Annotated in this window: 37 protein-coding genes and 1 tRNA gene; 34 read left to right on the plus strand and 4 right to left on the minus strand. The window is 48.7% G+C overall.

Annotated features, from left to right (window positions below; translation table 11 throughout):
- Positions 1-73 precede the first annotated feature (73 nt).
- From DXD02_RS14280 to DXD02_RS14295, 4 genes are all read left to right on the plus strand, one after another.
- Positions 74-145 (plus strand) — tRNA-Asn (locus tag DXD02_RS14280).
- Between the two features lie 108 nt (positions 146-253).
- On the plus strand, positions 254-1,021 hold the full coding sequence (locus tag DXD02_RS14285; RefSeq protein WP_117509992.1) for a class I SAM-dependent DNA methyltransferase: 768 nt from the start codon (positions 254-256) through the stop codon (positions 1,019-1,021).
- 9 nt (positions 1,022-1,030) lie between these two features.
- Positions 1,031-1,906 (plus strand): Hsp33 family molecular chaperone HslO, encoded by an 876-nt coding sequence (hslO, locus tag DXD02_RS14290; protein ID WP_022462421.1) that lies wholly within the window; start codon positions 1,031-1,033, stop codon positions 1,904-1,906.
- Positions 1,907-1,995: 89 nt separating this feature from the next.
- Positions 1,996-3,906 (plus strand): NAD(+) synthase, encoded by a 1,911-nt coding sequence (locus tag DXD02_RS14295; protein WP_118667022.1) that lies wholly within the window; start codon positions 1,996-1,998, stop codon positions 3,904-3,906.
- 131 nt (positions 3,907-4,037) lie between these two features.
- Here the strand turns inward: DXD02_RS14295 and DXD02_RS14300 are convergent, their stop codons facing one another.
- On the minus strand, positions 4,038-4,511 hold the full coding sequence (locus tag DXD02_RS14300) for a hypothetical protein (protein WP_118667023.1): 474 nt from the start codon (positions 4,509-4,511) through the stop codon (positions 4,038-4,040).
- A 208-nt stretch (positions 4,512-4,719) separates the two neighbouring features.
- Between DXD02_RS14300 and DXD02_RS14305 the strand changes: the two genes are divergently transcribed.
- The 17 genes from DXD02_RS14305 (at position 4,720) to DXD02_RS14385 (ending at position 29,757) form a co-directional block, all read left to right on the plus strand.
- On the plus strand, positions 4,720-8,223 hold the full coding sequence (locus tag DXD02_RS14305; protein ID WP_118667024.1) for a PD-(D/E)XK nuclease family protein: 3,504 nt from the start codon (positions 4,720-4,722) through the stop codon (positions 8,221-8,223).
- A 79-nt stretch (positions 8,224-8,302) separates the two neighbouring features.
- Positions 8,303-11,998 (plus strand): helicase-exonuclease AddAB subunit AddA, encoded by a 3,696-nt coding sequence (addA, locus tag DXD02_RS14310; RefSeq protein ID WP_118667025.1) that lies wholly within the window; start codon positions 8,303-8,305, stop codon positions 11,996-11,998.
- Between the two features lie 107 nt (positions 11,999-12,105).
- Positions 12,106-12,807 carry an ATP-binding protein gene (locus tag DXD02_RS14315; protein ID WP_117761898.1) on the plus strand — a complete coding sequence of 234 codons (702 nt, stop codon included), beginning with the start codon at positions 12,106-12,108 and terminating at the stop codon, positions 12,805-12,807.
- A gap of 118 nt (positions 12,808-12,925) precedes the next feature.
- Positions 12,926-13,492 carry a hypothetical protein gene (locus DXD02_RS14320; RefSeq protein WP_117761899.1) on the plus strand — a complete coding sequence of 189 codons (567 nt, stop codon included), beginning with the start codon at positions 12,926-12,928 and terminating at the stop codon, positions 13,490-13,492.
- 257 nt (positions 13,493-13,749) lie between these two features.
- Positions 13,750-14,658, plus strand: coding sequence for an ROK family protein (locus DXD02_RS14325; RefSeq protein ID WP_243106578.1), 909 nt, complete (start codon positions 13,750-13,752; stop codon positions 14,656-14,658).
- A 68-nt stretch (positions 14,659-14,726) separates the two neighbouring features.
- Positions 14,727-15,443: a GntR family transcriptional regulator gene (locus tag DXD02_RS14330; RefSeq protein ID WP_055219308.1), complete on the plus strand. Its 717-nt coding sequence runs from the start codon at positions 14,727-14,729 to the stop codon at positions 15,441-15,443.
- A 145-nt stretch (positions 15,444-15,588) separates the two neighbouring features.
- Complete coding sequence (locus tag DXD02_RS14335; RefSeq protein WP_118667036.1) at positions 15,589-17,370, plus strand: class I mannose-6-phosphate isomerase; 1,782 nt, start codon at positions 15,589-15,591, stop codon at positions 17,368-17,370.
- 50 nt (positions 17,371-17,420) lie between these two features.
- Positions 17,421-19,817 carry a hypothetical protein gene (locus tag DXD02_RS14340; RefSeq protein WP_118667026.1) on the plus strand — a complete coding sequence of 799 codons (2,397 nt, stop codon included), beginning with the start codon at positions 17,421-17,423 and terminating at the stop codon, positions 19,815-19,817.
- A gap of 390 nt (positions 19,818-20,207) precedes the next feature.
- Complete coding sequence (locus tag DXD02_RS14345) at positions 20,208-21,215, plus strand: LacI family DNA-binding transcriptional regulator (protein ID WP_118667027.1); 1,008 nt, start codon at positions 20,208-20,210, stop codon at positions 21,213-21,215.
- A 103-nt stretch (positions 21,216-21,318) separates the two neighbouring features.
- Positions 21,319-22,206, plus strand: a complete 888-nt coding sequence (locus DXD02_RS14350) for an ABC transporter permease (protein WP_055265684.1) — start codon at positions 21,319-21,321, stop codon at positions 22,204-22,206.
- 12 nt (positions 22,207-22,218) lie between these two features.
- Positions 22,219-23,151: a carbohydrate ABC transporter permease gene (locus tag DXD02_RS14355; protein ID WP_055219078.1), complete on the plus strand. Its 933-nt coding sequence runs from the start codon at positions 22,219-22,221 to the stop codon at positions 23,149-23,151.
- 95 nt (positions 23,152-23,246) lie between these two features.
- Positions 23,247-24,698, plus strand: coding sequence for an ABC transporter substrate-binding protein (locus tag DXD02_RS14360; protein ID WP_117509974.1), 1,452 nt, complete (start codon positions 23,247-23,249; stop codon positions 24,696-24,698).
- Between the two features lie 111 nt (positions 24,699-24,809).
- The gene (locus DXD02_RS14365; RefSeq protein ID WP_118667037.1) at positions 24,810-26,099 is read left to right on the plus strand and encodes a glycoside hydrolase family 125 protein; all 1,290 of its coding nucleotides are present in this window, start codon (positions 24,810-24,812) and stop codon (positions 26,097-26,099) included.
- A gap of 392 nt (positions 26,100-26,491) precedes the next feature.
- Positions 26,492-27,010, plus strand: coding sequence for a VanZ family protein (locus DXD02_RS14370; protein WP_118667028.1), 519 nt, complete (start codon positions 26,492-26,494; stop codon positions 27,008-27,010).
- Between the two features lie 67 nt (positions 27,011-27,077).
- Positions 27,078-28,772, plus strand: coding sequence for an AAA family ATPase (locus DXD02_RS14375; RefSeq protein WP_118667029.1), 1,695 nt, complete (start codon positions 27,078-27,080; stop codon positions 28,770-28,772).
- 128 nt (positions 28,773-28,900) lie between these two features.
- Complete coding sequence (locus DXD02_RS14380; RefSeq protein WP_118667030.1) at positions 28,901-29,479, plus strand: AzlC family ABC transporter permease; 579 nt, start codon at positions 28,901-28,903, stop codon at positions 29,477-29,479.
- Complete coding sequence (locus DXD02_RS14385) at positions 29,434-29,757, plus strand: branched-chain amino acid transporter permease (RefSeq protein WP_118667031.1); 324 nt, start codon at positions 29,434-29,436, stop codon at positions 29,755-29,757. The genes DXD02_RS14380 and DXD02_RS14385 overlap by 46 nt, the downstream gene beginning before the upstream one ends.
- Positions 29,758-29,844: 87 nt before the next feature.
- Here DXD02_RS14385 and DXD02_RS14390 read toward each other — a convergent pair whose 3' ends face one another.
- Positions 29,845-30,414 (minus strand): phosphoribosyltransferase family protein, encoded by a 570-nt coding sequence (locus DXD02_RS14390; protein ID WP_117509969.1) that lies wholly within the window; start codon positions 30,412-30,414, stop codon positions 29,845-29,847.
- Positions 30,415-30,440: 26 nt separating this feature from the next.
- Positions 30,441-31,499, minus strand: coding sequence for a benzoate/H(+) symporter BenE family transporter (locus DXD02_RS14395; RefSeq protein ID WP_118667032.1), 1,059 nt, complete (start codon positions 31,497-31,499; stop codon positions 30,441-30,443).
- Positions 31,500-31,825: 326 nt separating this feature from the next.
- On the opposite strand from DXD02_RS14395, the gene DXD02_RS14400 reads away from it, so the two are divergent.
- The gene (locus tag DXD02_RS14400; RefSeq protein ID WP_118667033.1) at positions 31,826-33,160 is read left to right on the plus strand and encodes a carboxylesterase/lipase family protein; all 1,335 of its coding nucleotides are present in this window, start codon (positions 31,826-31,828) and stop codon (positions 33,158-33,160) included.
- A 162-nt stretch (positions 33,161-33,322) separates the two neighbouring features.
- Here DXD02_RS14400 and DXD02_RS14405 read toward each other — a convergent pair whose 3' ends face one another.
- The gene (locus tag DXD02_RS14405) at positions 33,323-33,583 is read right to left on the minus strand and encodes a DUF1292 domain-containing protein (RefSeq protein ID WP_022461956.1); all 261 of its coding nucleotides are present in this window, start codon (positions 33,581-33,583) and stop codon (positions 33,323-33,325) included.
- Between the two features lie 209 nt (positions 33,584-33,792).
- Here DXD02_RS14405 and DXD02_RS14410 point away from each other — a divergent pair, with 209 nt between their 5' ends.
- The 12 genes from DXD02_RS14410 (at position 33,793) to DXD02_RS14465 (ending at position 44,596) form a co-directional block, all read left to right on the plus strand.
- Positions 33,793-34,614 (plus strand): alpha/beta hydrolase, encoded by an 822-nt coding sequence (locus DXD02_RS14410; protein WP_022461955.1) that lies wholly within the window; start codon positions 33,793-33,795, stop codon positions 34,612-34,614.
- Positions 34,615-34,640: 26 nt separating this feature from the next.
- Positions 34,641-35,168 carry a cysteine hydrolase family protein gene (locus DXD02_RS14415; protein WP_022461954.1) on the plus strand — a complete coding sequence of 176 codons (528 nt, stop codon included), beginning with the start codon at positions 34,641-34,643 and terminating at the stop codon, positions 35,166-35,168.
- 19 nt (positions 35,169-35,187) lie between these two features.
- Positions 35,188-36,060 carry an alanyl-tRNA editing protein gene (locus DXD02_RS14420; protein ID WP_118667034.1) on the plus strand — a complete coding sequence of 291 codons (873 nt, stop codon included), beginning with the start codon at positions 35,188-35,190 and terminating at the stop codon, positions 36,058-36,060.
- Positions 36,060-36,542: a Cys-tRNA(Pro) deacylase gene (gene ybaK / locus DXD02_RS14425; protein ID WP_055219087.1), complete on the plus strand. Its 483-nt coding sequence runs from the start codon at positions 36,060-36,062 to the stop codon at positions 36,540-36,542. Before DXD02_RS14420 ends, ybaK begins: the two co-directional genes overlap by 1 nt.
- Before the next feature lie 198 nt (positions 36,543-36,740).
- Entirely contained in the window at positions 36,741-37,409 is a 669-nt protein-coding gene (locus tag DXD02_RS14430) for an A24 family peptidase (RefSeq protein WP_147341999.1), read from the plus strand.
- Positions 37,406-38,443 carry a hypothetical protein gene (locus DXD02_RS14435; RefSeq protein ID WP_226906364.1) on the plus strand — a complete coding sequence of 346 codons (1,038 nt, stop codon included), beginning with the start codon at positions 37,406-37,408 and terminating at the stop codon, positions 38,441-38,443. Before DXD02_RS14430 ends, DXD02_RS14435 begins: the two co-directional genes overlap by 4 nt.
- Positions 38,440-39,618 carry a CpaF family protein gene (locus DXD02_RS14440; protein WP_055226604.1) on the plus strand — a complete coding sequence of 393 codons (1,179 nt, stop codon included), beginning with the start codon at positions 38,440-38,442 and terminating at the stop codon, positions 39,616-39,618. Before DXD02_RS14435 ends, DXD02_RS14440 begins: the two co-directional genes overlap by 4 nt.
- A complete protein-coding gene (locus DXD02_RS14445; RefSeq protein WP_117802473.1) occupies positions 39,615-40,415 on the plus strand; it encodes a type II secretion system F family protein in 801 nt (266 codons plus the stop codon). Before DXD02_RS14440 ends, DXD02_RS14445 begins: the two co-directional genes overlap by 4 nt.
- A gap of 71 nt (positions 40,416-40,486) precedes the next feature.
- Positions 40,487-41,785: a type II secretion system F family protein gene (locus DXD02_RS14450; protein WP_055226608.1), complete on the plus strand. Its 1,299-nt coding sequence runs from the start codon at positions 40,487-40,489 to the stop codon at positions 41,783-41,785.
- A gap of 50 nt (positions 41,786-41,835) precedes the next feature.
- The gene (locus tag DXD02_RS14455) at positions 41,836-42,003 is read left to right on the plus strand and encodes a Flp1 family type IVb pilin (RefSeq protein WP_022461946.1); all 168 of its coding nucleotides are present in this window, start codon (positions 41,836-41,838) and stop codon (positions 42,001-42,003) included.
- 156 nt (positions 42,004-42,159) lie between these two features.
- Positions 42,160-43,692: a DUF5702 domain-containing protein gene (locus DXD02_RS14460; protein WP_117802474.1), complete on the plus strand. Its 1,533-nt coding sequence runs from the start codon at positions 42,160-42,162 to the stop codon at positions 43,690-43,692.
- A gap of 166 nt (positions 43,693-43,858) precedes the next feature.
- Positions 43,859-44,596, plus strand: coding sequence for a hypothetical protein (locus tag DXD02_RS14465; protein ID WP_147326115.1), 738 nt, complete (start codon positions 43,859-43,861; stop codon positions 44,594-44,596).
- The last annotated feature ends 139 nt before the right edge of the window (positions 44,597-44,735 follow it).

Genomic DNA, 44,735 nt, shown 5'->3' on the forward strand with positions numbered 1-44,735 from the left:
GTTCACAAGATGGAATGATAGATGTGTAGTGTATGCGGTTTTGAAGGTATATCAAATATCTTCAATTAAATAATCCTCGATAGCTCAATGGTAGAGCATTCGGCTGTTAACCGAAGGGTTGTTGGTTCGAGCCCAACTCGGGGAGTGAATGAGACCTGCAGGGATCCTGCAGGTCTTTTCGTATATTGAGTTGCCCTGTGTGATGTGATACAATAAGGCGTAGCTACTGTAAACGATGAAGGAGAAAAGAAAGATGAATGAAAGTTATACCAGTTTTGCCCAGGTATATGACATGTTCATGGACAACGTGGATTATCCTGCCTGGAGCAAATATCTGATTCAGCTTTTAAAAGAATATCAGGTGGAAGACGGACTGGTGCTCGATCTTGGATGTGGAACGGGGAATATGACCGAGCTGCTCGCCAAAGAGGGCTACGATATGATCGGCGTGGACAATTCTGAGGATATGCTCGAGATTGCCAGTGAAAAACGCGCCGAGTCCGGCTTAAACATTTTATATCTGCTTCAGGATATGCGGGAATTTGAGCTCTACGGAACCGTGAAGGCGGTTGTGAGCATCTGTGATTCCATCAACTATATTCTGGAGGAAGACGATCTGCGGGAAGTCTTCTCGCTCGTCAACAATTATCTGGACCCGAAGGGCATGTTTATCTTTGATCTGAATACCAAGTATAAATATGAACAGATGGGTGAGACTACGATTGCGGAAAACCGCGAGGAGGCAAGCTTTATCTGGGACAATTACTATGACCCGGAGGAAGAGATCAACGAATATGAGCTCGCCATTTTCATCCCGGAGGGAGAAGATTCCGATCTGTACCGTAAATTTGAGGAGGTACATTATCAGAGAGCGTATGATCTTGCGACGATCTGCCGCTTATTGGAAGAGGCAGGCATGGAGTTTGTAACGGCCTACGATGCATTCACAAAGGATGCGCCGAGACCGGAGAGCGAACGTATTTATGTCGTAGCAAGAGAAAAAGGAAAAAGTGAGAAATAGGAGAGAAACATGGATTATATTGTAAGAGCAACAGCGGCAGACGGACAGATTCGTGCGTTTGCAGCGACAACAAGAGAAACCGTAGAGACAGCACGCCAGGATCACAACACGAGCCCGGTTGCAACCGCAGCGCTGGGCCGCCTTCTGACGGCAGGTGCAATGATGGGCGTTATGATGAAGGGAGATAAAGACCTTCTGACCCTGCGCATCCATGCCGGCGGACCGCTGAACGGCATTACCGTAACAGCAGATTCCAAAGGAAATGTAAAAGGTTACGTCGGAAACCCGGACGTCGTGATTCCGGCCAACAAAAAAGGAAAACTTGACGTGGCAGGTGCTGTCGGCGTCGGATTCATGGATGTCATCAAAGACCTGGGACTGAAAGAGCCGTACGTCGGACAGTGCGTTCTGCAGACGAGTGAGATCGCAGAGGATCTGACCTACTATTTTGCAACGAGTGAGCAGGTTCCGTCCAGCGTCGGACTCGGTGTGCTGATGAACAAAGACAATACCGTCCGTCAGGCCGGCGGCTTTATCATTCAGCTGATGCCGTTCTGCGATGAGAAAGTCATTGAAAAACTGGAGCAGCGTCTGGCAGAAGTCAATTCCGTTACCGCATTCCTTGACGAGGGCCTGACTCCGGAGCAGATTCTTGAAAAACTGCTTGGAGACATGGACCTTGTGATCAACGATACCGTGCCGACCCAGTTTTACTGCAACTGCAGCCGTGAGCGTGTATCGAAAGCGCTGATAGCGGTCGGAAGAAAAGAACTGAACGAGATGATTCAGGAAGCAAAACCGGTGGAGCTGAAATGCCATTTCTGCAACAGCGCCTATGAATTTTCTACCGAGGATCTGAAAGAATTATTGCGTAAGAGCAAATAACAGTACTGTTTCAGGCGAAACGGAGGCTGTGAGAGCTTCTGTTTGCAGAAAATCTGTAACAGGGAACCAGATAGTGGAGGAAGAAAGAGATGAAACAGGGATTCGTAAAAGTTGCCGCCGCTTCCTGTGCGGTAGTGGTAGCGGATGTCAGAGAAAATACGAGAGTCATTCTGGAAACGATTCATAAAATGGAGGGCGAGGGCGCAAAGGTGATGGTGCTCCCGGAGCTGGCTCTCACCGGCTACACCTGTAGTGACTTATTCTGGCAGAGTCAGATGATTGATGCGGCGAAAGAAGGATTAAAGGAAATTGCCGATGGTACGAAAGAGACCGATGCGCTGATTTTTGTCGGACTGCCGTGGGAACAGGGCGGAAAGCTGTTCAATGTAGCCGCTGTGCTCTGTCACGGAGAGCTTCTCGGTGTTGTACCGAAAAAGTATTTGCCGAACTATAATGAATTTTATGAGCTGCGTCATTTTACGCCGGGAAAAGAAGCGGTGACAACAACGGAATTTTTTGGAAAAGAGGTTCCGTTTGGCATGAATCTGCTCTTCCAGTGTGAAAAAATGCCGCGTCTTAAGGTTGCGGCAGAGCTCTGTGAGGATCTCTGGACTCCAAATCCGCCGAGTGTAGCGCATGCGCTTGCAGGTGCGACAGTGGTCGTAAATCTTTCTGCCAGTGATGAAATGGTTGGAAAAGACAGTTACCGGAGAAGTCTTGTGAGCGCACAGTCGGCGCGTCTGATCTGCGGCTATATATACGCGACAGCAGGTGAGGGCGAGTCGACGACAGATCTTGTCTTTGGAGGACAGCATCTGATTGCTGAAAACGGAACCATTCTTGCCGAGGCAAAACGATTTGAGAATCAGATCATTTGCGCAGATCTCGATGTGGATCGTCTGACAAGTGAGCGCAGAAGGATGACCACGTATCCGGAGCAGAGAACCGATGGATATCAGATCGTTCGATTTTCATTGGCAATAGAAGAGACAAAGTTGACCCGTTACTTTGATCCGCGACCGTTCGTACCGTCAGACAAGCATAACCGCGATCAGCGATGCGATGAAATTTTAAATATCCAGGCTATGGGACTGAAAAAACGTCTGGCGCATACCCATTGCCAGAGCGCAGTCATCGGTATTTCCGGTGGACTTGACTCGACGCTGGCATTGCTTGTAACGGCAAGAGCATTTGATCTGCTCGGGATTCCGAGAAAGCAGATCCTGTCTGTAACGATGCCGTGTTTTGGAACGACAGACCGTACGTATCAGAATGCATGTGAGCTGACGAGATGCCTTGGCGCAACCTTAAAAGAGATCGATATCAAGGAGGCTGTCAATCTTCATTTCCGTGATATCGGACAGAATCCGGAGAAACACGATGTGACGTATGAAAACGGACAGGCGCGTGAGAGAACCCAGATTCTGATGGATCTTGCCAACCAGTCCGGCGGTATGGTTATTGGAACTGGTGATCTTTCCGAGCTGGCACTTGGCTGGGCAACGTACAATGGCGACCATATGTCGATGTATGCCGTCAATGCGTCCGTACCGAAAACCCTGGTGCGCCATCTGGTGCAGTATTATGCGGACACCTGCGGGGAAAAAGCACTTTCCGATATCCTTCTGGATGTGCTCGACACGCCGGTCAGCCCGGAACTGCTGCCGCCGAAAGATGGTGTCATTTCTCAGAAAACAGAAGATCTCGTCGGACCGTACGAGCTTCATGATTTCTTCTTATACTATATGCTGCGTGTGACGTACGAACCGCTCAAGATTTACCGTGTGGCAAAACTTGCATTTGCCGGTGTCTACGATGATGCGACGATCTTAAAATGGCTGAAAATGTTCTACTGGAGATTTTTCGCGCAGCAGTTCAAACGCTCCTGCCTGCCGGATGGCCCGAAGGTCGGAAGCGTTGCGGTATCCCCGCGCGGCGACCTGCGTATGCCGAGTGATGCGTGCGTGAAGCTCTGGAGAGAGGAACTCGACCAGCTGTAAAAAACAAAACAGGAAATACGGAAAGAAACAAAGATAATCCAAATTGGTGCAGACAATCAAATTTTGAGATGCACGACAGAAAAAAGGCTTCGGAGCAGAAGAATGCTTCGAGGCCTTTTTGCATGGAAAGATCAGGATTCTGAGGAGGAAGGATTTTGAGCCTGTTCGAGCGCCTGATTGATCGCGGAGACGAGCAGTTCGGAGGTGTAGCGGTCGTCCTCTCCGTAGATGAGGCCTTCCGTCGTCTGATTCACATAGATCTGGCTTGCGATGGAATCGAGCGCGGGCTCCATGAGCGGATACATGGCGGCGGTGGTTTCACTTAAGTTATTCAGTGAAATCGCGGTGATGCGGTCCTGCTCAACATTGACCTGCACATCGAAGGTCTGGTCGCCGAGGGAGATCGTGGAGGTGTAGATGCCGGGAATGTAGCGTGCATTTTCGGCGGAAGCAGCAGTGGTGACAGAAGGTTTTTTCGCAGAATCCTTCTTCCCGGAGAACATGATCAGAAACACCACGAGAAGAATCAGCGCGAGAGCAAGAAAAACAGCGGTGTAAACCACTTCTTTCATATGTAGTACAACAATTTTCGTTTTGGAACTCATGGGCGGGCACACTCCTTTTTGAAAAGCCGTCTGCGGGGCGGGAAGCGGGGGCGGAACAGGCGGGCGTTTTTACTATAATGTATGTGGGAAGAATGGTTTTTATGAAGGTTGTTCTACAGCAGGTTGATTGCATCAAAAAAAAGAGTCTGCTATACTGTAGCTATGTTTATTTTGGGGCAGAAATGGATCAGAACAGGAGGAGCAAGATATGAGTCTGCAGTTTATTATGGGAAATTCGGGGGCCGGAAAATCGCGGTATGTGTATGAAAAAATCCTGGCGGAAGCGGCGCGCCACCCGGAGAAAAATTATCTGATCGTCGTGCCGGAGCAGTTTACGATGCAGACGCAGAAAGAACTCGTGTCTCTGCATCCGGCGGGCGGAATTTTAAATATTGATATTTTAAGTTTTCAACGTCTGGCCTACCGTATTTTTGAGGAGACCGGCGGAAGCCTGTATCCGGTGCTCGAAGAGACGGGAAAAAGCCTCGTGGTGAAGCGCGTTGCGCAGGAAAAGAAAAAGGAGCTGACAATTCTTGGCAGCACGTTAAAAAGAACCGGTGCGGTTTCGCAGATGAAATCGCTGATCTCCGAGCTGAAGCAGTACCAGATTGCGCCGTCCGAGCTTGATGCGTGGGCGGAAGAGACGGGGGAGAAAAAGCTGCTGGCGGCAAAACTGAAGGACACCGGTGTGATCTACCGCGCGTTTGAGGAATATCTGGAAAACCGTTATGTGACGGCGGAGGATGTGCTGGAAGTTCTGGCGGGGAAGCTGGAAGAATCGGCGTTGATCAAAAACAGTGAGGTGCTGGTGGATGGGTTTACCGGATTTACGCCGGTGCAGATCGGTGTGCTTGGAAAACTGTTCCGGCTCTGTGCGAAGGTTTATGTGACGATTATTATGGATGAGCGGGAGGACCCGTATAAAAAGGCGATTCCGCATCAGCTTTTTGCGATGAGCCGCCAGCTTGTCCAGCAGCTCATGAAAGCGGCAGATGAAGCAGGGTGCCCGGTGGAGCCGGAAATCTGGGTCAGACGCTCGGGACATGGCCGTTTTCAGCCGGCAAGCACGATGGATCAGCTGGAGCAGAGACTGTTCCGGTATGGAAAGAGAGGATTTTCCGGAAATGGAATAGAAAAAAGACCAGAATCAGGAACGGAAGCAAAGACAGGAAATCCGGCAGCAGGATACGAGGCGAAACAGCAGGGCATCTACATCAGCGTCGCGCCGAATCCGCGTGCCGAGCTGGAAGAGACGGTGCGTCTGATCCGCCGCATGGTGCGCGAGGAGGGCATGCGTTACCAGGATTTCGCCGTTCTGACCGGAGATCTTTCTGTTTACGGCACGTATGCGCGGGAAATCTTTGAAAAATGTGGTGTTCCGTATTTCGTGGACGAAAAGCATTCCGTGCTGATGAATCCGTTCGTGGAATTTCTGCGTGCGGCGATCGAGATGGTGGTACAGAGTTTTTCGTACGAGAGTGTCTTCCGCTATCTGCGCTGCGGTCTTTCGAGTCTGGACCGCGAGGAGACGGATGCGATGGAAAACTATGTGCTCGCGCTTGGTATCCGCGGGCTGAAAGCGTATGGGGAAACCTGGACGAGGGGCTACCGCGGCATCAAGCCGGATGAAGTGCCGCAGCGCAATCTTCTGCGGGAGAAGTTCTATGCTGAAGTGCAGCCGTTTGCGGAGCGGATGAAGAAAAAAGATGCCACGGTGCGGGAGCGGACGGAGGCCCTGTACGCGTTGGCGGTACAGAATCAGATGCAGGAAAAACTCGAGGAGCGGCGGCAGCAGTTTGAACAGCAGGGCCAGGAGGCATTTGCAAAAGAATACAGTCAGATTTATGGCATCGTCATGGAGCTGCTGGACAAGATCGTCGAGGTGCTGGGTGAGGAGAAGATGACGCTGGCAGAGTATCAGGAAATTCTGGAAGCGGGATTTGCGGAGGCATCTGTCGGTATTATTCCGCCGACGGCGGACCAGGTACTGATCGGTGATAATGAACGGTCGCGTCTGAAGGACATCCGCGTGCTGTTTTTCGTCGGCGTGAATGACGGGCTGATTCCGCGCCACGACGCGGGCGGCGGCATTCTCTCGGAATATGACCGCGAGGAGCTGGAACGGGCGGATGCGAAGCTGTCCCCGACGGCGCGGGAGACGATGTATCAGCAGAAATTCCATCTCTACCGAAATCTGACAAAACCGTCGGAGCGGCTGTACCTTTCCTTTGCGAAAGCGGGCGCGTCCGGCGAGGCGCAGAATCCGTCGTATCTGATCAACGAAATACGAAAACTCTTCCCGGAGATTCCAGTGCGGGATATTGAAAAAGAGGAAAAACCGGAGGAAAAACTGGAAATGCCGCGTTCCGGCGAGGCACTGTTTCTGGAGGAGCTTGGCAGAGCGGCGGAGGGAGAGATCGATCCGCTGTTTGAGGAGCTTTACCGCTGGTATGCGGCGCACCCGGAGGCTGGAATTCCGGCGGAGACGTATCGAAAAGCGGCGTTTCTGCGGTGTGCGGACGGCGTAATCGGAAGGAGTGCGGCATCGGCACTGTACGGAGATACGTTAAAAAACAGTGCAACGCGGCTGGAAAAGTATGCGGCGTGTGCGTTTGCCCACTTTATGGAGTTCGGCCTTCAGATCCGCGAGCGGGATCAGTATGAGCTGAAAGCGGCGGATATGGGAACGGTCATGCATGAGGCGCTTGAGAAGTTTTCGAAAAAACTGCAGGAGAACGGTGAGACCTGGAAGACGGTGACCGATGACACGCGTGACCGTCTGATTGAGGAGTGTGTCGAGGAGACGATGGCGGACTATGGAAACACAATTTTTCAGAGTTCAAGCCGGAATCAGTACCGCATTATCCGCGTGAAGCGGATCCTGAAACGAACTGTCTGGGCACTGCAGCAGCAGATCCGGCAGGGAGAATTTGAGCCAGGGGAATTCGAGGTTTCGTTCTCGATGGAGGACTCGCTGTCGGCGATCAACATCGATCTGTCGGAGCATGAGAAAATGCGTCTGCGCGGACGGATTGACCGCGTGGATCTCTGCGAGACGGACGATAAGGTCTATGTGAAAATTATCGATTACAAGACGGGAAATACGTCGCTCGACCTGGTGGCGCTCTATTATGGACTGCAGCTGCAGCTTGCTGTTTATCTCGATGCGGCGGTGGAACTGGAGCAGAAAAAGCATCCCGGCAAGCAGGTGGAGCCGGCGGGCGTGTTCTATTATCATATTGATGATCCGATGCTCGATCAGGAGGAGGATGAGACCGACGAGGCGTGGGGCCGGCGGATGCTGAAAGCGCTGCGGATGGACGGTCTTGTGAATGCGGACCGGAAAGTTGTGGAGCTTCTCGACCGCGTGCTTGAGGACGGAACGACATCCGATGTGATTCCGGTTGGAAAGAAGAAGGATGGAAGTTATACAAGCTATTCGAAAGTAGCATCGCCGGAGCAGTTTGATGTGATCCGTACGTACACCAGAAAGAAGGTGCGTGAGATCGGCGAGGGCATTTTTTCGGGCAATGTAAAAATTTCCCCGTATCAGCGGGACGGTGCGACGGCGTGTGCGTACTGTGAATATCAGGGAATCTGCGGTTTTGACCAGAAAATTCAGGGATACGAGTACCGCAAACTGAAGGGCATGGACACGGAACTGCTGATGAAGGCGATGCAGGAGATAACACAAAGTGATCAAAAGGAGTGACTGCCTTCCGGAAAGGAAAGAGAAATGCAGTTTTCCATGTATGAGAAAGTAATCAGCCAGAAAGAAGAGGGAGAGATAAATGGCAGTAAAATGGACAGCGGAACAGCAGAAAGTCATTGATACGAGAGACCGGAATCTTCTGGTCAGCGCGGCGGCAGGTTCCGGAAAGACGGCGGTTCTGGTAGAGCGGATCCTTGCGATGGTAAAAGATCCCGTGCGCCCGATTGATATTGATCAGCTTCTTGTCGTGACCTTTACGCGTGCAGCGGCGGGAGAAATGAAAGAGAGAATCGGCCGCGCCCTGCAGCAGAGCCTCGAGGAAAATCCAGAGAATGAGCATTTACAGCGGCAGCAGACCCTGCTTCACCATGCACAGATCAGCACGATCCATGGCTTCTGTTCGTATGTGATAAAAAATTATTTTCAGATGATCGATCTCGATCCGGTATACCGCATGGCGGATGAGGGAGAGATCCGTCTGATGAAAAGTGACGTGATCCAGAAGGTGATGGAGGAGCGGTTTGCGGAAAAAGATCCTGCGTTTACACGGTTTGTGGAGAGCTACGCGGCGGGAAAACAGGATGACGGACTCGACGCGCTCGTGCTGAAGCTGTATGAATTTTCCATGAGTTATCCGTGGCCGGAGCAGTGGCTCGAAGAGTGCCGGGCGGCGTATCAGATCGATTCGCCGGAGGCGGTGCAGAAAAGCATCTGGGTACAGGTACTGATGGCTGAGGCGAAAAAGCGGCTCTCGAGTATTCTGGAAGGAATTGAGGAAAACCGAAAAACGGCGGTAAGCCCTGGCGGACCGTATCTGTATGACGAGGCGCTGGCATCAGATCAGCAGATGGTGGAAGAGCTGATCGAGACGGAATCGTTCGACGGAATGGTGCGCGCGATGGCCGGAATGAAGTTCAAAGCGCTTTCGCGGAAAAAGGCAGACGATGTGAGCGAGGCGCTGAAAGATCAGGTGAAGGCAGAGCGCGATGTATGCAAAAAAGAACTGCAGAAATTAAAAGAGCAGTTTTTCGAGAAGGACAGCGCCGAGATTGCGGAGGAGATTGCGGACTGCCGGGAGCCGATCGGCGTGCTGATCGATCTGACGGAGCAGTTTGCGAAAGCGTTTGCAGAGAAAAAACGGAGCAAAAATATTCTTGATTATGCCGATCTGGAACACTTTGCGCTCGAAATTCTTGTGCAGCAGGAGGACGGCCGTCTGGTGCGGACCGATGCGGCGCGGGAGCTTTCGGAACAGTTCCGCGAAATCATGATCGATGAGTATCAGGACAGCAACTTTATCCAGGAGGCACTGCTCTCTGCAGTGTCCGGCGAGGAGGAAGGCAGATGGAACCGGTTTATGGTTGGCGATATCAAGCAGAGCATCTACGGATTCCGCCTGGCGCGGCCGGAGCTGTTTCTGGAAAAATATCATACGTATGCGAAGGACGGGGAAAGCCAGCAGAGAATTGATCTCGACAAAAACTTCCGAAGCCGGCCGGAGGTGCTTGCGACGGCGAATTATGTATTCCGCAAGCTGATGAGTCCGGAACTCGGCGGCATCGCGTACGATGAGGCGGCGAGTCTCCATGCGGGAGCAGCGTTTCCTGCATTGCCGGAAATGGAAGAGGAAAAGACGGAAACGTGGCATGCGGCATATGAAACAGAACTTCTTCTGCTGGATGACAAGGCGCCCGAGCTGGAAGATGATAAGTCGCGTGAGACAAAGATGGAAACGGAGGCGGCTGCCGTTGCCGCGCGCATCCGCGAGATGGTCGGAAATGAGGAAGTCGTGGGCAAAGAGACCGGGGAATACCGGAAAATTCAGTACCGCGATATCGTAATTCTGCTTCGTGCGGTCAGCGGATGGGCGGAGACGTTTTCGCGCGTACTGCAGGCGGCGGGAATTCCGGCGTACAGCACATCAAAAACGGGATACTTTTCCACGCAGGAAATCGTGACGGTGCTGAATTACCTGCATCTGTGTGACAATCCATGCCAGGAGATTCCATTTACGGCAATCTTACGCTCGCCGATCTGCGGATGCACTGATGCAGAGCTTGCTGCGGTGCGTTGTGTGGATAAAGACGTAAAAATTTATGAGGCGTGTGGAAAATATGCGGCAGAAGGGGAAGATGAGGCGCTTCGGAAGAAGCTTGGAAGTTTTCTGGAGCAGCTGGAAACGCTGCGAAGCCGCGTGCCGTATACGCCGATCCATGAGCTGATCACACAGATTCTCGAGGAGACGGGCTACGGCGGCTATGCATCTGCAATGCCGGGCGGTGTGCAGCGGCGGGCAAATCTGGAGATGCTGGTGGAAAAGGCGGTGGAATTTGAGGCGACGAGTTACCGTGGACTGTTCAACTTTATCCGTTATATCGAGCAGCTTCAGAAGTATGAAGTCGATTTCGGCGAGGTGAATATTTACGGGGAGAGCGCAGACACGGTGCGTATCATGAGTATTCACAAGAGTAAAGGACTGGAATTCCCGGTTGTGTTCCTCTCGGGCATGGGCAAATCGTTTAACCAGATGGACAGCCGTGCGGCGCTTGTACTCCATTCCCGGATGGGCATCGGCGCGGATGCGATCGATCCGGAGCACCGCGTCCGTCAGGCGACACTGCCGCGGCAGATCATCCGGCAGAGCATGAAGCTGGAAAATCTGGCGGAGGAGCTGCGGGTGCTTTACGTTGCCATGACGCGCCCGAAGGAGAAGCTGATTATGACGGGCATGGCGTCGAAGCTGGAGAGCCGCGTGAAGCAGTGCGCGGCACATGCGGGGCGGCAGGATGAGCTGCTGTCATATCAGACATTGAGCAGTGCATCCGGGTATCTCGACTGGATTTTGCCGGCATTTTCGAGAAACCGGTGTTTCGACGGGCTGTATGAACAATTCGGTCTGGCAGGGAATGCGGACAATCCGCTGTATGCAGAGAAAATTCCGGTAACGATCCGCCTTGTATCACCGGCAGGACTTGTTGAGGGAGAAGTGCTGCATCAGATGGAGCGCGCGGTGAATGAGCAGAAGATCATGGAAATTCCGAAGCAGCCGCCGAGAGAAGCGGCGCTGAAGGAACTTGTGGAGGAGCGGTTTGCCTACCAGTATCCGTATGAGAAGGAAAAACAGATTCCGGTAAAGGTTACCGTTTCACAGCTGAAGAAGGCCGGGATGGAGGAATCCGAGATCGGAAAAGAGCTGTTCGCGCAGGAAGAACTCGTACCAATTGTGCCGGACTTTATGAAAAAGGATCATGTTGCGGCTCTGACGGGCTCTGACCGCGGAACGGCGTACCACCGCCTGCTGGAATGTCTCGATTACCGCAGAGCGTACAGCATCACAGAGCTGATGGCACAGACGGAGGAATTGATTGCAGAAGGAAAGATGACGAAAGAAGCAGCGGAATGCATTTATTTCAAATCGATCCTCGCTTTCGCAAAAAGTTCGGTTGGAATGCGGATGCGGAATGCCTTTTTGAATGAAACCCTGAAACGGGAGCAGCCGTTTGTGATGTCCGTTCCGGCAAGTGAGGCAGATCCGTCCTATCCGGAAGACGAAACCATTCTCGTGCAGGGAATCATTGACGCATGGTTCCCGGAGGGGGATGAGATGGTTCTTGTGGACTACAAAACGGACCGTGTGAAAGAAGTCGGGGAGCTGAAAAAGAGGTATGAAAAACAGCTCGCCTATTACCAGCAGGCACTGGAGCGGACGACAGGGAAGAAAGTGAAAGAGAAAATTATTTATTCGCTGGCACTGGATGAAGAGTTGGTATTGTAGGAAAAAACTACTAGAAAAAACAACTGTCAAAACAGGGATAAAGTATGATATCATAGTTGAGAAACAAACAGGTGTTGAGAAACAAAGAGAAAAAAGGAGATTCAGCGATGATTCGAAAAATTGTTCAGATAGAGGAAGACAGATGTACAGGATGCGGGCTTTGTGCGCATGCCTGTCATGAAAGTGCGATTGCAATGGTTGACGGGAAGGCAAAGCTGATCCGGGATGACTACTGCGACGGATTCGGTGACTGCCTGCCGGTCTGTCCGGCAGATGCGATTTCGTTTGTGGAGCGGGAGGCGCTGCCGTACGATGAGGAGGCGGTAAAAGAGAACCAGCGGAAGGCAAAAGAGGCGGCCGGACAGGAGAATACTGGAGCAGGAAAAGCAGGTGAAAACAGCTGGGCGATTGACCGTGCAGATGCGCAGGAAAATTCTGCAGCAGTTCCGTCCCGGCTCCGCCAGTGGCCGGTGCAGATCAAGCTGGTACAGGAGCGGGCTTCGATGTTTGCAGGAGCAGACCTTCTCGTTGCGGCGGATTGTACAGCGTATGCGTATGGAAACTTCCACCAGGATTTTATTCGGGATCATGTCGTTCTCGTAGGCTGTACAAAACTTGACGATATCGATTATTCCGAGAAACTTGCGCGGATTTTTATGTGCAATGATATTAAGAGTATCACGGTTGCACGCATGGAGGTTCCGTGCTGCGCAGGAATGGAGCGTGCCGTGAAGATGGCACTGAAAGAGAGTGGAAAGAAGATTCCGGTGAAAACCGTGGTGATTTCTACGGAGGGGGAAATTTTGTAGAAAATCAGATATAGTAATTAGCGTGTGCCCTTAAAAGTATTTTTACAATTGGTACATTCTGCTTTGTGGAATATGTAAGACGAAAAAAATGAAAAGCTCGGTAAGAGGTATTAGAAAAATGAGTATGACGAAGATACAAAAGGAGCTTCTTGGTGCGCTGATCGGTCTGGCCCGGTCGGTAGATGGAAGAGGAGAAGCAGCAAAAGGTGAATCGCAGGAGTTTTCCAGCGGTGACAGCAATGGTCACCGCCCGGACAAAGCCACGCATGAGATTCTGCTTGGCGGAATTTGTGCGGCAAATCCGGAAAAAGAGCTGAGGGAAGAAGAGGGGAAATCCTGGATTGTACGCGTGGAGGCAGAAAAGAACCGTCTGAATCCGGATTGCGCAGTGTGCAAGGGAAAATGCGGCAGAACAGATAACTATGATCTCGAAGAAATGGAGACAGATGAACCGTCGGACCGGGCACGAAAAGAGCAGATTCTTGCGGAATTGTTTCCGATGGCAGAAAAACTGCAGCAGCTTCGGAAAGAAACAAAAGAGCAAAACGAAGAATTGCAGGGGGCGGTTAATTTTTTGTATAAGGCATTGTTTGCGATTGGAAACTATGTCGGGGAAAAGAGTCTGCAGAGTGTGGTGCAGGAGATGAATAACCTTTTTGTTAAATTGGAAAATGTATTGAAATAAGTAGAAAATAAGAAAAATCCTCTGTCCGGAGTGTATAAAAAACCCCCGGAAACAGGGGATTTTTTGCGTTCTGCGCCAAGTGCATAAAACGTATTATCGCGTTTTCACAAAGTTTTGCAAAAGCAGACAAAATTGCAGACAGGCGCTTGCAACAGAAAAATGAATAGGTTATAACATTATAACAAGGCGGCAGGGAGAGCCAATACAAAGAAATGAGATTCTATTGGCATATAAACAGAAAAAATACAGGGGAAAAGATGAAAAGGGACGGAAGCGGGATGGAGCAGAAAAAATATATCCTTCTGGATGTTGGCGGAACGGAAATCAAAGGAAGTGTGTCGGACAGAAATGGAGTAAGAACGAAAATCCGGAAATTTCCAGCACAGGCGCAGAAGAGCACAGAGAGGATTCTGGACAATTTTGCAAAGATCTGCCGGGAACTGATGATAGAAGCAGACGGAAGTGTTGTTGGAGTCGGGATGGCGATTCCGGGTCCGTTTGATTATGAAAATGGAATCAGCCGGATGCAGGGACTGAATAAGTACGATGCCATTTACGGGATTCCACTGGAAAGAGAAATCAAGGCGCGCGTGCCGGAACTTGGATCAGCACGATTTTTGTTTTTACATGACATTGAAGCATTTGCACTGGGAGAAAGCTGGTACGGAAACTGTCGTGATGTAGATAAAATTCTGTGCGTCTGCATCGGAACCGGCGCCGGATCTGCTTTTGTAGAAAACGGGAAAACGGTGAAAACAGGAAAAGGTGTGCCGGAAAATGGATGGATTTATCAACAGCCGTTTGGAGATTCCATTTTGGACGATTATCTTTCTGTGCGCGGGCTGGAGCAGATTAGCCTGGCTGTGACAGGAAAAGTGTGGAGTGGAAAAGAATTGTATGGTCTGGTAAAAGCGGGAAACATGGAGGCAGAAGAAGTCTGGAGAAGATTTGGAGCAGATGTGGCGGCTGGCCTTCTTCCTGTGCTGGAGGAATATCAGCCGGATCTGCTGCTTCTGGGCGGACAGATTGCAAAAAGTTTTTCCTGGTTTGGAAAAGAACTGGAAAGAGAGTGCGAGAAAAGAAAGATTCGGATTCAGATAGAAACGGAAACATCCGGCCGTGCCATGGAAGGCCTGTTGTCACAGTTTCCTGAAAAAACACAATAGAGCAAAAATATTTTCAGAAACAAAAATACAATGCTATGGAGAGAAAAGAAGAAGGAGAAACTGCAAAAATGGATAGAAATCCGGGAGCACCGCCGCTGTATGCGCAGCTGGAACAGATTCTGAAACAGCAGATCGAATGCGGCACGTACAAAAAAGGAGATTTTCTGCCAACAGAAAAAGAGCTGATGGAAAAGTACGAGCTTTCGCGTGTGACAGTACGCCAGGCGATGACGAATCTGGTACAGAGCGGTTACGCCCGTGCACGGCGCGGCATCGGAACAGATGTTGTCTACGAGAAAGTCGAAGAGCAGATGGAAGGTGTCATCAGCTTCACGGAAGAAATGAAAAAGCATCATATCGAAATGCAGACAACATACTGCAAGATGGAACTGATCAGTCCCGGGGAAACGGTAGCAAGAAGTCTGCAGATTCCATTGACGGAGCCATGTTATTGCCTGAAACGTGTGAGGAATGCTGTGGGAAAACCCATGGTCTATACCATTACGTATCTGAAAAAAATCTGCGAACTGCCAACAGAGCCGGAGCCATACATGGAATCGCTGTATCAGTATCTGTGGGAGGAGCATGGAATCTATATTGAATCCGGCCGGGATACGCTTGAGGCGGCACTTCCATCGGAAGAGGTGCAGAAAGCACTGAAAATTGATGCACAGATGCCTATTTTTATCCGGACACGGCAGACATTTCGGAAGGGCGGCGAGGTTTTTGAATATTCGATCTGCTATTATCCGGGAAATCGTTATAAGTACACGGTGGAACTGTAAACATATGACATGTAAAAAAACGAAACCGGACAGAAGTGCGAAATCTGCCAGATGCGAAAGCGTTGAAACAAAGAGGATAGATCTGATCGGCGCAGGAAACAACCCAATGGATGGAAGAAAAATTAAGAAAAGGAAAAGAATCCAAATGAATTTAAAAAAGAAATATGGAAACTACGAATTACATCCGCAAATGAAGATCACAGGATACGAAAATGAAATCTGGGATGAAAAAAAGGAGATCATCGAAGAATTAAAACGGGCGGTTCAGGAAAAACAGAAAGAAAAGAAAACCTGTATTCTTTCCTTTGATCTGTACCCGGGTGTACGAAAAGAAGAAATAATGGAACTGGCCAATGCGCTGCAGCCGGACCGGATTTTTGATATCGAAGACTGTGCCAAAGACGAAGAAACGCTGTTAAGAGAATTTAACGATTACATCACCGATGACCGTGTTTTCGGCATTATGTGTCATAAAACCATAGACACCTGGTTTGAGAGCGAAAAGCTGGAAACCATGAAAAAAGCAATTGAGACAGAATGTGCGGAAGAAAAAGATACAAACGGTGGTCTGATCGTGATCGTTGGTACAGCGGCAGAGCTTCTGGCCGAAGCAGATGTTCTTGTTTACTGTGATCTGACCCGCTGGGAAGTTCAGCTCCGCTACCGGAGCGGCATGCCAAACTGGCACAGTACCAATTACAACGATCCGATCCTGACGAAATATAAACGGGGATTTTTCATTGAATGGCGTCTGGCGGACCGCTATAAAAAAGAGCGGTATGAAAAATTCACGTATCTTCTGGATACGGAGAAAGAAAATGCACCGGTTCTTACAACGGGAAATGCCTTCCGAGGCGCACTGCAGCAGCTTGCCAGACAGCCATTTCGTATGGAGCCGTATTTCGACCCTGGCGTATGGGGCGGCCAGTGGATGAAGGAAAACTTTGGTCTGGATGCATCGAAGGAAAATTTCGCGTGGAGCTTTGACGGAGTTCCGGAGGAAAACAGCCTGAATCTGGAAATCGGCGGAAAAGTCTTAAAAGTACCGGCACAGGATCTTGTCTTCTATGCGCCGCATGAACTGCTGGGTGAAAGAGTCCACGGCCGGTTCGGCGCAGAATTCCCGATCCGTTTTGACCTGCTGGATACGATGGGCGGCCAGAACCTTTCCCTGCAGGTACATCCGCTGACCGAATATATCTATGAAAAATTCGGCATGCCATATACGCAGGATGAGAGCTACTATCTTCTGGATGCCGATGAAGACGAAGAAACGTATGTATACCTCGGCCTCAAAGAAGGCGTGGATAAAAAAGAGATGGAGCGGGAACTCCGTGCAGCAGAAAAAGGAGAAGAACTTTTCCCTGCGGAAAAATATGTCAACAAAATCCCAGTCAAAAAACACGATCATGTGCTGATCCCGGCAGGAACGGTGCATTGCTCGGGTAAGAACACGATGGTGCTGGAGATCAGTGCGACACCGTATATCTTTACCTTCAAACTCTGGGACTGGGGGCGCCTTGGCATGGATGGACTGCCGCGTCCGATCCACCTCGACCACGGTATGAAAAATATCCAGTGGAACCGCGATACCAAATGGGTGTACGACAATATCGTCGGCCAGCAGAAAATACTGGAAAAAACAGAAACCTGTGAAGTGGAGCGCACCGGACTGCACAGCCGCGAGTTTATCGACACAATCCGCTATACACTTTCCGGGCCGCACACCGTCTCGATGGATGACACGGTTCATGTGATGAATCTCGTGGAGGGACGAAGTGCCCGCATCGAGAGCATGGATGGCAGCTTTGCACCGTTCACGGTACATTACGCAGAAACCGCCATCGTTCCTGCAGCGGTCGGAACATACCGGATTGTACCGGAAGAGGGCGAAATGATTAAAATGCTGGTAGCATCTGTGGGGTAAAGAGAGATAAAAATTTTGAGCAACATAGAACAGGAAAAGGAGAAATTATCATGACACACAAAATCAGAGAAGTCTACATCGTACATCATTCCCACACTGACGTGGGATACACCGATCTGCAGGAGCAGGTGATCTACAACCAGGCAAACAACATCCGCCGGGCAGTCGAACTGATTGAAAATGGAATCAAAAACAACACAACCCAGAAAGATCTGAAATGGAACTGTGAGACATGGTACTGCGTGGAGCAGTTCTTCAAAATGGCAACGGAGGAAGAAAAAGAAAAGTTTTTCGATCTGGTAAAAAAAGGAAATATCGGTCTGTCTGCCAATTATCTGAACTTTAATGATCTTGCCGACTGCAAATATCTGAAAGAAAAAATCCATACGATGCAGGAAATCTGCGGCGAAAAAGGAATCCAGATCAAAACAGCCATGATTGCAGATATTAATGGTATCTCCATGGGACAGCGCGATGCCCTGATCGAAAACGGAGTAGAATTTTTGTATACCAATATCCATACCCATCACGGCATGTATCCGCTGTATCAGAACCAGAAACCGTATTTCTGGGAAAATGAGAACGGACAGCGTCTGCTGGTATGGAATGGTGAGCATTATAACCTGGGAAATGCCCTCGGCATTGTTCTGAACAAAAATGTTAACTTTATGACGGAAAACTACTTCGGCAAAAAGAATGGTGATGTGACAGGACTTCTGGAAAATCTGCACACGAATCTGGCTGCGAGCATAAAGGAATATGAAGAAAATGGTTATCCGTACGATTTCTATATCACCAGTGTTTCCGGCGTTTTTTCGGATAATGCGCCGATCAACCCGGCCATTGCAGATACGGTTGCGCTGTTTAATGAAAAATATGGCGAAGAAGTCACCATGCATATGGTGACGCTTCAGGAATTGTATGACAAGATCCGGGATAAAGTGCAGGATGCACCAGTGTATCGGGGTGCCATCAATGACTGGTGGGGCAATGGCGTTGGAAGTACACCATATGCGGTGAAACATTACAAAGAGGCCGTACGACTGAACCATATCTGTGACCGCCTGGAAGAAAAAACAGGGGTACATAACGAAGAACTGATTCAGGCATATGGCGATAATTCTCTTTTATATGCAGAGCACACCTGGGGTCATTCTGCTACGGTAACCAATCCGTATGATACCATGGTAACAAATCTGGATATGCGAAAAAGCAGCTATGCTTCCAAGGCACATGAGGCCGCGGCAATGCGTAAAAATGAACAGTGCCATAAACTGGGTGATATCCTGCGGTATTACAATCTGTCCGGCAAAGTGAAAGCGGTCTCCACAAGCCATCAAAAGAGAGTATTTCCGGTAGAATTTTACGTAGAAACTTTAAGTCTTTTTGCAGTTAAAGTAACCGATGACAAAACAAAACAGGAGATGGAGGTGCAGCTGTCTGCTCATCCGCGCGGAGTCCTGATAAGTTTTCTGGCAGAATTTGAGCCGATGGAAGAGAAAACGTTCACGTACGAAGAGCAGCCGGCTCTGTCCCAGACCCTGTTCACCAGAACTGCCTGGGTAGGCGCAGAGCGGGTGCGCGATATTGTGAACACGTACGATCCGGAAAGTTACAAACTGCCTTACGGTCTGGAAAACGATTTCTTTCAGATCAAATGGAAAGTCGGAGAGGGCATTACCTCCTTCTACAATAAAAAAGCAGAGGTTGAAATGTGCAAATCCGGTCTGGAAACGTTCTTCACGCCGGTTTATGAACGCACCGAAATACGGAAGGGTGTTTATGCGGAACGCAGTCTGATCGGAAGAAATATCCGCGGACTTCACGCAGAGCAGTATCAGGGTGACCTTACGGATGTGAAAATTCTGGATCACGGACCGGTGTTTACCAAAGTAGAACTGATCTTTACCCTGGAGGGAACGTATCACAGCAGTGTTGTGATCAAAATGTACCGTCATCTTCCGAAAATTGAGTTTTCTTACCGGGTAGCCAAAACATTAAGCGAGGATATCGAAAGCCTGTACCTTCCGTTATCGTTAAATCTTCCGGATGCGGAAGTGATGATCCAGAACGGAGGTGTTACCATGCGCCCTGGTATTGATCAGCTTCCTGGCACCAATATGGAATACTATATTGCGGATGAAGGGCTCGTTTACCGGACAAAAGATCAGACGATTCTGGTTAATACTTTTGACACACCGTTACTTTACATGGGGGAGATGGAATCCCACCCAATCCTTCTGTGCGATAACAAAGAGGAGAATAATAAACGGCCGGTTTACAGCTGGATTATGAATAACACATGGGAAACAAACTTCAAGATGGACCTGTCCGGATTCAGTGAGTTCCGTTATGGAGTGGAGATTGTGGAGCAGGGAACCGCAGAGAAAGATATGGAAAGCCTGTCAGATAATGACAAGGGTGTGGTTACCTTTATTTGCGGGTAATCATTGTTCCGCGGTTTTACGGCGGTGTCAGGCAATGAGGCCATGGCTGTCTGGCGGTAGTATGAAAAACAGCAGAAGATGAAAAAAGACAGCGGGGAGTATGACAATTAGACGAAAAAGTCAGACTTTCCGCTGCTTTTTCGTTAAAAATGAAAACAGGCGAAAAAGTACTGCGTTAATATTAAGATGTTATGTGACTTAACACAAGAACACAGATTTTCTGTCTAAAAAATCAAAAGAAACAGAAGAATACTCCTCGATCTATACAAATTAGGACTGGAAAATAAGAATTTTAATATACAAAATAACGAAAAGGCTATTGACAATCTTTCTAAAAGATGTTAACATCTAAACACAAGTTAAGAAACAAATAGAGGGGCTGTTGGTAACATGGCAGAGAGAAAATCAGTATCCATGCAGGACCTGGCAGATAAGCTGGGCATCAGTAAAGTAACAGTTTCCAAGGCGCTGAACGGAAAAGACGGCGTGGGAGAAGAACTGAAAGAAAAGATTTTTGCGCTTGCGAGAGAATCCGGTTATGTCCTTCCGGACTACGGAAAACGGAAGAGCAAAAAAGTCGGTATCATCATGAGTCCGCGGTTCAGCTCCGGAGACGAAGGAAAATTTTATATGGCAATGTACGAGCGGATCATCTACGAGCTGCAGAGAGCATCCTGTTCGAGTATCATGATTTCTCCGACAACAGCAACACTCCCGTCGGACATGAACACGATACAGACCAGAGGGCTGTTCGACGGCCTGATCTTTCTTGGTATTCTCGATAAGGGTGTCCGGGAGCAGATTGCACAGATTGATCTCCCGAAAGTGTATGTGGACATCTACGATCGAACCCACAAATCCGATTCCGTCATCACCGAGAATATTTACAGCTCCTATGAGCTGACCAATTACCTGATCCAGCAGGGCCACACAGACATCGGATTTGTCGGAACCGTAGGAAGTACAACCAGTATTTCCGACCGATATCTCGGATATCTGCGGAGAATGCTGGAGGAGGGAATTTCCCCGAAAAATGAGTGGAGAATCCCGGACCGAAGCGATGAAGGCATTGCCATTCCGCTTTTGCTGCCGGAGAAGCTGCCCACCGCATTTGTCTGTAACTGCGATGCCACCGCATTCAAATTAGTGCAGGCATTAAAAGAGCGTGGAATCTGCGTACCGGAGGATGTTTCCGTGACCGGTTTTGATGATTCCATTTATGCACAACTGTGCAGTCCGCCGCTCACCACGGTTGCGGTTGACACCGACGCGATTGCACGTCTTGCGGCAAAACGTATGATCAAACATATGAATGAACCGCAGAAAAAGAGCGGCGAGGTATACCGCATTCCCGGAAAGATTATTTACCGGGATTCCGTTTGTAAGATAAACGGATAAAGTGATAAGCCCGAGCAATCGGGAGAAGGAGGAAAAAATCTTGAGTAAACCAAGCAAAAAGAAAAAAGGACGCTGGACCAAGAATGACACGGAGCTGACCGTCATGGCGCTGCCGACCACCATCTGGTATATTCTGTTCTGCTTCCTGCCTATGTTCGGTCTGATCATTGCGTTCAAGAATTACAAAATCACCGGCGGAAAGAGTTTCATTTATAACCTGCTCCACAGTGACTGGGCCGGCTTCAAAAACTTTTCGTTCCTGATCAGATCCAACGACCTGTTCGTCATCCTGAGAAACACAATCCTGTATAACCTTGCATTTATCGTTCTTGGTATGGTATTTTCCGTAGGACTGGCTATCATGATCAGCCTGCTGCACAACAAAAGAGCGTCGAAGGTATATCAGACGATGATGTTCTTCCCATATTTCATGTCATGGGTTGTAGCTTCCTACTTCCTGGATGCATTCCTGAACCAGGACAACGGTCTGATCAACAGTATAATGAGAAATGCAGGCAAGGAACCGATTCAGTGGTACATGAGTGCCGGTGTATGGCCATTTATCCTGATCTTCATGTATCTGTGGAAATCTACCGGATACAACATGGTTATCTACCTGTCCAGCATTTCCGGTATTGATACCACACTGTACGAGGCAGCCGTTATGGACGGCGCCAACAAGAGACAGCAGGTATGGCACATTACCCTGCCTTGCTTAAAGAGTGTCATCATCATGATGTTCATTCTGAATGTCGGAAAGGTCTTCTACTCCGACTTCGGACTGTTCTTCCAGCTTTCTCAGGGAGCAAGCGGTTCGATCTTCAAAACGACAGCAACTATCGACACATATGTATACAACGCACTGCAGTCTTCCACTCCGATCGGAATGACTTCTGCGGCAACATTCTTCCAGTCTGTTGCATGCTGCATCACCATCCTTCTTGCCAATGCCATTGTGAAGAAGATTGATGAAGACAGCGCGATTATTTAAGGAGGTACGAAAATGGCAAAAAAGAAAAAAGATCTTGATCTGGCTTCCTCTTCACATTTAAATCAGATCCAGGGATCTACAAATGCAATTTTCAATGTTATTTTTGTGATCCTCGCCCTGGCCTGTATTATCCCGGTGGTATTCATTTTTATGATCTCGATTTCTTCCGAGCATTCGATCAAGATGAACGGCTACCAGTTTATTCCGAGCGCATACTCGCTGGATTCCTACAAATTCCTTCTTCGGGAAGGACAGATGATCCTGACAGCACTTGGCGTTTCCGTTGCGGTAACGGTTATCGGTACGGTAATCGGAGTTGCCCTTACGATGCTGATGGGTTACGTTCTTTCCAGAAGCACCTACAAACTGAACGGATTCTTCACCATGGTCGTTTTTATTCCAATGATCTTCAATGGTGGTATGATTTCTTCTTATGTAGTTAACACACAGTTCCTCAACCTGAAAAACAGTATCTGGGCGCTGATCCTTCCGCTTTGTGTTTCTTCGTTCAACGTTGTTATCTGTAAAACGTTCTTCAAGACCAACATTCCGGAATCCATCATTGAGTCGGCACAGATCGACGGAGCAACCCAGTTCCAGATTTTCGGAAAGATCGCCCTGCCGCTGTCGAAACCGCTGATGGCAACGATCGCCCTGTTCCTCACCTTCGGTTACTGGAACGACTGGTTCCAGTCTTCCCTGTACATCAGCGATACCAAGCTGTATTCCCTGCAGGCTCTGCTGGATCACGTACAGAGAAATATTGAGATGATGGCAAACAACCCGTCTCTTGGCGTTACCACGGCACAGTACATGAACTCGATGCCAAAAGAGGGCGCCCGTATGGCGATGGCAATCATCATCATCATCCCGATCGCATGCTGCTATCCGTTCTTCCAGAAATACTTCATTTCCGGTCTGACGGTCGGTGCGGTAAAAGGCTGATCGACCATTTACCTTTATGGATCTCATACTGAAGCAAAAGGCTTCGGTTAAGGATAATTTCAACATTCTATATTTTATATCAGGAGGATGCTACAATGAAAAAGAAACAGTTTTTAGCTCTTGCACTTTCTGCTGTTATGGCCGGTGGCATGCTGGCAGGCTGCGGAAGCAGCAACGGAAGCAGCAGCTCTTCAAAGAGTGATGCAAAAGATGAAGTTGTTACACTGAAATGGATTCAGGTTGGTAACGGAATGCCGAAGGATTATGATGAGTGGCTTGCACAGATCAACCCATATCTGGAGGAGAAAATCGGCGTTAATGTAGACATGGAGATCGTTCCGTGGGGTGACTGGGATAACAGAAGAAGCGTTATCACAAACTCCGGCGAGTATTTCGATATCCTGTTCACCGACCAGAACCGTTACTCTTCTGAGGTGAACACCGGCGCACTGATGGACATTACAGATCTGCTCAAAGACAACGCTTCCGAGCTGTATGACATGATTCCGGAAGATTACTGGAAAGCAGTAGAAGTAAATGGAAAAATCTACGGCGTACCGACCTACAAAGACAGCTCCCTTTCCGAGTACTTTGTATGGGATCAGGATATTGCAGACAAATATAACATTGATGTAAATTCTGTAACAGATTTCAATACTCTGTACGATGCTCTGAAGACAGTAAAAGAGGGCGAAGGCGGATCTCCGTACTTCATGTCCAAAAATGGTGCAAACTTCCTGCTGAACCTGAACTACGATGATTTAAGCTCCGGACTTCCGGCAATCGGCGTTAAATACGGCGATGACAGCAAGACCGTTGTCAATCCGCTGGATGACGAAGAAATCCTTTCCAACCTGGATATCGTTCGTAAAATGTATCAGGAGGGCATCATCAACGGAGACGCTCCGACAGCAGATGATTCCAGCAAATACGCAATGTTCTTTGTTGCACAGGGATGGAGCGGCGCTGCAAAAACAACATGGGGTCCGAACAATGGTATCGCCAATTGTTCAGCAGTACAGTATGGCAACACAGTCGTTTCCAACACAACTGTACGTGGTTCCATCAATGGTATTTACTCCGGATGCAAGCACCCGGACAAAGCACTTCAGCTTCTGAACCTGGTAAATACGGATTCCAAAGTACGTGACTGGTTCTACTATGGAGCAGAAGGAAAAGACTTCGAGTACACCGATGACAATAAGGTACACCGCCTGACCACTGACTGGGGTATGGCCGGATATACCCAGGGTACTTTCTTCAACGTAACTCAGACAGACGATGTTGACTTCAACCAGTGGGATGAAGTAGAAGAGCTGAACGAGAAAGCAACTCCGTCTGAGATGCTTGGATTCAACCTGGATACCTCCAACATCGAAACAGAGCTTGCAAACTGCCGTGCCGTATATGAGAAATACTATTCTGAGTTATTCACCGGCGCACAGGATCCGAGAGAGCTTGTAAAAACAATCGATGCAGAGCTTGAGACCGCAGGCTGGGAGACCATCCGCGAAGAAGCTCAGAAACAGATTGACGCACAGAAATAAGTCTGATACATTAATTTTATAAGAACTACAACAGGGCATTTTCGATTGCGGAGATGCCCTGTTGTAGAATAACGGGAAATGAGAAAAATTGAGCGAAAGGATGAAAAAAGAATGAAAGAGACCTTACCAAAGTCCATTCAGGAGCTGATTTTAAGCCTGAGAGAAAAACTGAAAGACGAGCCGGAAATCGTTGATATGTTTGAACGATGCTACTCCAATACCCTCGACACAACCGTAAAGAAAATGGAGGACGGCAGCACCTACGTCATCACCGGAGATATCCCGGCCATGTGGCTGCGTGACTCGGTAGCACAGCTGCGCCCTTACCTGGTGCCGGCACAGAATGACCCGGAGCTGGCTGACCTGATCGCGGGCCTGATCCGCCGCCAGTTTATGTGCATCAACATCGATCCATACGCAAACGCCTTCAACGAAGGACCGAACGGCAACTGCTGGGAGAAGGACGAGACCGATATGGGACCGTGGATCTGGGAGAGAAAGTATGAGATCGATTCCCTCTGCTATCCGCTGCAGTTCTCCTACCTGTTCTGGAAGAATACCGGAAGAACCGATCAGTTTGACGAGGTTTTCTGGGAGGGTGTTGACAAAATCCTGACTGTATTTGAGACCGAAATGAATCACGAGGAGAAATCCCCGTACAGCTTCATCCGTAAAAACTGCTCCTACACCGATACGCTTTCCCGCGACGGAAAAGGTGCGCAGGTAAAATCCGGCATTGGCCTGATCTGGTCCGGTTTCCGTCCAAGCGACGACTCCTGCCGTTACGGATATCTGATTCCGTCCAATATGTTTGCGGTTGTTGTTCTGAACTACCTGAAAGAGATCGCAGATTTTGTCGGCGGTAAAGAGGAGATTGCAAAGAAAGCAGAAGAAATGGCAAAGACCGTAAAAGATGCGATTGAAACGTATGGTACGACTCATATCTGGGGACTGGGCGATGTTTATGCATACGAAGTAGATGGTTTTGGCCAGTACAATCTGATGGATGATGCCAATGTACCGAGCCTTCTGGCTATGAGCTATCTGGGCTATGAGCCAAAGAGCCAGGAAGTGGCTGACAATACAAGAAAGCTGATCTTAAGCGAGGCGAACCCGTTCTACTATTCCGGAACAAAGCTTTCCGGAATCGGAAGCCCGCACACACCGGTCCGCTACGTATGGCACATCTCAAAAGCCATCGAGGGACTGACCGCACCGACAAAAGAGGAGAAACATCAGATGATCCACGAACTGATGGCAACCGACGGCGGCACAGGACTGATGCACGAGGGTGTTTTCGTAGATGATCCGACCGTTTACACCAGAGAGTGGTTCTCCTGGGCAAACGCAATGTTCTGTGAGCTGGTCATGCAGTATTGCGGATATGAGATTAAGAAATAAACAAAAAGAAAAACGAAAAAGATAGAAAAGAGGAGGCTGTGTTCGCTGCACAGCCTCCTCTTTTCGTCTACACCAAAGAAAACTGTCAGTAACAGTTTCCCTGAAAGGAGGGACAGCAGTGGGGAGAATACTGCTGTCCCAGGGGAACATGGGATTTTCATTTTGATTCATTTCTCTACACACGGTGTATTATACACAGTTTTTTGCGATATGTAAAAGATATAATTGATATGAAAGATATAATAAATTAGCATGACGAAGAAATGTAAAAGAATCTGAGCATCAGAAAATCTTAGGAAATCTATTGGGATTTCTTTGGAAAAGAAGAAGCGGAATCCTAAGAATGTTTTGGTAGAATCCTCTTATCAAGTGAAGATGAGAGGGGAAAGAACATGACCTGGAAAAACGAGAAAAAATCAAAAGCATTACTTGTGGTATTCGGCATTTACCTGGCGCTGCTTGCCTGGTGCATTTTATTCAAATTCGCCTTGCGCCCGGAAGAAATTCCGCACCTGCGGGGGATTAATCTGATTCCGTATGCGGCGTCGGTTGTGGTGAACGGGAAAGTGCAGATTAGTGAAATTATCGAAAATATGCTGGTCTTTCTGCCGTTCGGCCTCTGCATCTCGGCCATCTACCCGGACAGCGAAATTCAGAACCGCATTCTCCTTGCATCGGGACTGAGCCTGTTTTTTGAGGTGACGCAGTATATTTTTGCGATCGGCGCGAGTGATATTACGGATGTGATCGATAATACGCTTGGCGCGGTGATCGGAATTCTATTGTATCTGGGGATGAAAAAAATCTGGAAAGAGAAGACGGGAAAGATCATTACCATTCTGGGAGCGGTGCTGGAAGTGCTGTTTCTGGCGTTGTTGTTTTTTACGTTTGCGGCGAATGGGATGTTTTAAGATTGGAATTCAGGAAAGGATAGTGTATAATCGAGAAAAGGACAAATTCCGAAAGCAGGTGTGATGGATGGAAAAAGTAATCAGTATAGGAAAACAGAATTTTGCATCCTTAAGGGAAAACCATTATTTCTTTGTGGATAAATCTCACTTCATCAAGGACTGGTGGGAAAACGGGGATGAAATCACCTTGATCACCCGCCCCCGCCGCTTTGGCAAGACACTGAATATGAGCATGCTGGACTGCTTTTTTTCTAATAAATATGCCGCCCGGGGCGATCTGTTTGAAGGACTTGGCGTTTGGAAAGAAGAAAAATATCGGGAACTGCAGGGAAAGTATCCGGTGATCTTTTTGAGTTTTGCAGCCGTGAAAGCAGATCAGCTTTCGGAAGCAAAAATCCAGATCAAACAGCAGATTGCGAGAGTGTATGAAGAAAACCGTTATCTTCTGGATGGGGATCTGCTGAGCGGAAATGAGAAGAAAGCATACAACGAGGTCAATCTGCATATGGGTGATGCGGAGGCCGCAGCGGCACTCAATAATATGAGTATGTATCTGGCGCGGTATTACGGCAGAAGAGTGATTATTCTGCTGGATGAGTACGACACGCCGATGCAGGAAGCGTATGTCCATGGCTACTGGGCGGAATTTACAACGTTTGTGCGGAGTCTGTTTAATGCGACGTTTAAAACGAATCCTTATCTGGAACGTGCGATGATGACCGGAATCACGAGGGTTTCGAAAGAAAGTATTTTTTCTGACTTAAATAATCTGCGTGTGGTGACGACGACATCGGATCTGTATGCGGACTGTTTTGGATTTACCGAAAAGGAAGTTTTTGCATCTCTGGACGAGTTCGGAATGGGAGACAAAAAGGACGTTGTGAAGCAGTGGTATGATGGATTTATCTTTGGCGGACACCGCGATATCTACAATCCATGGTCGATTACCAATTATTTAAAAGAAAAGAAATTGCGCCCGTACTGGGCAGATACGAGTTCGAACGGTCTGGTGGGAAAGCTGATCCGCACCGCCTCGCCGGAAATCAAAGAGTATATGGAAGATCTACTGAACGGACAGGCAGTCACGGTGAACTTTGATGAGCAGATGGTGTTTGAACAGCTGGATTACAATGAAAATGCAATCTGGAGTCTGCTGCTCGCGAGCGGTTATCTGAAAGCGGAAGAGGTGGAGTATCGCGGAATTACTTTGAAGCCGTGGTATCAGCTCCGTATCACCAATCTGGAAACGGTGAGCATGTTTGATGATATGTTCCGCGGATGGTTTGAAGCATCGGAAGCTGGGTACAGCAGCTTTGTGAAAGCACTGATGCAGGGCGATCTGGAAGCGATGAATTATTATATGAATAAAGTGTCCCTTGCGACCTTCAGCCATTTTGATGTCGGCGGGGAAACAAATGAAAGCCTGGAGCCGGAACGATTCTATCATGGCTTCGTCCTGGGACTGATGGCAGAGCGTGCGGAGTGTTATCAGATCCGGTCGAATCGGGAAAGTGGATTTGGACGGTATGATGTGATGATGATTCCGAAGAATAGAGAAAAAGATCCGGCGATTATTATTGAATTTAAAGTCTGCAGCCGGGTAAAAAAGGAGACACTGGAAGATGCGGTGCAGGAGGATTTAAAACAGATCGTGGATAAAAAATACGACGCAGAACTGGTGGCCCTTGGCGTGCCGCAGGAAAGGATCCGGCATTATGGGTTTGCATTTGCGGGGAAGAATGTGTTGATTGGAGCAGAATGAGAGAAACGGGTGATGAAGGTCATCCGTTTCTTTTGGCGTAAAATGGTATTCCTATTGACTCACTATGATATAGATAGTATGATAAATTTAATTTTTAAAATTTATTTTTACGTGAGGATATTTTATCTATGAAACGATTTTCTTCCACTACCTTAAAAACTGCTTTCGTAAAATCCATCCCGATTTTCTGCAGCTACGTTTTCGTCAGCATGGCCTACGGCATGATGATGGCATCCGCCGGCTTTCCCTGGTATGATTCACTGTTGGTAAGTCTGACGGTCTATACGGGCGCGTTCCAGTTCGTTCTGATTACGTTTCTTTCTAGCGGCGCTTCCCTCATCACCATTGCGCTCAATGCACTTCTGATGAACAGCCGCCAGAGTTTTTACAGCATTACCTTCCTGAAGGAATTCAAACAGATGGGGCGCCGCAAGCTGTACATGATTCACACGATGACCGATGAGACATACGCCGTAAACTGTACCTTAGATCTTCCGAAAAAAGAAAAAGAGGACACCATGTTCCTCGTCGCTCTGTTCAGCCGCTGCTATTGGATAGTTGGTTCGGTTCTTGGCGGCATTTTAGGCCAGATCATTCCATTTGACCTGACGGGCCTTGATTTCTGTATGACAGCCCTGTTTCTCATTATCTTCATTGACCAATGGGAAAAAGCAGAGAAGCACACGCTGTCGCTGTCTCCGCTCTGATCACCTTCGGACTCCGTGCACTCCCGTTTCTTACATTTTCCGGCAGCCGTAAAATGCCCGCATCACTCGAACGACTCGGCCGGGCACTGCCGTCTGCCATCATGGCGGTACTGATCATTTACTGTATGAAAGATATTCCCACCGGCGGTATCTCTGCCGCAGTACCGAAACTGCTCGCAGCAGCGGTCGTTTTTATCACCTACAAATGGAAACACCAGACCCTCGTCTCCATCCTTCTTGGAACCATTTCGTATATGATGCTTCTGCGTCTCTTTTAAAAAGAAACGGTGCAGTTCTGAATTCATGGCAGAAATTCAGAACTGCACCGTTTTTCTATTCTCTATATGCATTAGAAGGATTGGCAATTATTCGATGACTTCGTACTCTCCGTCGCCTGTCTTTTTGAATAACGGAAGCTTCTGCAGAAATACAATATCTTTTCGATCAGCAGCATCGCCCTCAGCAAGGATCGCTGCTTTTTTTACAACCTCTGCACTGGCATTCGCCATCAGGCATTCCAGTGCGTGCAGGGACTCGCCGGTGGAAATGACATCATCCAGCAGGCAGACACGTTTGCCGCGGATTTTATCTGCGTCTTTTCCATCCAGATAAAGATGCTGCTCACCCGCTGTTGTAATCGAATGAACGGATGCGGAAACCACATCTTTCATGTAGGATTTTGTGCTTTTTCGTGCAACGATAAATTCTTTATGGCCCAGCTCTTTGCTTACTTCATACGCTAGGGCAATACCTTTCGCTTCTGCGGTGACAATGGCATCGACTTCTCCGATTTTTGCGGCCAGCTCCGGCGCACATGCACTTACCAGCTCGGTGTCACCAAGGACAACAAAGCTTGCAAACGCCATCTCCTCACTGATCGGGATAAATGGAAGTGTTCTTTTCACTCCGCAGAGCTCCATGCTGTATTCTTTCATACGATTTTCCTCTTATGTTACTGAATTTATAATCCAAGCAGTTTTGCAGCAACACCGGCCAGCATTCCGAGGAACGGGTTTGTTACTGCAGTGACAACCATTGTGGTTCCGCCGACGGCTGCATTGACAGCGAAGGCAGACGGCGCATCCAGTACAACGGTTTTGAAGATACCGAGTACAAACAGGAAACCTGCGATCGAAGAAGACGGAACAAATTTTCCGATTTTCGGAAGCAGTTTCAGAAGCAGAATTACACCGATCACAACCATCATGATGACACCAGCCCATACAGCGTGCGGTGCATTGGCAGTTGCGGAAATGATTGCCTCAACCGGGGCTCCTCCGAAAAAGGAAGAAAACATATCGGCCAGGGAAGAAATCACGGTCAGGTTATCGACGTTGTAATTTCCACCGGTTGCCATTCCTGCGGTAATTCCGCCGAAGGAAATGTTGGAACCAATGTTCAGGCAGACCATACCGAGTGCGCCGAGAATTACGTTGGCATTGATTGTAAATTTCTGGCGGACAAATTTATCATCCTCTACGACAATGCTGGATTTCTCTTTGTTGAAAAATGCATTGGCAATGCAGGATGCTACAACGGAAATGACGATGGTATAAACCAGGGTATTGGCACTGTCTTTGGTAAAGTAATAGGTGATCAGTGCTGCGGCCAGGGAAACACCGCCGGAAATGGCATCACTCTTGATCATATCGATCGCGGCCTTTACCAGAATGATACCGACACCGGCCATCATTCCATAGGCAACATCCTCACCTACAAAGTTTACGATTTTTGTCAGCAGTCCAAACACTCCGATCAGAGCCATAATCACACCGCCGATAAAAATCATTGTACAGCGTTCCGAACGGTCTTTTCCAGCCGTTCCGGCGTAAGTGATCGTCTCCGCCTGGAAGGAAATTGGTGCGACACTCTGCGTAATCGTATTGCCCACCGCACCAACAAAGAATGCCAGCGCCGTCGGAACCGATGCAAATCCAAACGTCAGAGCAAGAAGACCCTGCGGCAGACCATTCAGCACAACGCCGATGATTGCCAGAAGATCTGTTAAAATGGATTTCATACTAAATACTCCTCCTCACTATGAAATATGTCGTTTTGAAGCAAAGAAAAGTGTAGCACCAAAACCGGTCAAAGTAAACCAGATCAGTCATGAAAAGTTTTTGTCAGTGATAATAAGTCAATCTTATATACAAAATATTATTATTTCTGTGTGCTAATAAATCAAGAGGATTTTTAAATGTCTGCATAGCCAATAATCAATAGTTACAAAACTGGGTGCCATTATTTGGAATTGTGCATATAGAAGCGAAGAAAAAGATTTGCTATACTAAATCTGTATGAGGGTTTTTATCACAGTTATAAGAAATGGAAAGGGGATTTTTAATTATGGCAATTACAGAGACAAAAACAAAATATGGACAGGTTCATGGTGTGCAAAAAGACGGCTACACGGTATTCCGCGGCGTTCCGTACGCAAAGCCGCCGGTAGGCGAAAAACGATTCTGCCCGCCGGAAGAGCCGGCGTGCTGGGAGGGCGTTTATAAGGCGGATCATTTCGGATGTGTCTGCCCGCAGACCGAGCATGAGCCGGACTCCTTCTATGGAAAAGAATTTTATCTCGATCCGGAATTTGGTATGAACCAGAGTGAGGATTGTCTGTACTTAAACATCTGGACACCGGCAAATGCAGCGGATGAAAAACTGCCGGTTGCCTTCTGGATTCACGGTGGTGCATTCATGCATGGATTCAGCCACGAATCCGAATTTGATGGAGTTGCTTACTGCGAACGCGGAGTGATTCTCGTTACGATCAATTACCGTCTCGGTGCTTTCGGATTTTTGGCACATCCGTGGCTGTCTGAGGAGAGCGGTGTCGGAAGAAGCGGAAACTACGCGATTCTCGACCAGATCGCAGCACTGAAATGGGTAAAAGAAAATATCGCAGCATTCGGCGGCGACCCGGAAAATATCACCGTATTCGGCCAGTCCGCGGGATGCATGAGCGTACAGACACTCGTCAGTTCTCCGCTGACTGAAAACTGGATCAGCAAAGCCATTTTCCAGAGCGCCGGCGGCTACGACACCGGACTGAACCGCGATATGCCGCTTTCCGAGGCAGAAACCATCGGCCAGGAATTTGTGGAGCTTAGCGGAGCAAAATCGCTGGAAGAACTGCGTACGATTCCGGCTGAGAAAATTGTGGAGCTGCAGGAGGAGTTTGGCCGCGTAAATCCATCGAGAATGCTGAGTTTCGTGCCGAACATCGACAATCACCTGCTGACCTGCGGCTATAACGAGGCAGTAACCGAAGGAAAAATCAAGAACATCCCATACATGCTCGGATCAACCGCAGACGACATCGGCGTGTTCCCGGAGATGAAAGAAAAAGGCGAGCACGGCGGCATCTATAAGGGATGCATCAACTGGAGCCTTGCGCTGGAAAAACTCGGAAGAAAACCGGCTTACGTTTACTACTTCACCCGTGCCCTGTTAGGCGACGACGCCGGAGCGTTCCATTCCTCCGAACTCTGGTACATGTTCGGAACCCTGGGCCGAAGCTGGCGCCCGAAAACCGAAGGCGACTATGCCCTCAGCAAAGAAATGATGGACGACTGGACCAATTTCATGAAAACCGGAAACCCGAACGCAGAGGGAAAAGACGACTGGAAACCATGCACAAAGGACGCCCCGTATGTGCAGGTGCTGGATGTGAGAAAATAAGCAGAAGGAAATAAAAATGGCAATCGAATATCAAATACTTATCCCAGAGGAACTTGATGCAGTATAAACTGTAGATAGCAACTGGAAAGTCAGGAACACAAACAGAGCAGCATTTTACCGGCGTGTGAAAGGTAAAAATGCTGCTCTTTTTGCGTGGCAGAATCAGTCGTCCAGATCGTTGCGCTCGCGGAAGATCTGATAAATGGTGTCGATCAGTTCATCGTCATCGAGGCCTTCGAACTCGGCTTCGTTGACATCGAGATTCTCGGAAATGATGCGCAGAATGTGTACCGGTTCGTCATCGCCGCCGTCGGCCGGATAGAGAACTGCGTACTCATCCTCCTTGTATTCTACGATATCCAGAAGCTCAAAACGGACAGAATTTCCGTCCTGATCGGTAAGGACAATAAGGTTGGAATCCATAATTGCAATATACTCCTTTATGTGTTATTTTTGCCGCTCAAAAACATGCAAATATAAATTTATTATACTATGAGCAATTGGATTTGAAAAGAAAAAAGTGTCTGGTGCGATACGCTTGATATTTTGCGCCGATACGGTATAATGACAACAGAGTAAAAACTGGCGGCTGTGGCCGTACCCGGAAAAATGGGGGGGGAAAGGAAGAACTTATGAATTATCAGGTATTAGATGTCAAAGTAAAAGATACAGAAGAAACTGCAAAATTATATACGTATTTTCTGGACAACTCGCGTGAGATTGCTCCGGAACGCGTGCGTCCGGTCATCGTGATCTGCCCGGGCGGCGGTTATGAATGGGTGTCCGAGCGTGAGGCAGAGCCGATTGCGCTGAAGTTTGTCGGAGCCGGTTACCACGCTGTTGTTCTGCATTACAGTGTTGCTCCGGCAGCTCACTATCCGACGGCACTCCGCCAGCTTGCCTGGACCGTTGCACATCTGCGGGAGCATGCGGCAGAATATCACATTGATCCGAACAAAGTAGTAGTAGCGGGATTTTCCGCAGGCGGCCATCTGGCAGCATCGTACGGTGTGTTCTGGAAAAAGAAAACATTCCTTGCAGAAGAACTTGGCGTAGACGCAGAGCAGCTTCGTCCGAACGGTCTGCTGTTATCCTACCCGGTTATCACATCCGGTCCGAAAGCGCACCGCGGATCCTTCACCAATCTGCTGGGAGACCGGTACGATGAGCTGGTAGACGAGATGTCTCTCGAGAATCAGGTCAGCCTCGATACGCCGAAGACCTTCCTGTGGCATACCGCGCCGGACGACTGCGTGCCGGTAGAAAACTCCATTCTGTTCTTTACTGCACTGCATGCACTGGAGATTCCGGTAGAAATGCATATTTATCCGGTCGGCGGCCACGGCCTTGGCCTTGCAAGCGAGGAGACACAGAGCTATGAATACCAGAACGCAGTACGCGAAGAGTGCCAGAGCTGGATTTCACTGGCACTGAGCTGGATGCAGCATTTATAAAAAATGTCCCAGAAGGGAGAACAAAGATGAAAGTATTAATTGTAGTAGATATGCAGAATGATTTTATCGACGGAAGTCTCGGCACGAAAGAGGCGGTCGGGATTGTTGACCGCGTTGCAGAGGTGATGGATTCGTTTGACGGAGCTGTTATCTGCACCAGAGATACCCATTTTGCGGATTATCTGGAAACGTCCGAGGGCAGAAAACTTCCGGTAGAGCATTGTATCGAAGGAACGAAGGGTCATGCACTGCAGGATACAATTCAGAAAATGGCGGAGAAAAAACAGGCCGTGGTGATGAATAAAATCACCTTCGGTGCAAAAAATCTGCCGGAGGAGATCGAAAAACTGGCAGGCGGCGTGCCGGAATCCATTGAACTCGTGGGACTCTGCACCGACATCTGCGTGATTTCCAATGCCATGCTGCTGAAAGCATTTTATCCGGAAGTGCCGATTTCGGTCGATGCATCCGCGTGCGCGGGCGTAACGCCGCAGAGTCATAAAAATGCATTGGAAGCTATGAAAATGTGCCAGATTGACATTGTAAACGAATAGACGGAAAAGAGGAAAAATTATGAGCACAACAAGATTATTTGATCAGGATGCGTACCTGGGTGAATTTGAGGCAACCGTAGAACGGAGCGTCTGCGAGGGCGGCATGTACCGCGTGCTGCTGGATCAGACCGCATTTTTCCCGGAGGGCGGCGGCCAGCCATCAGATGAGGGAACACTGGATGGAATTTTTGTAACGGATGTACAGGAAATCGACGGCGAAATCTGGCATACCGTGGAAGCACCGCTCGAGCCGGGCAAAACGGTAGTTGGAAAACTTGACTTTGAAAAACGTTTTTCCAATATGCAGAATCACTGCGGAGAGCATATCGTGTCAGGTATCGTGCATCGGATTTACGGTTTCAACAACGTTGGATTCCATATGGGAAGTGATGTCATTACCGTTGATTTTGACGGCGTTCTGACCGAGGAGCAGCTCTACGATGTGGAGCAGGAGGCAAACGAAGCCGTGCTTCGAAATGTTCCGGTTACGATCAGTTATCCGTCAAAGGAAGAGCTGGAAACCATGGATTACCGGAGCAAAAAAGAGATTGAGGGCCAGGTGCGGATTGTGACGATCGAAGGCTGCGACAGCTGTGCGTGCTGCGGAACCCACGTTGCAAAAACAGGGGAAATCCGTCTGATCAAAATCTTAAGTGCCCAGAAATACAAAGGCGGCGTCCGCGTGACCATGCTTTCCGGTGAAAAAGCGTATGCGGATTACTGCTTAAAACACATCAATACCCTCGGCATTGCACGTTTACTTTCTGTAAAACCGGAAGAAGCCGGGGATGCTGTCGTACGGCTGAAACAGAAAAATATTGAGATGAAAAAAGAAATCAAACAGCTCAAAAAAGAACTGTATGCACTGCAGGGAGCACCGGAGAGAAAATAATGGCAAAAGAAAAAGAAATCAAAACAAATGCAATGCGGATTCTGGACCGCCAGAAAATCAAATACGAAGTTCTTCAATATGAATGCGATGAATTTATCGACGGGCTTCACACAGCAGAGAAAACCGGCGCGCCGGTCGAGCAGTCGTTTAAAACGCTTGTGGCACAGGGAAAAAGCAAGCAGTATTATGTGCTGGTGCTTCCGATCGCAGAGGAAGTGGATCTGAAAAAAGCGGCGAAAGCGGTGGGGGAGAAATCCATCGAGATGATCCATGTCAAAGATATCACTGCAGTCAGCGGATACGTCCGCGGCGGATGCAGCCCGATCGGAATGAAAAAACAGTATCCGACCGTGATTCAGGAATGTGCGGCACAATTTGATAAAGTTTACGTGAGCGGGGGAAGAATCGGAACCACGCTGTGCATGGCGCCGGAGGATCTGAAGAAGGTCAGCAGAGCGGAGTATGCGGATTTTATTCAGTAAAAACAGAAAAAACTGTATGGAAGCAGACCAGAACGAAGAAAAAAGTTCTGGTCTGTTTCTTTTTGCTGTGATGCGGCTGGAAAATTTCTTTCAAAAAAGGATCATAAAATAATAGCCAAAAAGCAGCGGCGAAATTGCGATACGATTCTACGAATCCGCGAAAAACGGAAAACCTTTCACACGATTTTTCTTTTTGGTGTGAGAAATTTTCATCCCGTTTTTGGAGGCAATTCACAAACCGGAAAAAGTTGCCGAAAACCGCTGGACAAATCGAAAAGAGGCAACTATAATGACCTCACAATCAAGTTGACCCAAACGAAACGGGAGGTGAGAGACAAAATGTCTTTGCAGCACTGTCTGGTACTGACAGTTGCGACAGGGGCGGTATGGATGGATTTAAGAACACGCAGAATTGCAAATGAATGGATTATCACCGCATGGATCGCCGGGCTGGTTACACAGCTCATCCGCTATGGCGCCGCGGGAGCGGGTATTTTTCTTTTTGGGATGCTTTTCCCGATACTCGCACTTTACATTCTGTTCTATTTTCATATGCTGGGCGCGGGAGATATCAAACTCCTATCCGCTGTTGGAGGCTTTCTCGGTGTGCCAGCGATCCTGAAATGTATGATTGTGTCGTTCCTGTCTGGAGCGGTCTTATCTATCGGAATTATTCTCGTCTGCGGAAATTTACCGCAGCGTCTTACCAAATTTTTCAATTATTTCCAAACTTATTTTACCAAAAGAAAATACCAGAAAAAAACAGAGCCGGTTCCCTATTACGATGGGAAGTGGGGCATGGAGTGCATCCATTTTTCCGTTCCCGTGCTGATGGGAGTGCTGCTCTGGATTGGGGGATTTTATTGAATACTGCAAAGAAAAAGAGTGTTTTTGCAGTCTGTGACACGGAAATGGAATATGCACGCAATTTTATGGAATATCTGAACCAGAAGAGAAATATTCCGTTCGAAGTGCATGCGTTTTCCAGTGCGGAGATGTTCCTGGAGTTCGCAAAGAATAACGAAACAGAGATTCTTCTGATTTCGGATAAAGCGATGAAAGAAGAGATCCGCCGGTATCCGATCCGTCAGATTATCATTCTGTCTGAGGGCGTACACAGTCCGGTGCTGGATCAGTATCCGGCGGTCTACAAATACCAGTCGTCGGAAAAGGTGATCCGCGAGGTCATGGCGTGCTACGGCGTAGAAAATGGTGTCGATACATCGCCTGCACTGCTGCCGAAAAAGGAAATGCGCATCATCGGCATTTATTCGCCGGTCGGACGGACGCAGAAGACCTCGTTTGCCCTGACGATGGGGCAGATTCTGGCAAAAGAGCGGGCAGTGCTGTATCTCAATATGGAGAGCTATTCCGGATTTGAACGGCTGCTGGAATGCAGTTACGACAGGGGGATGAGCGATATTCTGTATTATGCGAGACAGGAAAATCAGGGCATCATCTACAAACTGGGCGGAATGGTCCAGTCGATGCAGAACCTGGATTATCTGCCGCCCGCCGCATCGCCGATGGACATTCAGACTGCAAAATATGAAGAATGGAAATGGCTGTTTCAGGAGATTGAGAAGAACAGCAGCTATGAAGTGCTGATTCTCGACCTCGGGGATGGCGTGGCGGATCTGTATCAGATTCTGGATTTTTGCAATGAAATTTACGTTCCGATAAGGAATGATGTGATTTCTGCGGCCAAAATGGAGCAGTTTGAAAATTTGCTGCGCCGGTGGGACTGCCAGTCGGTGTTGGACAAGATGCGGAAAATCCACGTTCCGTTCCACACGGCAAACCGGACGGGAAAAGCCTACTTTGAGGAGCTTGTCTGGAGCGAGCTGGGCGACTATGTGCGTCAGATTCTGCGGGACGGCAGAAGAGGAGAAGAAACATGACAATGCCGGAAATTCTGCGGAGAAAACTGATGGAGCGGATCGATATCGCATCCGAACCGGATGACGGAGAGGTTCTCGAAGAGATTGACGGTCTGATTTTAGGGGAAGAAGAAACACGGTATCTTCCGGTGGCACAGAAGGCGGAGCTGCGCAGACAGCTGTTCTACAGTGTGCGGAGGCTCGATGTCCTGCAGGAGCTGCTGGAAGATGCGGGAATTACCGAAATTATGGTAAACGGTTATCAGCATATCTTCGTGGAACGGAACGGCAGAATCGAGAGATACGGCAAAAGCTTTACCTCCGCAGAAAAGCTGGAGGATGTGATTCAGCAGATTGTAGGCCGGTGCAACCGCGTGGTGAATGAACAGAATCCGATTGTGGATGCACGGCTGGAAAATGGAGACCGCGTCAACGTTGTCATGAAACCGGTCGCATTAAACGGACCGATTCTGACCATCCGCCGCTTTCCGGAGCAGGCGGTGACGATGGAATTTCTGGTCTCCATCGGGAGTATTACAAAAGAGGCGGCAGAGTTTCTGCAGGCTCTCGTCCGGACCCGCTACAGTATGATGATCGGCGGGGCGACCGGATCTGGCAAAACGACATTTCTGAATGTGCTTTCCGCCTACATTCCAAAGGGCGAGCGCATCATAACCATCGAAGACAATGCAGAGCTGCAGATCCAGGGTGTGGAGAATCTGGTGCGGCTGGAAGCAAAAGAGGCAAATCTGGAATCAGGAACAGAAATTACGATCCGCGATCTGATCCGCGCAGCTTTGCGTATGCGGCCGAACCGCGTAATTATCGGTGAAGTGCGCGGAGCGGAAACGTTTGAATTATTATCCGCACTCAATACCGGGCATGCGGGATCTTTGAGCACGGCACATGCAAACAGCGTGAAAGATATGATCTCCCGTCTGGAAACGATGGTGCTGATGGGAGTGCAGCTCCCGTTGGAAGCAATCCGCCGCCAGATTGCATCGGGAATCGAAATTCTCGTGCATTTAGGACGCGGAGAGGATGGAAGCCGTCGGGTGGAGGAGATCGCAGAGATCACAGGGATGGAGGAGGACGAAATCAAAACGGTTTCTTTGTTTCGAAGAGAATATGGGAGAGGCCTGCAAAAGACAGGCGAACTGGTACACAGAGAAAAACTGGAGGGGAAAACAGGATGAGAATACGTGAGGGAAGCCAGGCAAAGACGGGCATGGCAGAGGAGAAGGAGACGAAGGGGATCGACTATCAGACCTGGGAATTTACCGGTCGGGAATATCTCGAAATAGCGGGAATCAGTCTTGGGATTGCCGCCGCTGTGAACCTGCTCTGTTACCGGGCGTGGTGGGCATGCATTGCTGTGGTTCCGGTTGGAATCGTATGTTTTCACACGTATCGGAAAAACCGGATTCAGAGACGGAAAGAGGAGCTGTACGACAGCTTCCGGGATCTGATTGCGTGGATGCACACGGCACTGCGTTCCGGCTATTCCATGGAAAATGCAGTGCTGGAGGCGGCAGGACAGCTGGAACAGTCGCTGGGAAAAGAAAACATTCTGGTACAGGAACTGCGCCGGATGCGTCATAAAATGATGATTTCCGTGCCGGTGGAACAACTGTTTCAGGATCTTGCGGTGCGAAGCCGCATTGACGATATTGCGACGTTTGCAAGTGTACTGGTGATTGCGAAGCGGACAGGAGGAAATGTCTGCGAGATCTTTCAGAATACGTGGGATATTTTCTGTACGAGAATTGACATGATGCGGGAAATCCGTGCGGGCGTTTCTTCCCGGCGGTTCGAGCAGAATATTATGAGTGTTGTGCCGTTTGGAATTCTGGGATATGTACAGCTTTCCTTTCCGGAATTCTTAAGTGTGATGTATGGGAATGTAATCGGGGTTTTCTTCATGAGCGGATGCCTTGCCGTGTATCTGGCGGCATGGGTGCTTGGAAAGAAGATTCTGGACATTGAGTTTTAAGAAGCAATTGAAGTTTAAAAAGTAAGACTGCGAATCATAACGATTCGTCCGCAAAAAAGGGGAGGAATCAAATGTTGTGGATTTGTCTGACCGCATGGGCGGGGCTGTTCATCTGGTATTTCCGGATGAGAAAAAAGGCGGAAGATCACAAATTGGTGAGACGGATTTTCTGCCTTGCAGCGACAGGGTTTATAGCGGGCACTGCACTCTGCCTTCCGATCGGAGTGCGAAAAGTTTCAGGAGATGAAAAAGCGGAACTTCAACTGGAACGGGGTGCCTTAGGCAGCCAACCGACAGAGGAAAAACTTGAGGTTTCTGTTGGAAATCAGAAACCGGAAAGAATTACACTGTCTGTACCTGCAAGAGCTTACAGCGCAGAAGAGATAGAAGAGGCGTTCAGTGCGGCGATAGAGGCGCTGGATGAAATCATCTTAGGTGAGAATCTGTCTTTTCATACGGTAAACAGAAACATGGATCTGGTTACGGAAATACCGGGAAGCCCGGTGGCGCTTAGCTGGGAAACAGACAGGCCGTTGTTGATTGACAGCCGGGGTTTGCTGTCAGACGAGATTCCCGAAGAAGGAGTGGAGGTTACGCTGAAAGCGGAACTGGAACTTCAGGGGGAAACAACAGAATATATACGGAAGGTTCAGGTCTATCCACCGGAGATAAAAGGGCGGGATGCGGTTCTTAGGGCACTGAAAAAAGCAGTGGAAAAAGAAAACGAAGCACATCCCGAAGAAACAGCCTATTATCTGCCGGAGACACTGAACGGAGAAACTGTAACATGGTCAAAAGTGCCGGATCTGACAGGTCTGGAGCTGATGGCACTTGCCGCGGCGGCAGGAGCAGTCTGCTGGGCGGCAAAAGGAAGGGAAGAAGAAAAAGCAAGGCAGAAAAGAGAAGAACAAATGCTGCGGGATTATCCCGAGATTGTCAGCAAAATGGTTCTTCTTCTGGGTGCCGGGCTTGGGATGCGGAAAGTACTCGAGCGGATTGCAGTGGATTACCGGAAAAATCTGGCGCTTGGCGGGCAGAAACGTTTTGCCTATGAAGAGATTGTATTTACCTGCCAGGAGATGGAAAACGGTGTTTCCGAGCAGGAAGCGTACCAGCGCATGGGAATGCGTATGGGAACCGGAGCGTATCGTTCCCTTGCTGTTCTGCTGACGCAGAACCTGAAAAAAGGCAGTAAAGGACTGCTGGAATTATTGAAACAGGAATCGCAGGAGGCCTTTGAGGAGAGAAGAAGGCAGGCGAAAACAACAGGAGAAAAGGCATCGACAAAGCTTCTTCTTCCGATGGGCATGATGCTTGCGGTTGTATTGGTCATACTCACGGTTCCGGCATTTTTGTCCTTTTATGCATAGGGGATGTTTTTATCCCCACAACAGCTGGTAAAGAGAGGGAGGTGGGAATTATGAAGCTGATATCGGAGTTCTGGAAAGAGGAAGATGCGGTGGGTGTTGTGGAAGTGATTCTGATTCTCGTTGTGCTGATCGGACTCGTACTAATCTTTAAAAAGCAGCTTGTGAGTCTGGTCAACAGTCTGATGGAGAAGGTCACAAACCAGAGCAACACCGTATAAACGGGAAAATGTCCAATACGGAACTCCAAAGAAAAATTTAGAAGCCGGTACGGACCTATATGTCATTTGCATATCTGTGTCTCGGTATATCCTTTATCCGATCCACGGCATCTAAAGTTCGAAAAAGTAAAAGTAAAGTGGAAGGAGCTGTATCCCATGAGGGAAACAGAAAGACAGAAAAGATGGGCAGCCGGAAGCATAACAGCATATTTGTGTCTCGTTCTGATACTGATGCTTTCCCTGATTTCCGGGACAATTGCGTCGGTGCGAAATGCCCATGCACGGGTGATGACGGCCTGCGCAATGGAACAGGGACTGTATTCTCTGTTTGCCGGGTATGACAGAACACTGCTGGGACAGTACGAGCTGTTTTTTTATAACGGCGGGGATAAGAGCGGTGTCTGGAAACCTGAAACCATGAGCAGAAAAGTCGCAGAAACTGCGGGAGAAGTTCTGTCCCCCACTGCATCGGGGATGGGAATTCTATCAGGCAGTTTATCTGGCGGACAGGTTACAGAAGTTTATCTCGGCGGCTATCGTCTTGCGACAGACGAGGAGGGAAGTGCTTTCTCCCGTCAGATCTGTGAGGCAATGAAAGCCAGCCTTGGAACTTATGGAATACAGCAGCTTTCCCAGAAATTAAGAGGAGAACAGGAAACCGTGAAACGTCAGGAGGACGGACAGAGCGGTTACGAGGAAGAGGAGGTTTTAAAACAGTATGAAGAATCCAAACAGCCAGAAGAGGGAACAGAAAAAACAAAAGGTGAAGGAGAATCTGGAAACGGCACGCCTTCGGAACCGGATCAGAAGCAGCCGGTACCGGAAGATTTTGTGAATCCGATTGAGGTCATTCAAAAAGTAATGAAAATGGGAATTTTAGGACTGGTCCTCCCGGAAGGGCAGGCACTGTCGCAGGGGGAAACGGATGTATCGTTTCTTGCATCAAAACGGGAGCTGCAGAGCGGGTTTGGCATGGCAGAGTGTGGAAAAGAACTGAGCTTTGTGGATAAGATGCTTTCGTCCGAATATATTCTGTGGAAATTTCCGTGCTATACCAGCAAGGAGAAGAAGGAAGGGCTGCAGTGCCAGGTGGAATATGTGCTCTGCGGAAAAAACAGTGATCAGGATAATCTGGCGGGAACCGTGAACCGTCTGCTGGCGCTACGGGAGGCGGCAAATCTGGTGTATCTGGCGAAAGATGCGCAGAAGCAGGGCGAGATGGAAGCAATGGCGGGGGTAATTGCCGCGTCGTTTGGAGTTCCGGCGGCGATGCCGGTTGTGAAAATGGCACTTGCCGTGTGCTGGGCATTTGCAGAAAGCATTCTGGATCTGCGGGAACTGCTGGATGGTGGAAAAGTAGCACTGTTCAAAACGGCAGAATCGTGGCAGCTTTCTCTGGAACAGCTTCCGAAACTGCTGGAAACAGGGGATCAGAGCAGAAAAAATGCACCGGGCGGCATGGAGTATTCCGATTATCTGCGGCTGCTTTTGATGCAGAAATCGGGAAAAGCGGTAACGTTTGGAGCGATGGATCTGGTGGAATACAATATGCGGACAGAACAGCAGCAGCCGGGTTTCCGACTGGATTGCTGTGTCGATGAACTGGAAGCCGGTTTTACGGCGGTAATTGGGAAACGAGAGTATGAGATTACGAGAAATTATGGATATGAGATGCAGGGAGCAGCCTGAAAAATGGGATGACTCCGGCAGGGATACAAAAGGGTGTTCTTCTGAACGGCACATTTATTTCTGGAACCTTATCAAAAAACTTATCCACTCTTCCGGGAATTTTTATAAATCCGGATCAGGAGAGCAGCCTTTTGTAAAACGAAAATGGAACAGGGCAAGCCTGACGGTGGAAGCTTCACTGGCACTTCCTGTTTTTCTGATCGCGGTTCTTGTGTTATTAAAAATCGTGGATCTTTACCGGCTGCATGGAATGCTGACGGTATCTCTGCAGGAGTCCGCGCGGTATCTTTCCGTCTGTGCCTACGCGGTGGATGAGACGGGAAAAGAAACGTATGAAATACCAGAAACGGCTGCGTGCATTGCTTATGCAGAAGCAAAGATTCCAAAAGAAATCCGCGAAAATGGAATGGTGACACTGGCAGGAAGCCGTGTGAAAAATGGATGGCTGGAACTGAAAGCGATTTACTGGCCGAAAATGGGAAACCGCCTCGTTCCGGTGCGGAACCGGGGAATTGCAGCGTGTGCGAAAGTGCATCTGTTCTGCGGAAAGACAGAAGAGGAGGCGGATGAAGAAGAGGGCGAAGCAAAACAGATGGTGTGGGTGACTGAGAACGGCAGTGTGTATCATACCGATTCGTCGTGCAGTCATATCAATCTTTCGATCCAGGTTTCCTCACCGGGTGCGCTTGCGTGGAAACGGAATCAGGATGGAGAAAAATATAAGGAATGCGAACAGTGCGTGGGAAATGGCGCTGCGGGTGCGGAAGTTTACTATACGAAATACGGAAACCGGTATCATAACAGTCTTTCCTGCAAAGGGCTGAAACGTAAAGTAAAACTTGTAGCACTGGAACAGACGGATGGACTGCCGCAGTGCTCGAAATGCGCGAAAAAGGCGGCGTAAGAAAGCCGGATATGAGCAGAGCAGGTGTATTCTTTCCGGGTGAGACCGGAAAGAAGGACGGTAAACAGAAACTCGGGTTTGCGGAAAGGAGGAAAATATAAGTAACTAAATATATTGTCAAATGTGATATAACGTGTTT

Origin of the sequence: Blautia sp. TF10-30, from assembly GCF_003481245.1 — a bacterium.
GTDB classification, from domain to species: Bacteria; Bacillota; Clostridia; order Lachnospirales; family Lachnospiraceae; genus Fusicatenibacter; species Fusicatenibacter saccharivorans.

Bases quoted from the DNA above. Each gene is read 5' to 3' on its own strand.
- DXD02_RS14360 (WP_117509974.1), top strand. From the start codon at position 23,247: ATGAAAAAGAAACAGTTTTTAGCTCTTGCACTTTCTGCTGTTATGGCC.
- DXD02_RS14405 (WP_022461956.1), bottom strand. From the start codon at position 33,583: ATGGATTCCAACCTTATTGTCCTTACCGATCAGGACGGAAATTCTGTC.
- ybaK (WP_055219087.1), top strand. From the start codon at position 36,060: ATGGCAAAAGAAAAAGAAATCAAAACAAATGCAATGCGGATTCTGGAC.
- DXD02_RS14305 (WP_118667024.1), top strand. From the start codon at position 4,720: ATGAGTCTGCAGTTTATTATGGGAAATTCGGGGGCCGGAAAATCGCGG.
- DXD02_RS14460 (WP_117802474.1), top strand. From the start codon at position 42,160: ATGAGGGAAACAGAAAGACAGAAAAGATGGGCAGCCGGAAGCATAACA.
- DXD02_RS14335 (WP_118667036.1), top strand. From the start codon at position 15,589: ATGAATTTAAAAAAGAAATATGGAAACTACGAATTACATCCGCAAATG.
- DXD02_RS14315 (WP_117761898.1), top strand. From the start codon at position 12,106: ATGATTCGAAAAATTGTTCAGATAGAGGAAGACAGATGTACAGGATGC.
- DXD02_RS14380 (WP_118667030.1), top strand. From the start codon at position 28,901: ATGAAACGATTTTCTTCCACTACCTTAAAAACTGCTTTCGTAAAATCC.
- DXD02_RS14320 (WP_117761899.1), top strand. From the start codon at position 12,926: ATGAGTATGACGAAGATACAAAAGGAGCTTCTTGGTGCGCTGATCGGT.
- DXD02_RS14445 (WP_117802473.1), top strand. From the start codon at position 39,615: ATGAGAATACGTGAGGGAAGCCAGGCAAAGACGGGCATGGCAGAGGAG.
- DXD02_RS14390 (WP_117509969.1), bottom strand. From the start codon at position 30,414: ATGAAAGAATACAGCATGGAGCTCTGCGGAGTGAAAAGAACACTTCCA.
- DXD02_RS14355 (WP_055219078.1), top strand. From the start codon at position 22,219: ATGGCAAAAAAGAAAAAAGATCTTGATCTGGCTTCCTCTTCACATTTA.
- DXD02_RS14340 (WP_118667026.1), top strand. From the start codon at position 17,421: ATGACACACAAAATCAGAGAAGTCTACATCGTACATCATTCCCACACT.
- DXD02_RS14410 (WP_022461955.1), top strand. From the start codon at position 33,793: ATGAATTATCAGGTATTAGATGTCAAAGTAAAAGATACAGAAGAAACT.
- DXD02_RS14370 (WP_118667028.1), top strand. From the start codon at position 26,492: ATGACCTGGAAAAACGAGAAAAAATCAAAAGCATTACTTGTGGTATTC.
- DXD02_RS14285 (WP_117509992.1), top strand. From the start codon at position 254: ATGAATGAAAGTTATACCAGTTTTGCCCAGGTATATGACATGTTCATG.
- DXD02_RS14450 (WP_055226608.1), top strand. From the start codon at position 40,487: ATGTTGTGGATTTGTCTGACCGCATGGGCGGGGCTGTTCATCTGGTAT.
- DXD02_RS14415 (WP_022461954.1), top strand. From the start codon at position 34,641: ATGAAAGTATTAATTGTAGTAGATATGCAGAATGATTTTATCGACGGA.
- DXD02_RS14325 (WP_243106578.1), top strand. From the start codon at position 13,750: ATGAAAAGGGACGGAAGCGGGATGGAGCAGAAAAAATATATCCTTCTG.
- DXD02_RS14300 (WP_118667023.1), bottom strand. From the start codon at position 4,511: ATGAGTTCCAAAACGAAAATTGTTGTACTACATATGAAAGAAGTGGTT.
- DXD02_RS14395 (WP_118667032.1), bottom strand. From the start codon at position 31,499: ATGAAATCCATTTTAACAGATCTTCTGGCAATCATCGGCGTTGTGCTG.
- DXD02_RS14375 (WP_118667029.1), top strand. From the start codon at position 27,078: ATGGAAAAAGTAATCAGTATAGGAAAACAGAATTTTGCATCCTTAAGG.
- addA (WP_118667025.1), top strand. From the start codon at position 8,303: ATGGCAGTAAAATGGACAGCGGAACAGCAGAAAGTCATTGATACGAGA.
- DXD02_RS14330 (WP_055219308.1), top strand. From the start codon at position 14,727: ATGGATAGAAATCCGGGAGCACCGCCGCTGTATGCGCAGCTGGAACAG.
- DXD02_RS14400 (WP_118667033.1), top strand. From the start codon at position 31,826: ATGGCAATTACAGAGACAAAAACAAAATATGGACAGGTTCATGGTGTG.
- DXD02_RS14420 (WP_118667034.1), top strand. From the start codon at position 35,188: ATGAGCACAACAAGATTATTTGATCAGGATGCGTACCTGGGTGAATTT.
- DXD02_RS14455 (WP_022461946.1), top strand. From the start codon at position 41,836: ATGAAGCTGATATCGGAGTTCTGGAAAGAGGAAGATGCGGTGGGTGTT.
- DXD02_RS14440 (WP_055226604.1), top strand. From the start codon at position 38,440: ATGACAATGCCGGAAATTCTGCGGAGAAAACTGATGGAGCGGATCGAT.
- DXD02_RS14345 (WP_118667027.1), top strand. From the start codon at position 20,208: ATGGCAGAGAGAAAATCAGTATCCATGCAGGACCTGGCAGATAAGCTG.
- hslO (WP_022462421.1), top strand. From the start codon at position 1,031: ATGGATTATATTGTAAGAGCAACAGCGGCAGACGGACAGATTCGTGCG.
- DXD02_RS14295 (WP_118667022.1), top strand. From the start codon at position 1,996: ATGAAACAGGGATTCGTAAAAGTTGCCGCCGCTTCCTGTGCGGTAGTG.
- DXD02_RS14385 (WP_118667031.1), top strand. From the start codon at position 29,434: ATGGGAAAAAGCAGAGAAGCACACGCTGTCGCTGTCTCCGCTCTGATC.
- DXD02_RS14365 (WP_118667037.1), top strand. From the start codon at position 24,810: ATGAAAGAGACCTTACCAAAGTCCATTCAGGAGCTGATTTTAAGCCTG.
- DXD02_RS14350 (WP_055265684.1), top strand. From the start codon at position 21,319: ATGGCGCTGCCGACCACCATCTGGTATATTCTGTTCTGCTTCCTGCCT.